The sequence below is a fragment of the Kribbella sp. NPDC023972 genome (assembly GCF_040639075.1).
In the GTDB taxonomy this organism is placed as follows: domain Bacteria; phylum Actinomycetota; class Actinomycetes; order Propionibacteriales; family Kribbellaceae; genus Kribbella.
On the sequence record NZ_JBEZZH010000007.1, the window covers coordinates 1 to 55,097 of the forward strand.

The following is a 55,097-nucleotide window of genomic DNA, read 5'->3' on the forward strand; positions in this document are numbered from 1 at the left end:
GAGCGGAGGGAGCGAAGCGACCGGAGTGACGAGGGAAGGGCGGGAGCCAAGGGCCCCATGACCCGCCGGCGCCGAAGGCCCGGCCAAAGGCACAGCGACGAGGGAAGGGCGGGAGTCAAAGCCCCATGACCCGCCGCGCGGCAGCGCGGCAATGAGCACAGTCATTCCGCGACGGTATCAACCGATGTCATCTCAGCGTGATGGAAATGTTGTCGATGAGACGGGTGGTGCCGACGCGGGCGGCGATCAGCATTCGGGCCTCGCCGGGGCCGATCACCGGGCCCAGATCCGGTGCGCGCAGGGCGAGATAGTCGATCTTCACCGATGGGACCGCTTCCAGTTCCGCCTGCGCGGAGGCCATGACGGCGTCCGGGCCGTTCATGCCCGCCTTGGCACCGGCGGTGAGGGCCCGGTAGAGCACCAGCGCTTCGTCACGCTCGGTCTCGTCCAGATACCGGTTGCGTGAGGACAAGGCGAGACCGTCGGCTTCGCGCACGGTTGGCACCGGCACGATGTCGACGTCCCAGTCCAGGTCGCACACCATCTCGCGGATCAGCGTGAGCTGCTGGTAGTCCTTCTCACCGAACAACGCCAGGTCGGGCGCGGTGAGGTGCAGCATCTTCGCGACCACGGTCAGCACGCCGGCGAAATGCCCGGGCCGGACCATGCCCTCCAGCTCGTCGGCCAGCGGGCCGGGGTGCACGGTGATGGACGGCTCGTTCGGGTAGAGCTCGTCGCGGGACGGGTTGAAGACCAGGTCGACGCCCTCGTTCTTGGCGATGGCCAGGTCACTGGCCAGCGTGCGCGGATAGCGGTCGAAGTCCTCGGCCGGCCCGAACTGCAAGGGATTCACGAAGATCGTCAGGACGACGCTGCCGTCCGGACCCACCCGCTCCCGGGCCTCGGCGAGCAGGGCCGCATGCCCTTCGTGCAGGGCGCCCATCGTCATCACGACCGCCCGGGGCCGGATCGCCGCCGCCGCCCGCAGTTCGGCCTTGGTCTGGGTGAGTCTCATCGCGGTGCCTCCCCTGTCCGATCCCGCTCGCCTGGTTCCCCGTTCAGCACCTTTTCGAACCGCGCCGCCGTCTCCCGGTCCAGCCGTCCGTCCGCCGCGGCCAACTCAACCGTCGCTCGGGCCAGCTCGGCGTACGTGCTCGCCGTCCGGGTGGGCGGGATCCGACCCAGCCCGGCCAGATGTGCTGCCACCGTGTCGACATCGCCCCGGGCGATCGGCCCGGTGAGCGCATGATGACCGGATAGCAGCGTGTTGTCGAGGGTTGCGGTCACCAGCGGCCGGAGTGTCGCGGCCGGATCCGCCACGCCCGCTTCCCGCAGTACGGCGAGCGCCTGCGTAACCAACGTCGTCAGGTGATTCGCGCCGTGCACGAGGCCCGCGTGGTACTGCGCGCGTTGCTCCTCGGCAACCCACTGCACCTGTGCGCCGACCGCCTTCACCAGCCGCTCGACCAGCTCCCGGGCCTCGTCCGGCGCGGTCGCGGTGAACATGACCCCGTCCAGGCGCACCGCACCCCCAGGAAACGTCATGGCCGGGTGCAGTGCCACTGGGATGGCCTGTGTGCTTTGCAGAGGTTTGAGCCCGTGGGCGCCCGACAGATGGACGACGTACTGACTGCTGTTGAGTGGCAGCGCTTCGGCCACCTGGACGATCAGATCGTCGGGTACGGCGACCAGCACCACGTCGGCGCGGGTGGTGACCTCGGCGGCGGTCAGCACCGGCACATGGGGAAGGAGCCGGGCGGCGCGTTCACGTGACGCGCGCGACCGGGCGGTGAGACCGACCAGGGGATGCCCGGCTGCCGCCAAGGCTGCTCCCAGGGCGGTTCCGGCCCGGCCGGCTCCGATCAAGCCGATCCGTTCCATACTCACTCTTTTCGTTCCAGTCCCGCTGTGGGGTACCAGACGATCCAAGTTCAGCGTAGGTGATGAGAGCATGCGGTGGTGAGTAACGCATGGGCCGCACGGACCGGTTTGACCGCGATTCTGATCACAGTGCCCGAGGTGGCGGACTACACCCATCGCTGGCGATCGGTCTCCCGCTCCACCGCACGACCGCACGTCCCGCTGACCGAACTGATCCCACCGCACGTCACCGTGCTGGTGCCGTGGGTCATGGAGCCGACGTCGGATGATGTACAGCGGCTGAGCGAGGCGGTGGCGTCGTACGAGCCGATCGAGCTCAGCTTCCCGACAGCGGGCCAGTTCCCGAACGGGACGGTGTGGCTGCGGCCCGAGCCGTTCGGCGCCGTGCAATCACTGCTGAGTGCGGTCTACACCGCTTTCCCGGAATGTCCGCCGTATGGAGGCGAGTTTCCCGAGCCGCATCCGCATCTGACCATCTCGTCAGCCACACAGGGCGGTCCGGCTGTCCTGGCTGAGGCGTCGGAGGCCTTGGTCGCCACGCCTCCGCCGACGTCGCGGCTCACCGAGCTGGGCTTGTGGCGTGAAGGTGAGGACGGCGTTTGGCGGCAGTTCGACGCGGTCCCGTTGTGATCAGCTTTCGTCAGGCCTGGGAGAGCACGCTCTACGGGCCTGACGGCTTCTACCGGCGGGAGCGGCCGGGCGGTCACTTCCGGACGTCTGTGCACGCATCCGCGTTATTCGGACAGGCCCTGGCGCGGCTGGCTCGTGCAGTGGGCGCTTCGGAGGTCGTCGACATCGGAGCTGGCTCGGGTGAGCTGGGCCGTGTGTTGCGAGCTGAAGGCTTGACGATCGTCGAGGTGGAGCTGGACGACGAGTTGCCGGCAGTCCTGCGTGGGCTGGTGGTCGCCAACGAGTGGCTGGACAACGTGCCGTGTGAGCTCGCCGAGCTCGACGAGTACGGCGTACCACGGTATCTGCTCGCGGATCTGTCACTCGGTGATGTTGTCTCGGGCAACGACCGTGAGTGGCTCGACACGTGGTGGCCGTTGCATGAGCCCGGTGACCGGGCCGAGATCGGCCTGGCTCGTGATCAGGCGTGGGCCTCGGTGGTCGAGCGGCTGGGCGATGGTGCGATGGCGGTCGCGATCGACTACGGACATGTGCGTGCCGGTCGGCCACTGTACGGGACTGTGACCGGCTTCCGGGCCGGTCGGGAGTGTGACCCCGTGCTGGACGGATCTTGCGATGTCACCGCGCATGTGGCGCTGGATTCGCTAGCTGGGTCCCTCGTGCTGCAGAGAGACGCACTGCGAGCTCTGGGGGTGAGTGCGGCCCGTCCGAGCCTCGAGCTGGCTCAGACGGAACCACTGCGCTACGTGGCCGAGCTGTCGTCGGCTGGTGAGGCTGCGGAGCTGCTGGACCCGTCTGGGCTTGGCGGGTTCGGCTGGGTGTGGACAGCTGCCGATGAGGGCACCGCACGACGCGCATCGCGAGCTCTGACGGCCTGAGCCTCCAGGAGCTGCGCAGCCTCGTACTGATCCCGGTGCAGGGCGATGGCGTCGGTCGGGCCGAGCGGGGTGTCCACGTGCACGTTGGCCAGGCCGAGACGCCGCTGCAACGGTCCTTGCTCCAGCCGTACTGACTGGGTCTTGTGGTGCAGGACGATCGACGTACGGCGGCTCACCCAACCGCGCGTGGTCACCAGCACCTGGTCGTCGAAGCCGTACGCGAGGTAGCGCCAGCCGATCGGCCGCAGCCGCTTGGCGCGCTCTGGTGCCCGGTGCATCTCGATGCGGTACAGGTCCAGCCCCGGCAGGATGCGTGCGAGGACGCCGGCCACCTCACCGCGGTCACCCACCGGTAGGAGCTGCGCGCCCTCGCGGTCGTCCTCACCCTCGGCCGGATTGCCCGCCACACCGGCGATGTCCAGCTCCACGCGAGCCCACCCGAGCAGACGCCAGATGATCGGCTCGGTGATGAGCAGACCCTGGACCCGACCCGGCGGCACCGTCTGCCGCTGGACGTCGAAGAGACCGCGCTTGGTGCGCAGCCCATGATCGGTCTCCGACAGGGTGAAGCCATGGTTGCCGACGACCTGCTTCCAGATCGGCTGCACGACACCGAGCAGCAGCGGCAGGCCGGCGAACAGACCGATGTGGAAATCCAGCACGGTCGTGGCCACGATCAGCCAGATCAGACCGCCGGCGCTACCGAGGACTGTCGAGGACAGCAGGGTCGCACCGAGCAGGCGGTTCGTCGGGACCACCAGGATCGGCTCCGGCGCGGGCTGCTGCGCGGTGTTCTCGACGGCCTGCTCACCCTTGGCCCGCACCAGCAGGATGGTGCGCAGCTGGACGGCTTCGTCGTACCGGAAGTAGCTCAGCTTGCCGTCGCTCTTGCCGCCGCCGGCCACGTCCATCCGCAGCTCGGCCATCCCGAACAGGCGGGCGACGAACGGCTGGGCCACGTCGATCGCCTGGATCCGGTCGAACCGGATGATCCGGGTCCGGCGGAACAGGAACCCGCTGTCCACCCGGATCGCGTCCTCGGTCAGCTGCCACTTGGTGAACCACCAGGACAGCGCGCCGAGCGCGATGCCGCCGACCAGCACGGCGAGCAGGCCGATCCCGGCCAGCTCCAGGTTGCTGCGCAGGCTCTCGTTGTTCACCATCGCGATCGCCGCGACGACGAAGTACCCCCAGCCCTTCACGAACGGCGTCAGCGGGTGCAGCCGCGCCCCGGTCTGCTCTGCCGGCGGCTCTTCCGGCCGCTGGATCGGTGGCTGGAAAGGTTGCTGAAGTGGTTGCTGGAGTGGTGGCTGGGCGGGTGGCGGCGGCTGGGTTTGCTGCCCGGCGTCGTACGGCCCGGGCGTCGGCTCCGTCACAGGCCCCACGCCTGGGCCTGGCCGAGGGCGGAGAGGCGGTCACGCAGGCGGCTCGCCTCGTCCGGGTGCAGGCCGGGGATCTTCGCGTCGGTCGCCGGGGTCGCGGTGTGCAGCTCGACCGTCGCGATCCCGAACGCCCGCTCCACCGGCCCGGCCGTCACGTCGACGAACTGCATCCGCCCGTACGGCACCACCACCAGCTCGCGGAACATGATCCCGTGGCTGACCAGCAGCTCGTCCTCGCGCTCGGCGTACTTCCAGGACCGCTGGTTCCGCCCGATCAGCACCCACGACCACCCGAATCCGGCCGCGACCACGATCAGCGCCACTACGCCGTACGCCCAGCCCAGCGTCATGCCGAAGGCGAACAACGCCACCAGGCCGAGCACACCGAACGTGATGCCCACGTTCAGCCGGCGGACCGAGGCCAGCTTCGGCGAAACCGGCGTCCAACTGACATCCGAGGGTGCGAAGAGGTCGTCCACGCCCTAAGCCTGTCACGAAAGTGTGCCGTGAGGGGTGCGGCGCCAGGCTGCACCCCTCACGGCACACTAGGGTCATGAGTACGGAACGAGTGGTGGGTATCGGCGCGGGAGCCGCCGGATTCGACCCTGCGTATGAGCGGGGCGGGACCGGGAGCGGCTCGGAGCTGGCGACCACGGACATGGTGCTCAACATCGGCCCGCAGCACCCGGCCACCCACGGTGTGCTTCGGCTCCGGCTGACCCTGGACGGCGAGCGGATCGTCGGCTGTGAGCCGATCGTCGGCTACATGCACCGCGGTGCGGAGAAGCTGTTCGAGGTCCGCGACTACCGCCAGATCATCGTGCTGGCGAACCGGCACGACTGGCTGTCCGCGTTCAGCAACGAGCTCGGCGTGGTCCTCGCGGTCGAGCGGATGATGGGCCTGGAGGTCCCGGTCCGCGCGATCTGGCTGCGTACCCTGCTGGCCGAGCTGAACCGGGTGCTGAACCACCTGATGTTCCTCGGCTCCTACCCGCTCGAGCTCGGCGCGATCACGCCGGTGTTCTACGCGTTCCGTGAGCGCGAGACCCTGCAGGCGGTGATGGAGGAGCTGTCCGGCGGCCGGATGCACTACATGTTCAACCGGGTCGGCGGCCTCAAGGAGGACCTGCCGTACGGCTGGCTCGGCCGCGCCTCGGCCGCTTCGGCCGCGGTCCGCAAGCGGCTGCCGGATATCGAAGACATTGTCCTGGGCAACGAGATCTTCCGGGCCCGCACCGTCGGCGTCGGCAGGCTGTCCCCCGAACTCGTCGCGCAGTACGGCGTCTCCGGCCCGATCGCGCGCGCCTCCGGGGTGGACGCCGACCTCCGCCGCGACGAGCCCTACCTCGGGTACGACGAGTTGCTGCGCGACGGCGTACTCCGGGTCGTCACCCGCTCCGACGGCGACTGCTTCGCCCGGTTCTGGGTGCTGCTCGAGCAGGTGAAGGTGTCGCTCGACCTGATCGACGCCTGCATCGACAAGCTGTCGTCGCTGCCCGCCGGACCGGTGAACGTGCGGCTGCCGAAGATCCTCAAGGTCCCGGAGGGCCACACCTACGCCTGGACCGAGAACCCACTCGGGATCAACGGCTACTACCTGGTCTCCCGCGGCGACAAGACACCCTGGCGGCTCAAACTGCGCTCGGCGAGCTTCAACAACATCTCCGCCCTGCCCGCCCTGCTCCCCGGCACCGTCATCCCCGACATGATCGCCATCCTCGGCAGCATGTTCTTCGTCGTCGGCGACATCGACAAGTAGCCCGCTTTTCGGAACATAACTTGCACTGGGTGGCAGTGATCTTCCGGAAATCTCAACGCACCGGACAGGACGGACTGCAGGGCTCGGCGGCCAGGGCCGGTTGCGTACGGCGCAGTACCTGAAGAACCTGTACGGCGGCCTGACATGGCCGGCCAGTCACGTCGACCCAGCCGTAGCGCAGCGTCGCCTCGGCGCGGAGCGTGGCGCGGTTGTCCCGGTCGAGATCACGCCATCGCTGCCGCGGAGCGAGGTGGAGACGCCCGTCGAGTTCGACCACCAACTCGAATCCCCGGTAGAAGACGTCGGTGAACTCGTTGTCCACAGCACGTTGCCGCAGACCGGTCGGCAACCCGTGCCGGCGCTCGACGTCGCGCAGGTAGCGGAGCTCGAGGAGGGAATGCGACCCCGCGGCGACGTCGGCCAGGATCGGGCGCAACGACCGGCGATGACGCAGTCGCGGACGACGGGCCAGCGCCGTCAGTATGTCCGCGGGACTGACCCGGCCACTCTGGCAAGCCTCGGCGATCACAGCTGCCGCCTGATCCACTGGCCGCGTGATGCCGACGATGTCCAGTACTGCGTCGGCGGCGGACCGACGTGGCGGCACCACTGGCGCAAGGCGGTCCGCCCAGTACTCGTCGCGGTGGATGATGACGTTCGGCCGAGGCTTGATCCGGCGGCGCTCCGGAATCGTCACGTACACGGGCCGATTACCGTCAGGCTTGAGCAGCCCCAGTTGTTCCGCGGCGGTGTAGTGACTCCAGGCGGCCTCGGGTCCGGCGTGCAGGAGCGCCGCCAACAGGTTGTCGTCGTACCCGATCGGTCCGGTGTGGGTCGCGTAGACGCCGGGGTGAACGGTCTGCCAACGCCTGTTCCTCAGTGACCGCCTGATGTGCGATTCGGTCCAGCCGGCCGCTTGCAGCTGCGCACGCGAAACGATCCGGTTCTGGTCATGAATCAGCGCCTCGATCCCCTTGTCCGCGAGCTGACGCCGCCACCACCAGTCCATCCGAACCAGCGTGACGGATTTCGCCCAGCCTCGCGGACTCCCCTGTGGATAACCTCAGCAGCCGAGGCAGCTCGCCCGCTTTCCGGAACATAATTTGCACCTGGTGGCAGTGATCTTCCGGAAAGCAGCTCAGCTGGTCGCCTGGGCGATCAGGTCGAGCATTGGTTCGCGGATGGCGGGGGAGACGGCGAAGGTGCCGCGGGAGTCGGGGGTGTGGTCCGAGCCGTCCAGGTCGAGGACGAGTACGCCGGCCTCGCGGGCGATCGCCACCCCGGCCATGGTGTCCCACGGCTTGTTGGAGAACATCACCATCGCGTCGAAATGGCCGGCCGCGACCCAGGTCAGCGCGGTGGCCGCCGTACCGATCATGCGGATCCGCTGCACCCGCGGAAAGAGCAGCTGGGTCAGTGCCAGTCGCTCGGCGTTCTGTACGGCCGCGTCCGGGCCGACGGCATAGTCACCCACGGCAACCAATGCGTCGCTCAGCCGGGTGCACTCGCTGCCCTGGATCGGCAGCCCGTTGCAGGTCGCGCCGAGTCCTTCGGCGGCGGCGTACCTGGTCCCGAGCATCGGGTGGTCGATGACGCCCGCGACCGTCCGGCCCTCGTGGATCAGGCCGAGCGAGATGCCCCACAACGGCGCTCCGTGGACGAAGTTGACCGTCCCGTCGATCGGGTCGAGCACCCACCTGGTCCCGCCGGTCGCGCCGCCCTCCTCCTCGCCGAGTACGCCGATCTGCGGTGTCTCCCGCTCCAGGAACGCCCGGACCGCACGCTCCACCGCGAAGTCCACCTCGGAAGCCATGTCCCGGTCGCCCTTGGACGTCAGCTTCCCCGGCGCCCGGGTGTCGGTCACCTTCCGGCCCTGGTCGACAGCGGCCTCGGCGACCTTCAGCAATTCGGCAGTATCGAGAGCACTCACGCCCTCGAACCTACCTTGAGCGGTCGCGCCGCCCTTGCACAACGGTGCCCGCTCAAGTCATCGGCGGTACGACGGAACTCGCACACCGCGGGCATCGGGCCAGGTACGAGTCCTGACGCGTGCGCCTTCCGGGACGTGGTGGCAGCAACCTGCCGAGGGGCCTGGTCAGGAAGCGGCGAGGCCGCGGAGCTTGAGGTCGACGACGGTCGGGGCGTCGGCCTGGGAGTGTTTGTCGCCGGCGGCAACGACCGTGGCGACCTCCTGGTCGATCTTGTCCAGCCGCTCGTCGATCTTGTCCAGCCGGCGCTGCATCAGGTCGACGAACTCGGCGTTCTCGACCACGCGGGCACTGGTGATCCGGGAGTACTCCTGGGCCACCTGGGCCCGTTCCTCGGAATGGGCGAGGCGTTCGACCAGCAGCTGGTGGCGAACCAGGAGCGAGGCACCGACGGCGACCAGGACGGCGACGACGGCCGCCGCGCGCAGGATCCACTCGTTCTGCGAGAACAGGGCAACGGAGACACCCAGGCAGACGACGACCAGCAGAGAATTGGCGACGGCGAGAACTGTGGCCCTGGTTCGACGGCGGTTACCCCTTGAGCCCATGGACCGACATGTTAGGGGGTTTCGTCCGGGTCCTCGGGAATACGACACGCACGTTCGAGCAACAATCCGGCCGTGACGACCAGCACAGAGACCACCGCCGCGGCACCGGCCATGATCACACGGTTGCGGGGCCCCGAGGAGCTCACCGCTTCCAGGAAGGATAACGCGAACCCTGCGTAAACACCGGTGCACAACGCGCCGACGAACGCGCTGGCCTTCCCGATCAGCAGCAGGAACACCGCACGCGACGGCTCGACCCGTTCCCGCCGTACCTGGATCCGCTGGTGGGTGTTGCGGGCCGCGGCGAACAGCAGCGCGGCCAGGAACGCCCAGGCGACCAGCGTCAGCCAGGACACCGCCGGCGCGACCCCGCCGCCGGACTCGATCGCCGTGACCATGGTCAGGCCGATCGCCGCCCCGAGGACGGCGATCGCGACGAGCAGCCAGCGTGAGGTCGGCCGGACCGAGCCTGGGCGCGGCGGCTCCTTACCTGGTGCCCGGCCGGGCTCGGGACCTCCTGACACCACTACTGCAGCTCGATGTCGAGCTTGGTCACGCCGCCCGAGCCGACCTTGGCCAGCAGCTCGGCCACCGGGCCCCGCCCGGGCAGCACCGCGTCCGGCTCGATGTCGAGCCAGGGCGCCAGCACGAACGCACGCTCGTGCGCCCGCGGGTGCGGGACGGTCAGCTCGTCGGACTCGATCGTCTTCTGGCCGTAGGTGATCAGGTCTACGTCCAGCGTCCGCGGCGCGCCCGGCACGCTGCGCTCCCGGCCGAACGCCTGCTCGATCGCGTGCGCCCGGTCCAGCAGCATGTCCACCGGCAGCGTGGTGTCGGCGAGCAGCACGATGTTCAGGTACGGACCGGACTCCTCCGGCCCGCCCACCGGCTGGGTCTCGTAGACCGGCGAGACCTCGACCACGACGACGTCCGGGGTGTCCCGCAGCGCGTCGACCGCGCCCTGCAGGTTCGCCTCACGATCGCCGAGATTGCTGCCGAGTGACAGGATCACCTGGCGGATCGGCTTGAGGCCACCGCTCAGGGTGTCCGCGTCGATGACGTGGGGACTAGGGGTCTCAGTCACGAGGATTCTCCGGCTCTGCGCTGCACGGTCAGGACAACGTCGTCGAACGGCACCTTGATCGGCGCCGAGGGTTTGTGGATGGTCACCGCGGTCCCTGTCACCCGCCGGTCGGCGAGGCACAGGTCGGCGATGCGCTGGGCGAGGGTCTCGATCAGGTCCACCGGGTCGTTCTCGATCGCCTGGTGCACCTGCTCGGCCACCACCCCGTAGTTCACGGTGTCGGCCAGGTTGTCGGAGGCCGCCGCGGGCCGGGTGTCCAGCTCCAGCCGGACGTCCACGACGAACTCCTGTCCGTCGGCCCGCTCGTGCTCGAAGACTCCGTGCCGGCCGAACGCCCGGATGCCACGGATCTCGATCACATCCGGAGACGAAACGCCGTGCTGGATGGTGACCTCGCTCCGCTCGCTCACGGCGCCTCCTCCTGTTGGCCCCCAGACGACAGTACCGGGGAGGCATGGTGGATCCACAACCGCCAGCCGGTCGAAGTTTTCCGGAAGACGTTCGTGGCCAGCGCCTTGCCACCGGCGAATCCCTCCTCGGGAGCACCCTCCCCCGACGACAGGACATTCTCCGTACACGTGACGTAGGCCACGTCTTCATCCACGCGTACCTGGACGTCGGTCAGGAAGAACTGGATGTACGGCGTGTTCGCGAAGATCATCGCCCACGCGCGCATCATCTCCGCGTAGCCGTAGATCGCCGCGTTCCCGGGATGGATGCAGACCGGGTCCGGCTCCGGCAGCCACACGGCCGCCATCAGGTCCAGGTCGCCGGCCTCGAACGCGTTGTAGAACGCGGTGTTGGCGGTCAGTACGACGTTCTCCGCCGAGGCACCGCGCGCACCCTCACCGTTGGTGCCCTGCCGCGGACCGCCGCCGGATCCGTCCGTCATACCGTTCCCCATCTCTTCGCCACCCGGACCGCGTCCGCGCTGGGCGCCACCGCGTGGGCCCGGACACACCAGGCTCCCGCTGCGGCGGCCAGGGCGGAAACAGCCGCGCTCGCGTCGTCTCGTCGTACGGCCGGTCTGGGTTCGCCGGTCCGCTCGTCGGCGAGCAGCCTACCGAGGAACGCCTTCCGGGACGCACCGATCAGCAACGGCCGGCCCAGTACGGCGAATTCCCGCAGCCGGCGCAGGATCTCCCAGTTGTGGTCGGCGTTCTTGGCGAAACCGAGTCCGGGATCGAGGGCGACCCGGTCCAGCTCGACGCCGGCCGCTCGCATCGCCTCGAGTCGCTGGCCGAGCTCCGCGATCACTTCGGCGACCACGTCGTCGTACTCCGCCTTGTTCTGCATGTCGATCGAGTGGCCACGCCAGTGCGTGCAGACATACGGCGTACGGCGCTCGGCCACCAGCGCGAGCATGTCGGGATCGGCCTGGCCGCCGGACACGTCGTTGATCATCACCGCCCCGGCCTCGAGAGCGAGCTCCGCGACGCCCGCCCGCATGGTGTCGACCGAGATCAGCGCACCGTCGGCCGCCAGCGCCTCGATCACCGGAAGCACCCGGCGGAGCTCCTCCTCCGGCGCCGGCCGCTCGGCCCCGGGCCGGGTCGACTCCCCGCCGACATCCAGCAGGTCGGCGCCTTCGGCCAGCAGCTCCCGCCCGTGCTTGATCGCCGCCGCCGGCTCGAACCACTCACCGCCGTCCGAGAACGAATCCGGTGTCACGTTGACCACACCCATCACCAGGCACCGGTCCAGCACCGGCAACCCGTCAACGAAACCCCAAGCCTCAGTTCCCACCCACACACCGTAGTAGCCCTCACCCCCATTTGGCTGGCTGGCCATCGATCTCAGGGGTTTACCACCGTGATCCCGGGTGCCAAACCCCCAACCTCGGTGGTGAGCCAGCCAAATGTGGCCGGGTCAGTTGCTGAGGACCAACCTGGACCTGGTGGATTTGAGGACTTCGGCGATGGGCTGGGCGTAGGACTCGTTGGTCTGGCCGTACTTCTCCAGGCATTGGCCGTTGATCAGGGCCGCCCCGCTGGTGATGCCCTGGGCGTAGTTGCCGGTCATGTTCGCCCCACCGGAATCGCCGCCCTCGGCACACGCGGTGTGCTGGAACAACCCCCGGACGACCTTGTTGTTCCCGTAGTTCACGGTCACGTTGCGCGCGACGATCTTCCCGCAGGTCCAGCCGGTGCTCTTCCCCGACTTGCACACCGTGGATCCGACGGTGGCGTTCGCGATCCCCTTCACCGCGACGTTCCCGGCGCCCCAGCCCTCGACGTACCCCTGCTGGTCCCAGCCCTCGATCACGCCGACCGTGCCGAAGTCGTTGCCCGGGAAGCTCGACGTCCGGGTGTTGCCGAGGACGTACCCGTTCCGGGAGAACGACGGCTTGCCGGCCGTGCAGTGCCCGGCGGTCAGGAAGATCCGGGTGCCCTTGGTGGTCCGGGCGTTAAACCCGAGCGAGCAGACGTACCCGGTGTTCTTGTCCACCTGGACCCCGCCGCGCAGGCCGAAGTCGTCCGCGGTGGTCGTCACCCGGCCGGACACGGTCCGGATCGTCACCCGGTCGCCGTTCGCCTCGGCCCGCTGAAGGAACCGCTCGGTGATCAGGTCGCGCGCCCCCTTCGGCACGGTGACGACCACGGTGCCCGAGATGGGGTCGACGTACCAGGACCGGACCTTACCCGCACTCGAGCCGGTGGCCAGCCGGTCCAGCTCGGCGTGTACGGCGTTCAGCTGGTCGGCGGTGAAGCGGACGAGCTTCGGGATCGCGCCGGCGTCGCGGACCAGCTGGGCGGTGGCCAGGTCGGACACCGCGACCACCAGCTCACCGGCGTCGTCGTAGTAGCTCCCGACGGCCTTCGGCCCGAGCTGCGACTCCAGCGTGTCCGCCGCCAGCGGCGAGTTGGCTGTCACCTGGTCGACCGGGCCCGCCTCGGCGGTCTGCCGATCGCCGCGGGAATCCGCGCTGGCCCAGCTCGCCGCAACCAATCCGGCGGCCGTCAGTACGACGGCTCCGGCAAGTGCGGCGCCGACCCGGTAACGCGCTGACATCCTGTCCTCCTCACGCCGATGCACGGTCCCCGTCGACAGAGCATCGCTACGGAAAGTAAATGCTCAGCGACAGAATGTCCACACACACCAGCTCTCAAACCCCAACGAATCAACGGCCGCCGGGGCTATGGATGAGTGAGACAGAAGGAGCCGGGCCAAGCTGGCTCTGCCCGGCTATTTGCCGTAGTGGTACCGCGCCTGCAGGATCACCAGATCATCGCCGTCGACCAGGTATACCAGGCGATGCTCCGCGTCGATCCGGCGCGACCAAGCGCCTTGCAGCATATGTTTGAGCGGCTCGGGCTTACCGATACCCGACTGTGGGTCGCGAAGTGCGTCCTCGATCAATCGGTTGATCCGCTTCACTTGCTGTCGGTCCACTTGCTGCCAGTAGGTGTAGTCCTCCCAGCCGTTCGGCGTGAAGACGAGCCTCACGTCAGCTCATGCTCCTCACGTTCACCCCGTTGGGCTTGCAGCAGGCTCTCGAGTAGGCGCCGTGCATTCGCGGGCACGCGCAGCAGGTGCGCGGTCTCTTCGAGAGCACGGTAGTCGTCGAGCGAAAGCAGCACGGCCCCGCCAGCCTTCGACGTGATCTCAACCGGCGTGTGATCCTCGTTGACTTGCTCGATCAACGGGAAGAGGTCCTTGCGCGCCGCCGAAGCCGTGATGGCCATCGGGCACCCCCTCATCATCTAGTGGTACAGAAAATGGTACCACTCAGCCGACGATCAGGCTCATCGCCTCGGCGCGGGTGACCGGATCGCGGAGCTGGCCGCGGACGGCGGAGGTGATGGTCTTGGCGCCGGGTTTGCGGACGCCGCGCATGGTCATGCAGAGGTGCTCGCACTCGATCACCACGATCACGCCGCGCGGCTCGAGCAGCTCGAGCAGCGAGTCGGCGATCTGGGTGGTCAGGCGTTCCTGCACCTGCGGGCGTTTGGAGTACACGTCCACCAGCCGGGCGAGCTTGGAGAGGCCGGTGATGCGGCCCTCCCGGCTCGGGACGTACCCGACGTGCGCGACCCCGGTGAACGGCACCAGGTGATGCTCACACAGGCTCCACACCTCGATGTCCTTCACCAGGATCATCTCGTCGTGGCCGATGTCGAACGTGGTGGTGAGCACGTCCTCGGCCCGCTGGCCCAGTCCGCCGGTCATCTCGGCGTACGAGCGTGCCACCCGGGCCGGAGTGTCCTTGAGCCCTTCGCGGTCGGGATCCTCCCCGATCGCGATCAGCAGCTCCCGGACCGCCCGCTCCGCCCGTGCGTGATCGAACTTCGGCGATGTCATCCGGCCACTCTAGGTCGTGTCTGGCAATTCAGCGCCGTGCCGAGTGACGCGCAGTAGGCGGGGAATTGCCAGACACGGCCTACGTCCCGTGAACGCCGCCCAGAGCTGGCCCGCCCACAAAGGCGAACGCCGCCGCCCTGGTGGGGCGACGGCGTTCGTCGAGTTCATTCCTTCGCTGACGGCGGGGTCGGGCCGCTGCCGTAGCTCGGCGGCTTGACCGCCTCGTCCGGGCCGACCGCTCCGCCCGGCAGTACGTCGGAGAGCGAGCCGTTCTGCTCGCCACGCGACGGCACCGGCATCACCGGCGGCTGGTCCGACGGCACCCGGGTGGCCGAACCGGTCCAGGCCGGCCGCCGATCGCGCTTCTGCACCGGCGCGAAGACCCGGGCGATCTCGTGCTTGTCCAGCGTCTCCTTCTCCAGCAGTTCCTCGACCAGGTGGTCCAGCACCGCCCGGTTCTCGACCAGGATGTCGAACGCCTCCTGGTGCGCGTTCAGGATCAGCTTGCCGACCTCCTCGTCGACCGCGGCCGCGATCTCCTCGGAGTAGTTGCGCTGGCTGCCCAGGTCGCGGCCCAGGAACGGCTCGCCGCTGTCCTGGCCGAACTTGATCGCGCCGAGCCGCTCGGTCATGCCGTACTGCGTGACCATCGCGCGGGCGAGCGCGGTCGCCTTCTCGATGTCGTTGCTGGCGCCGGTGGTCGGGTCGTGGAAGACCATCTCCTCGGCCGCCCGGCCGCCGAGCATGTAAGCGAGCTTGTCCAGCATCTCGGACCGGGTGGTCGAGTACTTGTCCTCGTCCGGCATCACCATCGTGTAGCCGAGGGCCCGGCCACGCGGCAGGATCGTCACCTTCTGGACCGGGTCGGAGTGCGGCAGCGCGGCGGCGACCAGGGCGTGACCGCCCTCGTGGTACGCCGTCAGCACCTTCTCCTTGTCCGACATCAACCGGCTACGGCGCTGCGGACCGGCGATGACCCGGTCGATCGCCTCGTCCAGGCCCCGGTTGTCGATCACCTGCTGGTTGTTCCGGGCGGTGAGCAGGGCGGCCTCGTTCAGCACGTTGGCCAGGTCCGCACCGGTGAAGCCGGGGGTACGGCGGGCGACCGCGGTCAGGTCGACGTCCGGGGCCATCGGCTTGCCGCGCGCGTGCACCTTCAGGATCTGCTCGCGCCCGGGCAGGTCCGGCGCGTCGACGGCGATCTGCCGGTCGAACCGGCCGGGCCGCAGCAGCGCCGGGTCGAGGACGTCGGGCCGGTTGGTGGCCGCGATCAGGATCACACCGCCGCGGACGTCGAAGCCGTCCATCTCGACCAGCAGCTGGTTCAGCGTCTGCTCGCGCTCGTCGTGGCCGCCGCCGAGGCCGGCGCCACGGTGCCGGCCGACGGCGTCGATCTCGTCGATGAACACGATCGCCGGGGCGTTGGTCTTGGCCTGCTCGAACAGGTCGCGGACCCGGGAGGCGCCGACACCGACGAACATCTCGACGAAGTCCGAGCCGGAGATCGAGTAGAACGGCACGCCGGCCTCACCGGCGACCGCGCGGGCCAGCAGAGTCTTACCGGTACCGGGCTGGCCGTAGAGCAGCACACCCTTCGGGATCTTCGCCCCGACCGCCTGGAACTTGCCCGGCTCCTGCAGGAACTCCTTGATCTCGCCGAGCTCCTCGATCGCCTCGTCACAGCCGGCCACGTCCGCGAAGGTCGTCTTCGGGGTGTCCTTGGTGATCAGCTTGGCCTTCGACTTGGCGAAGCTCATCACCCGCGAGCCGCCGCCCTGCATCGAGTTCATCAAGAAGATGAAGACCACCGCGATGAGCAGGAACGGGATCAGCGTCGAGAACACCTGGCCGATGAAGCTCGGCTTCGGGTTCTCCACGTCGTACCGGTCGATCTTCTTGTCGTCGTAGAGCTTCTGCACCGACTGGCCCAGCGCGTTGGCCTGGCCGTCGACCCAGTGCGCGCGGACCTTGGTGCCGTCGGTCTTCTCGACCCGGATCTCCTGGTCGGGGTCGATCAGCGTCACCGACTTGATCGTCTTGTCCGACGAGGTGGTGGCCTGCTGGATCAGCTGCACGACCTGGCCGGTGGGCTCGGTCTTGTACCCGGTCGAGCCGGTCAGGAGCTGCCCGATCACCAGGACGCCCAGGAAGGCGACGACGATCCAGAACAGGGGTCCGCGGAAGATGCGCTTCACGTCCATGATCGAGGCAAACGCCCCGTCCCTCCTAGCTCGGCAGGCCCGGGTATGCGGGCTTGAGACGGTAACACCAGTCCAAGTGTCTCGTGCCGGGCAAGCCTGCCCACCACGAGGGTCACCCGAAGGACGGTAGAGCCAGTTGTACAGGCTGTCACCAAGTCTGCCCTGGGCACGGCGTCGCAGGCACCCCTCCGGCCGCAACTGGCCCGCCGGGCGGCGCCGGACTGCCCGGATCCGGGCAGCTGGAGCTTCAGGAGTACACGTGCGGTGCGAGGGTGGCGACGCAGCGCAGGTTGCGGTACTTCTCCGCGTAGTCGAGCCCGTACCCGACGACGAACTCGTCCGGCAGTTCCAGGCCGACGTACTTCACCGGCACCGCCATCTTGGCCGCGTCCGGCTTCACGAACGCGGTGCACAGCTCCAGCGAGGCGGGTTTGCGCGACTCCAGGTTGCTGACCAGCCAGCTCAGCGTCAGCCCGGTGTCGATGATGTCCTCGACGATCAGCACGTGCCGGTTGGTGATGTCGGTGTCCAGGTCCTTCTGGATCCGGACCACACCGGACGACTTGGTCCCCGATCCGTACGACGAGATGGCCATCCAGTCCATCTCCACGTGCCGGCTGAACGACCGGGCCAGGTCCGCCATCACCATCACCGCGCCGCGCAGGACGCCGACGATGAGGAGGTCCTTGCCTTCGTAGTCCTGCTCGATCCGCCCCGCCAGCTCCCGCAGCTTCGCCAGGATCTGGTCCTCGGTGTAATGGATCTTGCTCAGGTCCTTCTCGATGTCCGACGCATCCACGCGGATCAGCCTGTCACATCCGCACCGAGGACGATGAATCCACCCCGCCGGGCCGCCCGGACCCCCTGGGGAAGGTCGATCCATCGCTGCCCGCGCCAGCCGGTGACCAGTGCGTCGACCGCCGCGATGTGCCCGGCGGTGAGGTCCGTGGACCGGCACCCGGCCTCCAGCGCTGCCTGCCGCAACACCCTGGTCCGTACGGCGTCCGGCTCGCTCGCGAGGGTGGTGATGTCGCAGTGCACCTCACTGTCAGTACGACGTAGTGCGGTCTCCGCGACGTCCGCCGCCAGCATGTCGAGCGCATCCGCGTCAGCCCGGAGCAGTCCCGCCGTACGGGCCAGCGCCTCGACCACACCGGGGCCGAGCGCCTCCTCCAGCACTGGGAGCACCTCGTGACGCACCCGGACCCGAGCGAACTGAGGATCGTCGTTGTGCGGGTCGTGCCACGGCCGCAGCCCCGACGCAACACAGGCAGCGGCCGTTGTGGCCCGCGGGAGCTCGAGGAACGGCCTACGCAGCAGTCCGGCGATGGACGCCATCCCAGCGAGCGAGCGGGCACCTGAGCCCCGGGCAAGCCCGAGCAATACAGTCTCGGCCTGGTCGTCACGAGTGTGAGCCAGCAGTACGACGTCCGCCCCGAACTCGTCGGCCGCGTCGCGCAGAGCGTCGTACCGGGCCGTGCGGGCAGCTCCCTCGGGCCCACCCGCTCTGCCGACCTCCACCGCTCGTACTTGGACCGGATCCAAGCCCAGCGAACGGCACTGCTCGGCAGCGATTCCCGCAATGTGGGCGGAGTCGGCCTGCAGTCCGTGATCGACGATGACGGCGCCGGCGCGCAGCTTGAGCTTCGGCGCCTCGAACGCGGTCGCGGCCGCCAGGGCCAGCGAGTCCGTGCCGCCGGAACAAGCCACCAGAACGGTCGTGCCGCTGGGCAGCTCGGACAGCATGACCCGCACCGCCTCGCGCGTACGGGCGACGGCGGGATGCAGCTTCCCCCGCCTGTGCTCGACCAGCTCCTCGGCCGCCGACCTGCTCGGCGAATCAGCCATGGAGTCGGGTGACCCAGGCATCGGGGTTCGCGATCTCGTGCTTGGTGGGCAGGGTGTTCGGCCCCGTCCACACTCGGTTGAAGCCGTCCATGCCGACCTGCTCGACCACCCGGCGGACGAACGCGGCACCGTCCTTGTACTGCCGGAGCTTGGCGTCCAGGCCGAGCAGCCGCTTCAGCAGCTGGTCCAGCGGGTTGCCACCCTGCCGGCGCGAGGTGAACTTGGCCCGGATCGTGTCCACGGTCGGGATCACCGACGGCCCGACCCCGTCCATCACGAAGTCGGCGTGCCCCTCCAGCAGCGACATGACCGCGGTCAGCCGGTCCAGCACGGCCCGCTGCTCGGGCGACTGCATCAGGTCGACCAGACTCAGCTCGGCCTCACCCCGCACCGACCGCCCCAGCCGCTGCACCGCCTCCCGGAACATCGCCGCGTACGCCGACGGGTCCAGCTCGGCCTGGTCGAGGAACAGCGCGATCTCCGACCGCAGGTGGTCCCGCAACCACGGCACCGCGGTGAACTGCACCCGGTGCGTCTCCTCGTGCAGGCACACCCACAGCCTGAAGTCCCGCGGTACGACGCCCAGCTCGGACTCCACGTGCATCACATTGGGCGCGACCAGCAGCAACCGGCCGGTGAGCCCGGGCCGGTCCGGATCCGGCACGGACGGGTAGAACGGGTCGAACTGACCCAGCACCCGGGAGGACAGGAACGCGAGCAGCGCACCCGCCTCGATCGCGGTCACCCGCGAGCCGACCGCGGACGACAGCGGACCGGCGCGCTCCGCCTTCTCGCGCAGCCTGTCCGCCAGCGGCTGCAGGACGGTGCGGAACCCGTCCGCGTTCGCCTGCACCCAGCCGGGCCGGTCCACGATCACCACGGGCGCGGTGGCCGACGTGGCCTGCAGCCCGGTGAACTCCCGCACGTGGTGCTCGGAGTCGGCCGCGAACTGGCGCAGCTCGGAGACCACCTGATCCGCCTCAGCGCGGCTGACCGCCGGACCGGGCCGGAGCAGCTTGCGCGCCACTCCCGTAGCCAGCTGCCAGTCGACCATCTCCGCCGCTGTCGGGCCTTCCGCCGTGCTCATCCACGTCCTCGCTTCGCTCCGGCGGATGAGACACAAGGCGCGCTGTGCCTTCTGATGAACTCGCTCCGCTCGTTCATATGTCGACCCTAGTCGCATGTCCCAACATGCGCTTGTCGTTCAGACCGCGCAGCCGCAATTGGCCAGTGCTGCGGAGGCTCTGTCGAGGGCTGCCCGGGCGGCCAGCGTCTTGGGCACCGGCACACTGTCGGACGCGACGGCGAACACCAGGAGCGTGCCAGTGCGGTCCCGAACCAGCCCGGCCAAGCTGTGGACTCCGGTGAGCGTACCGGTCTTCGCACGGACCAGTCCGGTGCCAGATCCGGCTCCCGGCCCGGCAAAACGATCCTCGAGGCTGCCGGAGAAGCCGGCGACCGGCAGCCCCGTCAGCAAGTGCCGAAGCTCTGCGTGGTCGTCGGCCGCGGCCACCCGGACCGCACCGGCCAGTAGATCCAGCGGGACGCGGTTCGTCCGGGACAGCCCGCTGCCGTCCTCGATCGTGGCCTTGCTGACGTCGAGACCGAGCTTGCTGAGCGTCGCCTTCACTCCCTTCACCCCACCGACGTAGGAGCCGCCGTTCTTGGTGGCCAGCCCGACGTGCCGTAGCAGGACCTCAGCACCGTCGTTGTCACTGTGCAGGTTCACGTACTCGACGATCTCGCCGACACTGGGCGACGCCACCTGGGCAAGCGCCTTGCCCGCAGCGGGTGCCACAGCAGGCTTGACCGTGCCAGTCACCTTGATCCCGACGGCCTTGAGTTGCGTCGCGAACGCGCTGGCCGCCGCCTGAGCCGGGGATGGGGCCCGCTTGGCCATACTTGGAGCCAGCCGGCCTTCGTTCACCCAGAGCGCGGACGTGGGCGCCGCGATGCCTTCGGCGACGTAATTCGGCTCCCAGTTCGCGTTCGCCGCCGGTCCGGTGAACAGCGACGCGTCGTACCCGAGGGCGATGCTCGCGATGCCCTGAGCCTTGAGAGCCTTCGCAGTACTGGCGGCCAGCGCTTGGAGGGACGCCCGCGTCGGGTAGTCGGTGGGATCGGTCTGGCTCTTGATCGTGAGCAGAGGGTCGCCACCGCCGACCAGAATGATCGAGCCCTTCGCGGCGCTGACCACCTTGGTAATGAACGTGTGCTCCGCCCCGAGGGTCTCCAGTGCCGACACCGTCGTCAGCAGCTTCAGCGTGGAGGCAGGAACGTAGGGTGTCGCGGCCCCGACCGAGAAGACCGGCTTGTCGCGCGAGGCGTCGTACACATAGACGCCGCGGTGCTTGCCGAGGGCCGGATCCTTGAGGATCGCCGCCAGCGCCTTCTGTACGCCGGCCGCCGTCGGCGCGACGCCCTCCACCTTCGCCGGGGCCAGCACCGCCGGTGCCTGCACCTGTGCGGTCTGACGAGATCCGGGTACGGCGTTCGCTCCGCTCGCCAGGCCAACGCACAGCGCTGAGGCGAGCAGCGTGACGAACACCGCACGAGGAGGACGGGCCACCGGGCTGCTCCTGTCAATTGGTCGGTCGGAACCGTGACAGTATCTGCCGTATGGAGTTCGACGTCTTCATCGAGATCCCCAAGGGCACCCGCAACAAGTACGAGCTGGACCACAAGACCGGTCGGCTCCGGCTGGACCGGACCCTGTTCACGGCCACCCAGTACCCGGCCGACTACGGGTTCATCGAGGAGACCCTCGGCCAGGACGGCGACCCGCTGGACGCGCTGGTCCTGCTGCCCGAGCCGACCTTCCCCGGCTGCTTGATCCGGGCCCGCGCGATCGGCATGTTCCGGATGACCGACGAGAAGGGCCCGGACGACAAGGTCCTGTGTGTCCCCGCCGGTGACCCGCGCCAGGAGCACCTGCGCGACATCCACCACGTGCCCGAGTTCGACCGGCTGGAGATCCAGCACTTCTTCGAGGTCTACAAGGACCTCGAGCCGGGCAAGTCGGTCGAAGGCGCCACCTGGGTCGGCCGCGCCGACGCGGAGATCGAGATCAGCGCCTCCTTCGACCGGCTCACGACCAACCACCACTGACCCGGCGGTCCGGCCCCTACCGGCCGACCAGCGAGTACGACGTCGGGCCGGCCGGCCGGAACCACGACATCGCCGTGCTGTGCAGCCGTTTCACCGTTGTCGCCTTCACGGACGGCCGAAGAAGTCTGGTGGCTCCCAGTAGTACACGCTGTCGGTCTGCACCGGCTTGCCGGTGCGCGGAGCGTGGACCATCCGGCCGTCGCCTATGTACATCCCGACGTGGTGGATCGTGCCCGGGTCGTCGGGGTCGGTCGACCAGAAGATCAGGTCACCCGGCCGCAGCTCGTCCTCGTCGATGTGCCGGATCTGCTCGTACTGCGCGACGCTGTAGTGCGGCAGGTACACACCGGCCTTCGCCCAGGCGCCCTGGGTCAGGCCGGAACAGTCCCAGCGCGACGGCCCGGTGCCGCCCCACAGGTACATGTCACCGATCTGGGCCAGCGCGAAGTCGATCGCGGCCCCCGCACCCCTCCGGGACGGGCGGTCGTCGTCCCGGGGCCGGTCGGGCTGCTTCTTCGGCGGCTTCTTGCCAGGCTTCTGCTGCTTCTGCTGCTCCCGCTGCTCGCGCTCCCGCTCGGCCGCTTCCCGGGCTCGCTCAGCCGTTTCCCGGGCCCGCTCGGCGGCTTCCCGGGCGGCGATCCGGCGTTGCAGCTCGGCCGCCTTCTTCGCGGCGAGGGCGGCGGCTCGCTGGCGCGCAAGCTCCTCGAGTCCCCGCTGCCGCTGGGCGGCCACCTTGGTCGACGTGTTCTGCAGTACGGCGAGCTGCGTGATCGCCCGCTTGCGCTGGACGGCCATCGCGGCGACCGCCGACGCCTGCGCGCTCTCCGCGGCTTCGGCCGCCGCCTTGGCCTTGGCCGCCTCGTCGGCCGCCTGCTTCACCTTGGTGACGGCCTGGTCGGCCTGCACCTTGAACAGGTTCGTCATCACCTCGGTCGCGGTGTAGCGCAGGTACGCGCCCTGCATCGCGGCTGACACCGAGCGGGCCGCGCCGGCCGAGTCGAGCAGCTGCTGCGGACCCTCCGCGGTGAACAGCGGCGCGAGCTTCGCCATGTCGCCACCGCCCTGGTACGAGGCCGCGGCGAAGCGGCCGATCTGCTGCCGCTGGGTCGCCAGCGTCCGCTGTGCCTTCGCCGCCCGGGCCGCCGCCTGGGCCGCGTCGGCCTTCGCCTGCTGCAGCCGGTACACGGCCCCGTTGTAGGCCTCGTCGGCGATCCCGGACGCGATGCCGAGCTGCTCGAGGCGCGCGTTCGCGGCGGCCAGCTGGTTCTCGATCGCCTGCACCTGGGCGGCCTGCGCGGTGGCGGCCTGCTTGGCCCGCTCGACCGCGGCTTTGGACGGAATGACCGGCGGCTTCGGCTTGGCCTGCGCCGGGACCGGGATCACGGCCATCGAGCCGGCCAGACAGACCGCGAGCACCCCGGAGAGCAACGCCCTGCCGGTCTTCCCAGTGCCCACGAACCGCCCGCCGGACGTGGCCCTGGTGGGCGTCCGCATCGGGTCGTTCCTTCCGCCGGTCGCGAACCCCTTCCCCAGGGTTCGTGAACTCTTGGTCCTCCTGGACCTCATACGCGACACTAGTTGCCTAGAGCCCCATTGGGAACACTTTTCACACAAGTAACTTTGTTTCACCTGCGTGTCGACTTGACAAACTACAGACTTGTAATTCCACGCGGACGGTCATCACTCAGGTGCCGAGAGCCACGAAGAGTGGCCATGAACAAGAACTGGGGGCCTGCCACAGGTCACAACCTGTGTCAGACCCCCAGAGGGTGTTCAAAGCCTCGGCGGCCGGCCGCCGATGTGGGTCAGCGGAGGATGTAGGAGGCAACCACCGGGAGGTGGTCGGAGGCCGGGGAGACCGGGACGGACGCCTTCACCGGACGCAGTCGGGAGCTGTGCAGCAGGTAGTCGATCCGGGCGGTCGGCTTCTCCGCCGGCGACGTGTACCCGGGCCCGGTCCCGACCGCCGGCCAGGTGTCGCTCAGCAGCGAGGTCAGCGTCTTGATCTCCGGCGTGTCCGGCCGGGCGTTCAGATCACCGACCAAGAGCGTGGGCTTCCTCGAACCGCCCAGCAGCGAGGCCACCTTCTGCGCCTGCTCGAGCCGCTCCTCGGCGTTGTTGTGAGTCAGGTGCGTGTTCGCGAACCGCAGTTCGGCCCCGCGCACCTTGACCGTTGCGACCGCCAGCCCGCGCTGCTCACCGGTCGGGTACCGCGGCAGCAGGGTGTTGGTGAAGTCCTTGATCGGGTAGCGCGACAGGATCGCCGTACCGTACTGCCGGCGCGGCTCGCCCGGGTTCAACGGCGGGAGGTCGAGGTTGGCGGCGTACCCGTAGTGCATCTTCAGCCGTTTGGCGAACCACGCGGGCTGGTCGACCCACTTGCTCCGCTCGCTCCAGTGCCGGTCCACCTCCTGCAGCCCGATCACGTCCGCCCCGGACTTCTCCAGCAGTACGGCGATCCGCTCCAGATCGAGTACGCCGTCGATCCCCGCGCCGTGGTGGATGTTGTAGGTCACCACGGTCAGCGGCCGACCCGCTCGGCCCGTGGTGTCGGCAGCATCGGCAGCCGCCGCAGTAGGTAGGAGCATCAACAATCCCGCAATAGTCCCCAGCACCAATTTGCGCATGCCCTCATCCTCTCGGGAGGTGGGCGACGCCCGCACGAAGAACGAGTGTCGCCCACCTGAACATCAGCGCGTCAGCCGAGCGACCGCGCCCTTGGCTCCGGAGGCCCAGCAACCCGCCTTCACCCCGTGCCCGGCGCACTCGACGCTGTCGAAGCTGCCGTCGTAGAACTGCGTCCAGCTGCGCCCGCCATCGTAGCTGACGTCGCTCCCCGACGGGCCCACCGCGATCACGGTAGCGGGCGTGTTCGGCACGAACGCGGAACCACTCCGGTAGCCCTTCGGCGCCTTGTCGGCCGGAACCAGCTTCCACGTGCGGCCACCGTCGTACGTAACGGACGCCGCCTTCACCGCCTCGGCCGGCTTGAGGAAGTCGCCGCCGACCGCGACCCCGAACAGCGGTCCACGGAACGCCAGGCTGAAGATCCCGGCGGCCTCACCACTGGCCATCGGTGAGTCGGCCACGGTCCACTGCTTGCCTCCGTCAACAGTCCGGAACACCCGCGGCCGCTCGCCACCGCCGGTCGCGAACCACGCCGTACGACCAGGCCCGGCGACCAGGCAGGTGCCGCTGGCCGCGAACGCGAACTCACCCGGGAGCGCGGCCGGCATACCCGCGGTCGGCTGGACCTGCCACGACTTGCCGCCGTCCGAGGTCGCCAGGATCCGGAACTTCCCGTCCACCGGGTCACTCAACGCCAGCCCGCGCTTGTCGTCGAAGAAGTCGAAGCAGTCGTAGAAGGCGTTCGCGTCGGGGTTGCGGAACGTCTCGGTCCAGGACTGACCGCCATCCACCGTCCGGTAGACGCGTGAGTCCCCGCCGTTCCCGATTGACAACACCACCGCACGCTTCGCGTCGAACGCCTCGACATCGCGGAACTGAACGGTTTCGGCACCAGCCGGGCTGACGTTCTGCCAGCTCTTCCCACCGTCGACCGTCCGCAGCACCTGCCCACCCGACCCACCGACCCACGCGACGTCCTTGCTGACCGCGGCCAGCCCGCGGAACTGCGCCGTACTCCCGGTCGGCGTCAGCTCCCACTGGTACGACGGCCGGCCGCTCGCCTGGGCGGGGACGAGCTGAGACATCAACAGCAGACCTCCTGCCGCAATCGCGGCCACACGCAGGATTCTCATGCCGGGCAACCTAGCCCACGAATCACGCCGAAGTCAGCCGGAAAGGCTGAGCGAATCGCCGGTGAAGGTGCCTGCAGCCGGGCGAAAATGCTGCGGGTGTTCGCGATCGTGCTGACCCCGGTCCCCTCGGCATGCTGTTGCGTTCTGCCCGACCGCCGCCTTCGCCTACTATCTCAGCCGCCGTACGACGGTTCAGCGCGCCGGATCGAGGGTCTGACTGCCCAGCACGGCCAGGAGTCGCAGTTTCTCCGCGCTCTCGCTGCCGGGTGTCGCGGTGAAGACCACGAGCGTCTGCTGCTGATCACGGTTGTCGATCAGCTCGCAGTACAGCTCGAGCTTGCCGACGACCGGATGGTTGAATCGCTTGGTCTTGCTGTGCCAGATGCCGACCTCGTGCTCGTCCCAGAGCGCGGCGAACTCGGGGCTCAGCTTCTGCAGGGTGCGCATGAGCGTTGCGGCGTAGGACTTCGGTCCGTCCGCCGTGACCACCGACCGCAACCACGACACGAGCATCCGGCTGTGTGTCGACAGCTCCGGCTCGCAGTAGAGCAGCCGATCGGCCGGATGGGCGAACCAGCGGTAGATCCCGCTCCGTTCGAAGCCGTCGTAGTTGGTCTCCTCCCCGGCGAACGCGACATGCGCGGCGGTCTGCGCCAGCGTCTCGCCACACCGGTTGATCAGCATCGCCGGCGTGTCCTGCAGCCGGTCGAGGATCCGCAGCATCCCCGGGTCGACATGACAGTTCCGCGTCGTCCGCGGCGGCGTACCGTGGCCGGCCAGGACGAAGAGGTGGTCACGTTCCTCGAGCGTGAGCCGCAGCGCCCGCGCGATCGACGTCAGCATGTCCACCGACGGCTGCGGCCCGCGCCCACCCTCCAGCCGGCTGTAGTAGTCGGTCGACATCGAGGCCAGGACGGCGACCTCCTCGCGACGCAGGCCGGGCGTACGACGTCGACGGCCGCGGGGCAGCCCGACGTCCTCCGGTTGCAGGGACTCACGTCGTTTGCGCAGAAAATCGGACAGGTCGCCGTACTCCATGGCTCCAGTCTCCCGGACCGCGCGGCGTTATCCAGGGCTTGCTGATCCGAGGCTGAGCCGAGCCTGGTTACCGCTGTCGAGCTCGCGAAGGCTGGAGCCATGAAAACGACTGGCAACACGATCTTCATGACCGGCGGCACCTCCGGGATCGGCCTCGGCCTGGCCCGCAGGTTCCGCGACCTCGGCAACACCGTGATCATCAGCGGCCGCCGCAAAGACCTGCTGGACCGGATCGCCGCCGAGGACGGCATCGAGGGGATCACCCTCGACGTGGCCGACCCGGACTCGATCACGGCCGCTGTCGAGACCGTCACCACGAACTACCCGCAGGTCAACGTGGTCGTCACGATGGCCGGCATCATGCGCGTCGAGGACCTGCACGACCCGGCTCACCTGGCGGCGAGCGAGGAGATCATCGCGATCAACCTGCTCGGCACGATCCGGACCATCTCCGCGTTCACGCCGTACCTGCTGAAGCAGCCGGACCCCGCGATCCTCACCGTCAGCTCCGGGCTGGCTTTCGTCCCACTGGTGATCACGCCGACGTACAACGCCACCAAGGCGGCGATCCACAGCTACACGCAGAGTTTGCGCCGGCAGCTCGCGGACACGCCGCTCCAGGTGATCGAGGTGGTCCCACCCGCCGTCCGGACCGCGCTGCTGAACCAGGAGAACGACGAGCGGGCGATGCCGCTGGACGACTACCTGACCGAGACGGTCGAGCTGCTCCAGAAGCATCCGGACGCGGACGAGATCCTGGTCGACCGGGTCCGTTTCCTGCGCGACGCGGAGCGGGAGAACCGGTACGACCAGACGATCCAGGCGCTCAACTCACCGTCCTAGTCGGCGAGCGCCTCCTCGATGCGTTCGACCTTGGCGGTGAGCTGGCCGGTGTAGCCGGGGCGGATGTCCGCCTTGAGCACCAGGCTGACCCGGGGTGAGACGGCGGCGACCGTGTCGACGGCCTGCTTGACCACGGCCATCACCTCGTCCCACTCCCCCTCGAGGTTGGTGAACATCGCGTTCGTCTCGTTCGGCAGCCCGGAGGCGCGCACCACGCGAATGGCCTCGGCCACTGCCTGGCTCACGCCTCCGGTCTCGTCACCGCCGGAAGGACTGATGCTGAATGCAACGATCATGTGTCCAGGATGTCAGGCTCCTCGGCGGCCCGGCGCTCGGCCGCCGAGGTGGTCAGCAGCGCCTTCTCCTTGATGAAGAGGATCGCGACCAGGGCGAGGACGGCGATCGGCACCGAGATCAGGAACAGATCGGCGGTCGCGTTCCCGTACGCCTCCTGCACCGCGACCTTGACCTCCTCCGGCAGCGTGTTGATGTCCGGTACGGCGCCACCACCCTGGGAACCGTCCATCCCCAGCGACGCGGCGACCTTGTTCGCGAGGACGGCGCCCAGCGCACTGACGCCGATCGTGCCGCCCATGCTGCGGAAGAAGCTCACCACCGACGTCGCCGCACCGAGCTCCCGCGCCGGTACGTCGTTCTGCGCGGCGAGCACCAGGTTCTGCATCACCAGACCGACGCCGACGCCGAGGACGGCCATGAACACCGACATCCGGAAGGTGCCGGTGTGCGCGTCGATCGTGCCGAGCAGCGCCAGCCCGACCGGAAGCAGCACGCCACCCGCGACCAGGTAGATCTTCCACTTGCCGTACTTCGTGATCAGGCCACCGGCGATCGTGGACGAGACGAGCATGCCGAAGATCATCGGCAGGCTCATCAGGCCGGCCGACGTCGGCGAGTGACCCTGGGCGATCTGGAAGTACTGCGACAGGAACACCGAGCCGCCGAACATGGCCAGCCCGACCAGCATGCTGGCCACCACGGACAAGGTGACGGTGCGGTTGCGGAACAGATCCAGCGGGATGATCGGCTCCGGGTGCCGGGCCTCGACCACCACCGCGATCGCCAGCGCGACCACGGCGATGCCGACCACCACGAAGGTCCAGCCGGACACCCAGTCGAACTTGTTCCCGGCGAATGTCGACCAGACCAGGACGATGCTCACGCCGCTGGTGATGAACAGTGCGCCCCACCAGTCGATCTTGACGTCGCGCCGTACCGTCGGCAGGTGCAACGTCCGCTGCAGCAGGATGATCGCGGCCAGGCTGAACGGGACGCCGACCAGGAAGCAGGCGCGCCACCCGAGCGGCGAGTCGACCAGGAAACCGCCGAGCAGCGGTCCGCCGACGGTCGCCGAGGCGAAGATCGCGCCGAACATGCCGGAGTACCGGCCGAGCTCTCGCGGCGGGATGATCGCCGCCATCACGATCTGCACCAGCGCGGTCAGGCCGCCGGCGCCGATCCCCTGCACGACCCGGCTGGCCAGCAGCAGTTCGACGTTCGGGGTGAGCCCGGCCACAAGTGAGCCGGCCACGAAGAACGCGAGCGACAGCTGGACCAGAAGCTTGTTGTTGTAGAGGTCGGCGAGCTTGCCCCACAACGGCACGGTGGCCGTCATCGCGAGCAGCTCGACGGTGACCACCCAGGTGTAGACGGACTGGCTGGCCTCCAGCTCGGAGATGATCCGCGGCAGCGCGGTGGACACCACCGTGCCGGCCAGTACGGCGACCAGCATGCCCATCATCAGGCCGGAGATGGCCTGGGTGGTCTGCCGCGGCGTCAGGGTGGCGATGTTCTCGGTGACCTCACCCGCGGCGCCGTCGGAGACGTTCTCCGCCGGCGAGGGTGACGAGGTCGTTGTCATGGGTGACCTTTCGTTGGAACGACTCGGAAGCCGGGGTCGATGCCCTCGGCAAGTAGTTGGAAGCCTTCGTCGACGAGCTCGCGGATCGGACGGTCCGGGTCGGCTTTGTGCCGCTCCATCGCGACCCGGCAGGCGGCTCCGGACGCGCTGACGATCAGCGCCGGGCGAACCGAGGTCGCCGGCTCGCCCATCCGCTCCGCCAGCGCCTCAGTGAGCTGGCGCTCGTCCTCGAAACTCGACAGCATCAGCTGGTAGAGCAGGTGCGGCGACGCCATGATCAGCTCGCCGCGACGGGACAGTTCACCTTCGCCCTCGAGATCACGCAGTACGTCGTGAACGATGAACCGCATCGTGGTCAGCGGCGACTCCTCGGCCGGCGCCTCGCGCATCCGGTCCAGCGCACGCTCGATGTGCTCGGGATTCCGCCCGAGGATGGCGTGCTCCTTGTGCGGGAAGTAGTTGAAGAACGTCCGCACCGAGACGTCGGCCGCCTCGGCGATCTCCTCGACGGTGACGTTGTCCGGGCCCTTCTCCAACGCCAGCCGCAACGCGGCCTCGGCCAGCGCCGCCCGCGTCTCGCGCTTCTTCCGCGCCCGCAACCCACCCTCTGCCTGCGTCACCCGACCAGGCTAAAAACAAACTTGCACTCACTGCAAACTATTAATCCTGAAACTTTGCATCCGTGCACGATCCCCCGGACCCCGTCAACTCCTGCGTCGCGGCAGCCACGCCGGCACTGCGCGGCGGTACTCCTCGTACTGTGCGCCGTACCGTCGGAGCAGCGCGGGCTCCTCGTACCACCGGACGAACGACGCCATCACGGCCCACGCGAGTACGCCGTACCCGAGGATCCAAGGGTCGAGGAAGGTGAGGGCCTGGCCGAGGATCGCCGCGACGACGCCGACGTACATGGGGTTGCGGACGAAGCGGTAGTCGCCACCCACCACGAGCTCCGCGGTCGGCGCGACGGGCGCCGGCGTACCGCGTCCTTCCCGGACGAAGCGGACGAAGGCACGCAGTACGACGTACGCCCCGGCGGCGACCAGGACGAGCCCAGGCCAGAACCGAGGCTCCGCCCAACCGCTGATCCACCAGGGCACGACGCCACCCACCACACACGGTGCGGCGAAGAAGAAGGCCGTGCTGCCCAGGACGGCCTTAAGCATCGTCGAGCCTTGCGATCACGCGGTCGGACAGCTCGCAGAAGGTCTCCAGCTCGGCCGGGCTCAACCCCGCGAACCAGTCGGCCACCGCGGCGAAGTCACCGGTGTCCCGCTCCCGCCAGTACGCCGCACTCCGATTCGTTGCCGATAGCAACTTGCGGCGGCGGTCCGCCGGATCGGGCTCGACCTGCAACAGGTCCTTGCGGACCAGGGCCGCGACGATCTGCGCGACGTTCTGATGTGTGCTCCCCAAGGCCGCGGCCGCCTCGGCCAGCGACGGCCTGCCCATCGCCGTCACCACCGTGATCAAGGCCGCCTGCTGGGTGGTGAGCCCATCGGTTCGCAGCCGCTCGTCCATCGCATTGCGAAGCTTCTGGGCAAGCATCAGCGTCGTGCGGAACGCCCGCACCGACGCCGCCAGCTCCGAACCCGCGCCGATCCCGAACAGTTCCTCGCTCTTGCTCCGCGGTGACATAGGCAATATATTACCTATCATCGTCGAAGGGGGCAACATGATCTGCCTGCTGCCGCACTGCGCCTACCTGTCCGAGACCTCCCGGATGCTCGAGCTGCACCGCGCGTTGACGGAGCTCGGGCTCGAGGTCCGCGTCGCCACCCACGGCGGTCCGCACCAGCGCCTGCTCGCTCAGGCCGGCATCAGGTACGACGTCATCGGCCCAGGCATGACACCGGCCAGAGCGGCCCGCGTCGTCGGTGACGCGATCGGGCTCGGCGATCCCCGGCAGAGCATGTACGACGACGCCGAGATCCGGGCGTATGTCGCGGCGGAGGCGGAGTACTTCCGCGCCCACGGGATCACTGTCGCCGTCACCGGATTCACCCTCACCACGTTGCTGTCCTCGCGGCTGGCCGGCGTACGCGTGATCACCGAGCACGCGAGCAGCTTCGTGCCTCCGGTCTTCGAACGTCGCCTGCTGCCGGCTCCGACGCGGCCGGTGGATCCACACTTGAAGCACGCCCCGGACTGGCTGGCCCGGTTCCTCGTCAACAGGACGTGCAACCGCACCACGGCGTACTGCGGTGGTTTCAACCGCGTGGCCGCATCGCTCGGTATAGAAGGGGTCCCCAGCCTGGCCGCCCTGCTGCTCGGCGACCTCTCGCTGGTTCCGGAGGTTCCCGAAGTACTCGGAATCTCCTCCGCCGAGCTCGCCGCCTGGAGGCCAGGCAAGGGCTATCGCGCCGGCTCGCGGCTCGGAGGCGTCGGCCCTTTGTTCGCCCACCTGGACCTGCCGCTGCCGGATGAGGTGCAGAGGTTCTTGGACCGTCCAGGCCCGACGATCTATCTCGCGATGACCTCGACGCCCCCCGCTCAGGTCCGTACGGCGATCGCCGAGCTCAGCCGCCTCGACGTACGAATCCTGGTCGCCGGCACGCTCCACGACCTCGGCGACCTGGCCACCGACCGGATCATGATCCAGGGCGTGCTCCCCAGTCACCTGGTGATGCCGCAGGTCGACCTCGCGGTCACCACCGGCGGCCAGGGCAGCGTGCAAACGGCCATGGCCTGCGGTACGCCGCTGCTCGGTATCCCACTGCACATCGAGCAGGACCTCAACGTCGCCCTGGTCGAACGCCTCGGCGCCGCCCGTCGCGTGCGCCCCGGCACCCTGGCCGACCTCGCCAACCGAATGCTCGGCGACCCCACCCACCTGGAAGCCGCCGAGCGGATCCAGAAGCTGTACGCCGCCGCCGACGGCCCAGCCGAGGCCGCCACACTCATCGCCCGGCAACTCTGAATCCGCTGACCGCCGTGTCCGGATCGGCCAGGTTTCTCCGGCGGCGCGGTCGCGCCGTGGCTGGCCGGGAAGCTCGGTGAGGAGATCAACATCCAGTTGCCGTTCTACGTCGGCGCCTTCGCCGTGGTCCTCGCGGTCGGCGCGCTGGCCACCGGCTGGAAGCCGCTGTCACACCTCCGCGCGCCCGCCACCCACGCCAAGGTCGAGGCCGAGGCCGAGGCCCTCACCGCCGCGGACGCGTGAGACCGGGCCATACCAAACGGTATGGTATGGTCCGGCCATGGTGACGCGGACCGAGTGGCTCGAGGCAGGGCTGGAGCTGCTCGCCGACGAGGGCGCGCCGGCCGTCACGATCGAGCGGCTGACCGGGAAGCTCGGTGTCACCAAAGGCTCGTACTACCACCACTTCAAGGGCGCCGCCGGTTTCCGGACAGCGCTCTTGGAGTACTTCGAGGCGCAGTTCACCACCCGCCTGATCGACACCGTCGAGCGGGAGCCCGGTGCCGAGGCGTGGACCAAGCTGAACCACCTGCTCAAACTGGTGCTCGTCGATCCGGACAGCGCGAAGCTGGAGATCGCCATCCGGGCCTGGGCGTTGCAGGATGCCGAAGTACGGGCCGCGCAAGAGCGGGTCGATTGCGCGCGTACGGCGTACCTGAAGGAACTGTGCCGCGGATTGTCGACGGACGTGGACCCGGATCGCCTTGCGGAGTTGCTCTACCTGATCCTGATCGGCGCCGAGCAGGTGCTGCCCACGATGCCGCGCGGCGAACTGCGTGACATCTACGCGATGACGCTCCGGCTCGCGACCGGAGAGAAGCTGCTCGACTGAAGGAGTGCTGTCATGCCGACGCGGACCGACCTGCCCGAGCTGGACGACCTGCTGCCCACCGTCGACGTCGTCGACGTGAAGACCGTCCGCGGTCCGGTGTCGCTGCGTGAGTTCACCGCCGGCGCCCTTGGCTATGCACCACTGTGGATCAAAGGGTTGTTCGCGGTTCGGATGGTGGTGGCCCAGGTGCTTCGCCTCGACACGACCGGCATCCCGGCCTCCCGCCGGCTGCGTCCGGAGACGGTCAGTTTCACGCCGGGCGACTCGGCGTCGTTCTTCACCGTCGTTCGCGGCGAGGAGGACCACTACCTGCTGCTGGAGGTGACCGACAACCATCTGATCGCCTGGCTGGCGCTCATCACCGACAGCGCGCAACCTTCGAGTGAGTTCAAGGTCGTCACGCTGGTGCGGTACCTGCGCCCGGCCGGACGGTTCTACTACAACCTGATCCGGCCGTTCCATCACCTGGTGGTGAAGAGCATGGGCCTGGCCGGTGCGCGGTCATTCGCGCGCCGCTAGCAACGAGATCGGGCGCTGTCGCGTCGCTCGGTGTGCGCTGAGCCCGGCCGCGGAACAGACGACGATCAGGGCCGCGCCGAAGATCAGGCCAAGCAGTCGCCACGGAATCGCCAAGGCCGCAAGGCCGTACGGGCCGGCGGCGATCCCGGCAAGGGCCGCACCGGCGACGAGTGATCCGAGCAGTACGCCGACACTGACAACGGTGGCGGATTCGATCAACGCGACCGCGACGACCTGGCCGCGGGTCAGTCCCGCCATCCTGGCCAGGGCGAACTCGCGCCGACGATCCGCGGTCGACATCACCACGGCGTTGACCACGGCAACGGCCGCATAGATCCCGGCGAGTCCCATCAAGGCCGCGAAAAGGCCGGAGTTGCTGCGTTGCTGGGCTTCACCTCTGGCTTCCGCCCATTCCGGTACCGTCGTACCGGCCATTTTGTTGCCTGGCGCAACTTTGATGAGGGTCTCGGTGCGGCCGCCGGCCGGTAGCAGCGTTCGGGGGATGAAGAAGTTCTCGCTCACGTCCAGCGTCTCCGGCATGATCGCGACGACCCGGACCGGGATCTTCCTGTTGCCGAGCGCAATGGTCAGGGTGGAGCCGAGTTTGTAGCCTTCGGCAGCCATTCCTGGACCGACGGCAATCGTGCGGCCGGACAAGCGATCCAGCGAACCCTTCCGCGGCCGGAGCCGGTGCGTCTGCTGATACGCCACCGGGTCGATCCCTATCGCCTCCGAGTAGACGGTTCGCTTTCCGCGGGTGACCGCGACAGGAACGGCGGTCTGAGGTGACGCGACCGTGATCCCGGGGCCGGCGGTCACCAGGTGGTCGACGACCCGGTCGGCTGTGATCAGCCGTTCCTGTTCCACGCCTACCGCCTTGGCGAGCGAGCCGAACGTTCCCCACAACCCGACCACGAGTCCCACCAGCACGATCAGCGGCGCCGCCGTCGCCGCGCTTCGCCGTACCGCATGAAGAACGCCGGACCGGGCCAGGTCGGCGATCAGGTTGCCGCGCAGCACCGCGGCGGGGAGGCGTCCGGCCAGCGGTACGACGATCGGGCTGAGCTGGCTGAGGGCGATCGAACCGCTGATCATCACGACCAGGCCGATCATCAGCCCGGCGACGAGATCGCGGGCAGCCTGCGCGGCGATCACCAGCACGACGGTGCACGACGCAGCCGAGAGACCCCAGAACCATCGCCACGCGGTCATCACCCGCATCGCCTTGGGAGACTCGGTGAGCGCCTCGAGCGCCCTGACCCGCGATGCTCGCCAGGCGGCTGCGAGTACGCCGGCCAGCGCCGTACTGACACCGACGATCATCGCGGTCCACATCGCACCGTGATCCCAGGGTGCGTCGAACCACTCCGGCAGCATGCCGAGCTTGATGAGCAACGCGGACTGTGCCCAGGTGCCGAGCAACCCGACCGGTACACCGATCGCCGTTCCCAGCAGCCCGAGCAGCCCGGCCTCACACACCAACATCCAGCAGACGTAGGCCCGCTGTGCCCCGACCAGTCTGAGCAGACCGAGCTCGCGCCGCCGCTGCACCACGGTGAAGCCGAACGTCGTACTGACGATGAACACGGTCAGGAACACCGCGAGCATCACGGACATCCCCACCAGGGTCGCGGCTCCGACGTACCCCTCGCGGACCTGTGCGCGCTCGTAGCCGGAGAGGCCTGCGGGCAACGCCGGCCGATCAGTCGCGGCGAGCACCTGCAGGCCGGACTGCACCAGGCCTACCCCGAGCGCCACGGCGACAACCGCCCCGGCGAACAACTGCCACCTGTCCCGCACAGCGCCCAGCGACAATCTGATCACTCCCCCACCCAACCGCCCGGCCGGCCGGCCGACCCGGGCCCCAACACCCGATCCGAGGTATCGCCCGCGCTACCTCAGGACCTCGAGGAGGGCGGCGATGTCGGTGCGGTCCACCTCGCGGGCGCCGATCAAAGCTTGCATGAGCAGGCCGTCGAGGGCGGCGACCAGCAGGCCGGCCTTGTGCGGGTCGGCGGTGAAGGCCCGGGCGATCTCGGTGAGGGGCTCGAGCCAGGCTCCGGCGACCTCGCGGAGGGCCGGGCGGCGGGCGGCGTACAGGTAGAGCTCGTAGAGGGCGAGCGTGCGCCCGCGTCGTCGGACGAGGCTGTGCTCGATCAGCCGTGCCAGCTCGTCCGCAGGCCGGGCCCCCAGCTCACTCCCCCGCTCGTGGAGCTCGGCGGCCAGATCCTCCGCCGCCCAGGTCAGCGCCGCGACCAGCAGATCGTCCAGCGTCGGGAAGTGATAGGTGATCGACGCGACCGACACATCCGCCGCCGCGGCCACCGCGCGATGGCTCACACCTGCGACTCCATCGCGTTCGATCACGCCGACGGTGGCCTGGAGCAACTCGATTCTGCGCTGCGCACCGCGCCTGCGACGGCCGTCCGCACCCCTGCTGACCTGCACGGACAGAAAAACTATCAGGACAACTGTACGGATTGTTCGCCGAAGTGCTCCCGGCGAGACAACTCGCCGGGAGCACTGGCGTCACTGCTTCACGGTACCGAGGTTGACCGGTATCGACAGCGGTCCGACAGTGAAGAACGACGGCGAGTGCGGGATGGCATCCGGGTCGGTCGCGAGACTCAGCTCCGGAATCCGGCGGTAGAGCGTCTCGAGCGCGAGCCGGCTCTCCAGCCGGGCCAGCGGGGCGCCGATGCAGTACCGCGGCCCATGCCCGAACCCGAAATGTCCGGTCTGCTGCCGGGTGATGTCGAAGTCCTCGGCAGTCGGCCCGTACTCGCTCTCGTCGAGCCCGGTGGACTGGAACGCCACCCCGACCGCACTGCCCTTCGGGATCGGCACACCCGCGATGGTGACGTCCGCGGCGGTGAACCGCCAGCTGGTCATCGTCACCGGGTGCCGGTGCCGCGCTGTCTCCTCGACTACGTCGGCCCACCGGTTCTCGGCCTTGGCCAGCGCGAGCTGCTCGGGGTGCCGGGACAACGCGACGATCGCGTAGCCGAGCAGGTGGACCGTGGTCTCGTGGCCGGCGATCAGCATCAGCCAGAGCACCCCGACCAACTCGTCGGTCGTGAGCTGGTCGCCCTCGTCCCGAGCCTGCACGAGGCCTGAGGTGAGGTCGTCGCCGGGCTCCGCCTGCTTACGCTGTACCAGCTCGTGCAGGTATCCGACGAGCGCGTTATGCGTCGCGAACGCCTCTTCGGGGCCGGTGGTGTGCGCCAGGAGGGTCGCGGTCCATCGTCGCAGCCGGAGTCGTTCCTCCGCAGGCACTCCGAAGAGTTCGCAGATCACGGCCATCGGCAGCGCCTCGGTGAACGTGGGCACGAGGTCCACGCCGTCGCCGGCGGCGATCACGTCGTCCACCAGTTGATCGATAAGCTCCTGGATCCGTGGTTCCAGCGCTTGCGCCCGGCTCGGGGTGAACGCCTTGCCGACAAGGCCGCGCAGCCGACGATGATCCGCACCGTCCTTGGTGGACAGGTGGTCGCCCTGGACGACGGCACGCAACGGCCAGTCCTCCGGGATCGAGCCGTCGTACAGCGCGGGCCAGTGCTTCGGGTCGCGGAGAAAGGTCTTGTTGTCGCCGGCGAGGATCTCCCGCACGGCCGCGTGGCTCAAGGCCAGGTAGGCGGGCACGCCACCGGGAAACTCCACCTCGACCACGGGCGCCTTCTGCCGCAGGCGCCGACAGGTGTCGAGCGGACTCTCGTCGGCGGCGGGGAAAGCGGGGAGACTGATAGTCATACAAGATCCTCCGATGTCGGCGTGTCACGCTGAGTATCCGGATGCAGACCGTTTGCGGCAACATATTTCGAGTGACGAACTGGTTACGCAAAGATCTTGCGGAACGTCGGATTATCAGGACGTTTGTACGGATTGTTTTTCGTCCCGAGAATCGCGGGAAGACCCGGTTTCCGGCACCTAGGCTCGGATCCCGTGGCAACCAACGAGATCAGTACGGCGATGCGCCGCGCACTCAAACGTGCGGACGACGGAAAGACCCTCGACCCGGCCGAGGCGGAGGTCCTCCTCACCGCCACCGGTGACGCGCTGACCGCCTTGATGGCGACCGCGGCCCGGGTCCGCGACCAGGGACTGGTGGACGCCGGCCGGGCCGGGATCGTCACCTACTCGAAGAAGGTGTTCATCCCGCTGACCCGGTTGTGCCGGGACCGGTGCCACTACTGCACGTTCGCGACCACGCCGGGCCGGGTGCACTCGCCGTACCTCTCGCCGGACGAAGTACTGGAGATCGCCCGCCAAGGTGCGGCACTCGGCTGCAAGGAGGCGCTCTTCACCCTCGGCGACGCACCCGAGGACCGCTGGGACGCGGCGCGCACGTGGCTCGAGGAGGCCGGGTACGACAGCACGCTCGACTACGTGCGGGCGATGGCGATCCGGGTGCTCGAGGAGACCGGACTGCTGCCGCACCTGAACCCCGGTGTGATGAAGTGGCAGGACCTGCAGCGGCTGAAGCCGGTCGCGCCGAGCATGGGCATGATGCTGGAGACCACCTCGCGCCGGCTGTTCGAGGAGAAGGGGCAGCCGCACTTCGGCTCACCCGACAAGGACCCGGCGATCCGGCTGCGGGTGCTGGAGGACGCCGGCCGGTCGAACGTCCCGTTCACCACCGGCCTGCTGATCGGCATCGGCGAGACGATGGCCGAGCGGGCCGACTCGATCTTCGCGCTGCGCAGGATCGCGCGGCAGTACAACGGGATCCAGGAAGTCATCATCCAGGGGTTCCGGGTGAAACCCGACACCGCGATGCGCAACGACGACGACGTACCGCTGGAGGAATGGCTGGCCGCGATCGCGGTCTCCCGGATCGTGCTCGGGCCGCGGATGCGCGTCCAGGCGCCGCCGAACCTGGTCGACCTGGCCGAGTGCCGTGCCCTGCTCGACGCCGGTGTCGACGACTTCGGCGGGGTCTCGCCGCTGACGCCGGACCACGTGAACCCCGAGCGTCCCTGGCCGCAGATCGACGACCTGGCCAAGGTGACCGCGGATGCCGGATTCACCTTGCGGGAAAGGCTGACCGCGCATCCGGAGTACCTGCGTGAGCCATGGCTCGACCCGCGGCTGATCTCGCACGTCGAGGCGCTGATCGACCCGGCGACCGGATTGGCGAACGAGAGCGCGATGCCGGTCGGGCTGCCCTGGCAGGAGCCGGACGGTGGGTGGAACAGTGCCGGGCGCACCGATCTGCACACCGCGATCGACACTGAGGGGCGTCGCACCGAGACCCGCTCGGACTTCGATGCGGCGTACGGCGACTGGGACGTACTGCGCGAGGACGTCGCGGCCCGTCAGGAAGCGGCCGCGCGGGATCGTTCTGGCGCACCGACCCGGATCGAGGCCGAGACCAAGGCCGCCCTGGCCGCGGCCGAGCGCGATCCCGCCGGTCTGTCGGACGCCCAGGCCCTCACGTTGATGACGGCAACGGGTCCGGCGCTGGACGAACTGGCACGCATCGCCGACGACTTGCGTAAGGCAACGGTCGGCGACGACGTGACCTACGTCGTGAACCGCAACATCAACTTCACGAACGTCTGTTACACCGGCTGCCGGTTCTGCGCGTTCGCCCAGCGGCGGACCGACGCGGATGCGTACTCGCTGTCGATGGACGAGGTCGGGCAGCGCGCCGAGGAGGCCTGGGTGATCGGCGCCACCGAGGTGTGCATGCAGGGCGGCATCCACCCCGACCTTCCCGGTACGGCGTACGCCGACCTGGTCCGCGCGGTGAAGGACCGGGTCCCGGAGATGCACGTGCACGCGTACTCGCCGATGGAGATCGTCAACGGCTCGGTCCGCACCGGGCTGTCGATCGAGGAGTTCCTGATCTCGGTGAAGGAGGCCGGGCTGGACAGCATCCCCGGCACCGCGGCCGAGATCCTCGATGACGACGTCCGCTGGATCCTGACCAAGGGGAAGTTGCCGACGGCAACCTGGATCGAAGTGATCAGTACCGCGCACAAGGTCGGGCTGCCGTCCAGCTCGACGATGATGTACGGCCACGTCGACGCGCCGCACCACTGGGTCCAGCACCTGCGCACGATCGCCGCCGTACAGGACCAGACCGGTGGTTTCACCGAGTTCGTGCTGCTGCCGTTCATCCACCAGAACTCGCCGATCTACCTGGCCGGCGTCGCGCGGCCGGGGCCGACGTACGACGAGAACCGCGCGGTGCACGCGATGGCGCGGATCATGCTGCACAGCCGGATCGACAACATCCAGTGCTCGTGGGTGAAACTCGGCGTCGACGGGTGCGTCGCGGTGCTGAACGGTGGCGTCAACGACATCGGCGGCACGCTGATGGAGGAGACGATCAGCCGGATGGCGGGCTCCAAGCACGGCTCGCGCAAGTCCATCGCCGAGCTCACCGCGATGGCCACCGCGGCCGGCCGCCCGGCCCGCCAGCGCACCACGACATACGGCGATGTCCCGTCCCGGCCATCACTCGAGCTCGCTTGAGGTTGGGAGGTTCCCGGTTGGTGTCTGGTCCCCAGCTGCACCAGACACCAACCAGAGAACGGCAAACGCCGACCGCGCCTGATGTCGGTCGCCACCTCACTGGCGACCGGCACCGGTATCGGCACGGCCGGCGTCCTGCTGTTGCCCCGAGAGGGCAGTCGGCCCGAAGGAGGGCGGGCCCGGCGTCTCATTCCGTGACCGGCAGGGGAGGTACAGTCCGGTCTCGGACGGGAGGACTTCCGGGTTCCACCTGGAGCCTGTGTCAGCGACCCGTCCGTCGCCGACAACAGAACGTTGTCACGCCCCCACAGCCCCGGACCATCCCCAGGATCAAACATTTGCATTGCCTTTGAACAAGGCAACACTCTGTAGGCAGATCTTCACTTTCCGTACATCCGTTGCCTTCCGCAACAACCAAGCGGGGCGACCGGCTGCCGCGCGAAAGCCGCTGCGGACACCACGTCGCGGCCAATCCGGCCTATACCTCTGAGGTCCTGCCGGCCTGTAGACAGCCGGGGCATCCCCGGCGAAATGCAGCAGCGGCCTGTCCCGGAGTGCTTCTCGGGACGGGCCGCTGAGGTTCGGTCAGTACGGGTAGGTGTCGTCGCGGCGGGTGGGGTCGAGGTCCCAGAGGGAGAACTCGACGATCTTGTGCGACTCTTCGCCGCCGGCCGGGGTGAGGCCGGCGTTGTCGTAGTCCTTGGAGCCGAGGCCGTCGAGGTAGCAGAGCAGCTCGAACGCCGACTGTGCGTCCTCGATGTCGTCGATCACCTCGTCGTTCTGCGCCTCGTCCGCCCGGCTCCGGACGTACCGCACGAACGCCTCCGGGTCCGTGACCACGAAGTCGTACCGCGCCTGGTAGCTGAGCCGGACACCGTCTTCCGGCAGCAGCGGCTCCCCCAGCTCGTCGAGGTCGTCCAGGCCGCCGCCTTCGACCATCTCCCGGTAGTCCTCGGGATCGTCGAAGTCGTCCGGCCCGAGCGGCAGGTCGTCCAGCTCGTCGGGGTCGTAGGAGTCGATCCCGAGGAAGATGTCACCCCAGCCTCGTTCGTGGACGGCGTCCGCGAGCGCCCGGGCCTGGACCCGGACGTTCTCGATCGCGCCGGTGGCCCGCAGGTCGTGCAGGTCCAGAGCGTCGGCCTGCTCCAGCAGCACCCGGGCGAGTTCACGGGCGGCGTCGGCGGCCGACGCGGGTTCGATCGGCTCACTCATGCTGCGACGGTACAACCATGGGCACATCGACCGCCGCGCCCGGTACGCCGAACGCGTCCACGAGCTCCACCGCGACCGGCCGGACCGCGGCACACAGCTCGTTCACCAGCGCCGTGATCGCCTTCGACCGGCCGGGGGAAAGCCGGCCGTGCTCGAGGTACCAGGCCCGCTCCGCCTCGATCGTCGCCAGCGCGTGCAGGTCGTACACGTCCTTCAGTCGTTCGCGAAGCTCCTCCGGCGCATTCTGTACGGCGGCCTGGAAAGTTTCCAGCACGATCCGGTCCACATGCGCCCGCCCGGCCGCGATGACGTGATCCTGGCACCGGTTGAACACCTCGAACGGTTCGTCACCCGCGTCGATCCCTGCCTTCAACCGCCGCGCCACCCCGGACAGCATGTGCTCCTCGCGGAACCGCAGCAGGCCGGAGTGGTACGCGTCGTCCCGCAGCCCGGCATCCGGGTCGGCCGCGTCACTCCGATTCGGTACGACGTCGCGCAGCCGCTCGATCAACGGCCGCAGGGCCGCCTTCTCGACCGCGATCTCCACCGCCTGTGCCGCGATGAACCGGGCCGTCCCGAGCGGGTCGAGCTTCCCGAACGACTCCCGGTAGTCGGTCAGCAGACCCTTCGCGACCAACTGCAGGAGGACGGTGTTGTCCCCTTCGAAGGTGGTGAACACATCGGTGTCCGCCTTCAGCGTGGCCAGCCGGTTCTCCGCCAGGTAGCCGGCTCCGCCGCAGGCCTCGCGACACACCTGGATCGTCTCGGTCGCGTGCCACGTCCCGAGTGCCTTGGTCCCGGCCGCCTGCGCCTCGAGCGCCCGCCGGTCGTGCTCGTTGCTGCTGTCGTCGAAGATCCGGACGAACTCGTCCACCAACTCCGCCTGGGCGAAGTGCAGCGCGTAGGTCCGGGCGAGCAACGGCAGCAGTCGCCGTTGATGCATCCGGTAGTCCAGCAACAGTGCCTCCTCCGCACTCCCGGGAGCGCCGAACTGCCGCCGCTGAGCGCCGTACCGAATCGCGATCGCGAGCGCGACCTTGCTCGCGTTGATCGCGGCGCCACCGACCGAGACCCGGCCCTGCACCAACGTGCCGAGCATGGTGAAGAACCTGCGGTCCGGGTTCTCGATCTCGCTGGTGTAGTTGCCCTCAGCATCGACTTGCGCATACCGGTCGAGCAGCGCCTCCCGTGGCACCCGGACCTGGTCGAACACGATCCGCCCGTTGTCCACACCGTTCAGCCCGAGTTTCGGTCCGCAGTCGGACAGCGTCACGCCGGGTAGCGGCGTACCGTCCTCCGACCGGATCGGGACCAGCAGGCAGTGCACCCCGTGGGTCTCGCCGCCGACCACGAGCTGCGCGAACACCGCCGCCATCCGCCCGTGCCGCGCCGCGTTGCCGATGTAGTCCTTCCGCGCGGCCGGAGTCGGCGTGTGCACGACGAACTCCCCGGTCGAGGCGTCGTACGTCGCCGTCGTACCGAGCGCCTGGACGTTCGAGCCGTGGCCGGTCTCGGTCATCGCGAAGCAGCCCAGCAGCCGGCCGCCGATCGCGTCGGCGAGGTATCGCTCGTGATGCCGCTCGGTGCCCAGGTGCAGGATCGCGCCGGCGAACAGGCCGAACTGCACCCCGGCCTTCACCATCAGCGAGAGGTCCCCGAAGGCGAGCGTCTCGAACCCGGCGATGAACCCGCCGAGATCGCCCTCGCCGCCGTACTCCTTCGGGAAGCCGCGCGCCGGGTGGCCTTCCGCGGTGATCCGCTGCAGCAGCTCGAGCACCTTGTCGCGATACTCGTCGCGCGGCAGGCTGACGGCCAGCTCGAACAGCTCCGCGTCGGCGGCCAGGCCTGCGCGCACGACGTCCCGCGCCGCCTTGTGCGGCCCGTCCAGGTAGTCCCGCAACCCCGATGTCCTCATGTCCCTAACTTATGCGTCTCCGCGACCACTTTCCGTCACCGCTCTGCGACTGTGGAAAACCGGCATCGGAATCCGCATCTGCGGCCCTAGAATATCGATCGTGCCGAATTTGCGGATCAGTGAGGCGGCCGCGCTGCTCGGGGTCAGTGATGACACCGTGCGGCGCTGGGTCGAGCAGGGCCGGCTGCCGTCGGTTCAGGGCGGCGGGCGGATGGCGATCGACGGGCGTGAGCTCGCCGCCTTCGCCCAGCAGCTGGCGGAGTCACCCGAGCCGGGGGCCACCACCGCCGCCTCGGCACGCAACCGGATGCGCGGGATCGTCACCCGCGTGGTCAAGGACGGTGTGATGGCCCAGGTCGAGCTGCAGGCCGGGCCGTTCCGCGTGGTGTCGCTGATGAGTCGCGAGGCCGCCGACGAGCTCGGCCTGGAGCCCGGAGTGGTAGCCGTCGCCTCGATCAAGTCCACCCATGTCGTCGTCGAAATCCCGGAGGCCTGATGCTCCGCCGTACGGCGCTCGCCGCACTCGCCACCGTTGCCGCGCTCACCGTCGCCGGCTGCGGTGACGACACCTCGGCCGCGTCGTCAGGTGACTCTGGTACGACGAAACTGTCCGGAACGGTGAGCGTGTTCGCGGCCGCATCGCTGACCGGGTCGTTCACCCAGCTCGGCAAGGACTTCGAGAAGGCCCACCCGGGCGTGAAGGTGACCTTCAACTTCGCCGGCAGCTCGGCGCTGGCGCAGCAGATCAACCAGGGCGCGCCCGCGGACGTCTTCGCCTCGGCCGCGCCGAAGAACATGGATCAGGTGACCGACAAGAACACTCCGACGACATTCGTGCGGAACACGCTGGAGATCGCCGTACCGGCCGGGAACCCGGGCAAGATCACCGGGCTGAAGGACTTCGCGGACAAGGACAGGAAGATCGCGCTGTGCGCCGAACAGGTGCCGTGCGGGGCCGCCGCGGACAAGGTCTTCAAGGCGGCCGGGATCACGCCGCAGCCGGACAGCCTGGAGCAGGACGTGAAGGCTGCGCTGACGAAGGTGAGCCTCGGTGAGGTCGACGCCGCGCTCGTCTACAAGACCGACGTACTCTCGGCCAAGGACAAGGTGGAGGGCATCGAGTTCCCCGAGGCCGACAAGGCGGCCAACGAGTACCCGATCGCCACGCTGGCCAAGGCCCCGAACCCTGACGGCGCCCAGGCCTTCGTCGACTACGTCCTCTCCGGCCAGGGCAAGGCAGTTCTCACCGCTGCTGGTTTCGACGCGCCATGAGCCGAAGGAGCAGGAGTACGGCTGGGCGGCTGCCCCTTGTGCTCCTGCTGCCTGCGCTACTCGGTTTGGCGTTCCTGCTGGTCCCACTGATCGGTCTCCTGGTCAGAGCACCGTGGTCGACGCTGCCGAGCCGTCTGTTCAGTGCGGACGTCTGGACCGCTCTGCGACTGTCCCTGGTGTGTGCGACGGTTGCCACCGTGTTGTGCCTGCTGTTGGGCATCCCACTGGCGTGGCTGTTGGCCAGAGGTTCTCTCCCTGGCCGTGGCATCATCCGAGCCCTGGTGACTGTCCCGCTGGTCCTGCCGCCTGTCGTGGGCGGTGTAGCGCTGTTGCTGGTACTGGGACGACGCGGACTGATCGGTGAGCGGCTTGATCTCTGGTTTGGCTACTCCTTGCCCTTCACAACGGCTGGAGTGATCGTTGCAGAGGCCTTTGTCGCCATGCCCTTCCTGGTGATCTCAGTAGAGGGCGCACTACGTGCCGCAGACCCTCGCTATGAGGAGGCGGCTGCCACGTTGGGCGCTGGACGGTGGCTGACGTTCCGCCGCGTGACGCTTCCTTCCATCGCTCCCGGGGTGGTGGCAGGCGCCGTACTGTGCTGGGCTCGTGCACTCGGCGAGTTCGGCGCCACCATCACCTTCGCGGGCAACCTGCCTGGGCGTACGACGACCATGCCGCTGGCCGTGTACCTCGCGTTGGAGACCGACCCCGACGTGGCCGTCGTACTGAGTCTCGTGCTGCTGCTCGTGTCGGTCGTCGTACTGGCGTCTCTGCGCGAGCGCTGGATCAGTGGCCTGCGATGACTCTGTACGCCGACATCCAGGTACGCCGTGGCGCCTTCGACCTGGCGTTGGAGCTGCAGGTCGAGCCGGGCGAGGTCGTGGCCCTGCTGGGCCCGAACGGCGCCGGCAAGACCACTGCCCTGCGCGCAATCGCCGGACTGCTGCCCGTAGGTACTGGACGCATCACCCTCGACGGGGACGTGTGGGACGAACCACCCCGCGTCTTCCGTACGCCGGACCGCCGGCCGATTGGCGTGGTCTTCCAGGACTACCTGCTCTTCGACCACCTCAGCTGCTTGGAGAACGTCGCCTTTGGCCTGCGAGCACGCGGCGTAGACAAGCAGACAGCCCGCACTGAAGCCCTGCGCTGGCTGGAAACAGTGGGCCTGGCGTCGTACGCCCGTACTCGTCCCCGCTCGTTGTCCGGAGGCCAAGCTCAACGCATAGCCCTGGCCCGCGCCCTGGCCACAGACCCAGAGTTGTTGTTGCTGGACGAGCCATTGGCCGCGTTGGACGCCAGTACGACGCTCCATGTCCGCGCCGAGCTGGACCAGCACCTTCGACGCTTCCCTGGTCGCACCCTGCTCGTCACGCACGACCCACTCGACGCCATGGTCCTCGCAGACCGCCTGGTCATCGTCGAGAACGGCCGCATCGTCCAGCAGGGCCGCCCCACCGACATAGCGCGTCGCCCCCACACCGACTACGTGGCCCAACTGGTCGGCCTCAACCTCTACCGAGGCATGGCCTCCGGCACCACAGTCACCCTGACCGACGGCGGCACCATCACCCTGGCCGAACCCGCCGACGGCCCGGTCCACGTAGCCTTCCCACCCACCGCCATAAGCCTCTACGTCGACGCCCCGTCCGGCAGCCCCCGCAACACCTGGCCCGCAACCGTCACCGGCATAGAACAACACGCCCACACAGTGCGAATCCGCCTGACCGCCACGCCCACCGGCCCCGGCACCCTCCTGGCCGACATAACCCCCGCCGCGGTAGCCGACCTCCACCTGACCCCCGGCCAACCCCTCCACGCCACCCTCAAAGCCACCGAAATCCACACCTACCCCAGCTGACAACCCACGCGCGCTCCCACCGCACCAGGTACCAGGCGAGAAGTTGCGGGTGTGATGGCTGTTTCGAGCGTTTGACTACCCTCTGCGCACAAGGCTCGAACCGGGCGCGCTCAGGACCGGGAAACCGTTCTGTTGTTGGGGTTTCGCCACGTCAGGGGCAATAAAAAAGTGGGGCAGATTCGCTGAATGGTCTTGCGCTCCGGGCCAAGGTCGCCCAGGATGGCTCAGGTCACGTCGTTACCATGGCGTGACCATTCGGATGCTGTCCTGTGATCTGTCCGAATGCCCCTCCCCTGCACGGGGGGCCTGGTGAGTTCCACCATGCCCAAGCTCACGAGGAGCGCACTACTGATGTCCAAGGCCCGACATGCGCGCCCCCGGCGAACTACTCGCCGGGTGGCCCGAACCCTCTCCATTGCCGGTCTCGGAGCCGGTATCACCGCCGCCGGCGCGGGCGCAGCGTTCGCGACCGACTACACGGTCAAGCCCGGCGACACCCTCTCCGAAATCGCCCAGGCCAACGGCGCCGACTGGCACGAGCTGGCCAGGATCAACAACCTGAACGACCCGGACCTGATCCTGATCGGGCAGACCCTGACGCTGGACGGCGTGAAGAAGGCCACCGCTCCGCGCCAGGTGACGGCCAAGAAGACCGAGACCAAGAAGGTCCGCAAGACCGAGCGCAAGGCGCGCACCAGCCGCTCCGACGACCGCCCCTCGACGAGCGTGAGCATGAGTGCCGCGTGGCGGAAGGTCGCGCAGTGTGAGTCCGGTGGCAACCCGCGGGCGGTGAATCCGGCCGGCTACTACGGGCTGTTCCAGTTCGACCTGCAGACCTGGCGCAGCGTCGGCGGCTCCGGCAACCCGGCGAAGGCGTCGGCGGCGGAGCAGCTGATGCGGGCGAAGAAGCTGTACGCCCAGCGCGGCGCCCAGCCGTGGCCGGTCTGCGGCCGCTACCTGCGCTGACACCACCGGTAGGGGCGGGCGGTTGACTGTCCTCCCGCCCGCCCAACCGGGCCCCTCGACACCACAACAACCAGCTGGCGTTTGGCGCCTCCCACCCCTCGTGGCGGGTTAGTGCCCTACTCATCCGTGATCGCGATGGGTGGGAGGCACCAGACGTCAGCTGCGGGTCAGGACCAGCATTTCGTTGGCGCTGGACTGGAACTCGTAGGGGACCTTGCGGATGTCCCAGGTGACGCCGTCCAGCGCGTCCAGCAGCTCAGGGAGGAAGGGCACTGGGTCACCCGTGCCCTGCAGTACGAGCGGGAAGATGCGCACCTCGGAGTTGCTCACCCGGATGAGCTCCTTCAGCGCGGCCAAGTGCCAGTCGCGGTCGAACTTGTCGGCCCAGGTGAACAACAGATGTGAGCACAGCACCAGCTCGAATCGCCTGTCTCCGAAGGGCAATTCCGGCAACCCGGCCGCGATGTAGCGCTCCGGCGCCGTCGCGACATCCTGCAGGAACCGGTCGGCGGCCTCGATCCGCAGCTCGTCCCGGCGCTCCGGTGAGCCGTACCAGTGCCAGACGAAACTCCCCGCGTGTTCGTCCACGATCCCGGTGCCGGCCGGCAGGCTGCGGCGGACCGTGTCGATGAGCTCGGCCGGAGCCAGCTCGTAGACCGGGTCGACGGCGATCGCGTCGACACCACGGGCGGCGGCCTCGGCGGTGAAGCTCGCTCCGCCCGCACAGCAGTCGAGAATGGAATCCGGGAGTTCGGTCAGGTCGAACATCGCTGCGTACTCGGCGTACGAGCGAGAGGTCACCAGCACGGTCTTACCTTTCGACGGTTGTCTTCTGGTGCAACCGGCGGTCGAGCGCGGTAGTCCCGGCCGCCAGAGCCAGGAACAGTACCGCGACCAGCAGACAGTTGAGCAGCACCCGTGCGTACCCGTGCTCGGTGACATCGACGAACGGATACGGGTAGAACCCGACGAACTCGCCGCGGATCAGGGTGAACGCCAGCCACAGCAGCGGGAACACGACCGACCACGCGACCACCCGCGAACCGGTCCGTCCACGCGGCCCGAACAGCAACCACCCCAGTACGCCGGCCAGCGGAGCCGCGGAGTGAAGCAGGAAGTTCGCCACCGCGGCCCACCCGGACAAGTCGTCCAGCGGCGCGAGCGCCAGGTGGTACACGATCCCGGTGACCGCGATGCACAGGACGCTGTTCAGCCGCAACGTCCGGAACAGCGTGCTCTGCGGCCGATCCGGCTGCAACGCGAGCATCACCGTGGTCCCGCCGAGCAACAGGTTCGACTGGATCGTGAAGTACGCGAACACGTTGAACACCCGATCCGGGTTGTCCGGGAAGAACCCGTCGTTGCCGTTCGCCGTCACGATCAACTGCACCACGATCCCCGCCGCCACGATCAGCGCGGTCAGCGCCGCCCAGCTACGCCCCGTCGTCGTCATGAACGCAATGTACGACGACGGAGCACCGCACCCCGGGACCTCAGACGGACTCCTTCTCCCGAGCCTTGTCGCCTTCGGCGGTGTAGCTGAACGAGACGATCGCGTCGATCACGAGGACGATCGTCCAGGTCCACGCCGGGCCGAGGATGGCGTCGTAGCCCTGCCCGGACAGCAGCCCGAGAGCGATCATGATGCCGACCGCGACGGCGTACGCGAGCAGGTGACGGAACCAGCCGGCTCGCTCGCGCCGGGCGCGCTCCGGACCACCCTTCGGCGGCTTCACCGGTCGCGGCGCGCCGGCCAGGTAATGCGCGGCCCACTTGTCCGCCCACTTCAGCGTCTGGTGGCCGAAGCCGACGCTGACGCCGATGAAGATCGCGGCCAGCGAGTGCTTGAACGACGGCTCACCCCCGCGCCGGACGTCGACCACGCTGGCGACCAGCATCACCACGTCGACCAGCGGTACGCCGGCCAGCAGCACCATCCCCGCCTTCGGCAGCCGGAGCAGATAGCGCGTCGCCAGGCCGGCGGCGAGCAGGACCCAGAAGCCGACTTCACACGCGGCGATGACAGCGAGCAGCACAGTGGTTCACCCTCTCGAGGCTATTTCACACGACCGTGTTACAAAACCGACTCTAACACGCCTGTGCTAAAAAGGACACATGCCGAAGATCGTCGACCACGAGGTCCGCCGCGAGGAGATCGCCGAGGCGCTGTGGCGGGTGGTCCGCCGGGACGGGATCCGCGCCGCCTCGGTCCGCACCATCGCCGCGGAAGCCGGCTGGTCCGCCGGCGCCGTCCGCTACTACTTCCCGGACCAGGCCGGCCTGCTCAGCTTCGCGATGGACCTCGTCTCCCGCCGGGTGACCGAGCGGATCAGCGCGTTGAGCCCCAAGGGCAGCGCGACCGCGGTCGCCCTGCGCTACCTGGAGGAGGCGCTGCCGCTCGACGCCGAGCGCCGCGCCGAGTTCGACGTCTGGATGGCCTTCATGGCCCAGGCGCAGGCCGAGTCGGACGGCGGCAGCCTGCACGAACACGTCGACAAGGTGCACGACGGACTGCGTTTCCTGTGCGAGTCCCTGCTGCAGGCACTGTCCGATTCCGGCGCCCTTCGAGACGACCTCGAACTTCGCCGGGAAGTCGAACGCCTGCATGCCCTGATCGACGGTCTCGCCCTGCACGCGGTGATCCAGCCGGAGCGCACCACGGCGACCCGGCTCCGGCAGCTTCTGCGCCACCACATCGAGACCCTACTGGCCTGAAAAGCCCTTACAAATGAGGGTTTTCGGACAAGAATCGCCGTGACCCGACCAAAACCCCGCTGCGCGTGGCACCATCACCAGCATGGAGTCCGAGGGGGTGATCGTCGTCAGTGGAATCATGGCGGCCGGGAAGTCGACGGTCTCACAATTACTGGCCGAAAGATTCCAGTACGGCGTCCATCTCCGCGGTGACGTGTTCCGCCGGATGATCGTCAGCGGACAGGCCTCGATGGCCGACGACAGCGCCGAGGCCCAGCGCCAACTCCAGTTGCGCTACCGGCTCGCCTGCCAGGCCGCCGACGGGTACGCCGACGCCGGCTTCACCGTGGTCCTGCAGGACGTCGTGATCGGTGAGCTGCTGCGGGAGTTCCTCGACGGGATCCGGACCAGGCCGCGGTATCTCGTCGTCCTCACGCCACGGCCCGAGGTCATCTCGAGCCGGCTCGGCGGTTCGCGTCAGCTGGTCGACGAGCTCGACTACGAGTTGCACGCGTTCAGCCCGCGGCGCGGTCTCTGGCTCGACAACTCCGACCTGTCCGCCACTGAAACGGTGGACGCCATCCTGGGCCGGCTCGACGAGGCGCGCTTCGGGTGACCAAAGAGGCTACCCAGGGGTAGTTTGGCTGGATGGCGACCACAGTACGGCGGACCTCCTGCAACCTGTGTGAAGCGATCTGCGGTGTGCTCGTGACCGTCGAGGACGGCAGGGTGACCGACATCCGCGGTGACGAGTCCGACCCACTCTCCCGGGGTCACATCTGCCCGAAGGCGGTGGCACTTCGCGACCTCCAGGACGACCCCGACCGGTTGACCACGCCGGTACGACGTACCGCCGACGGCTGGCAGGAGATCGGCTGGGACGCGGCGTACGAGTTGGTGACCAGCAGGCTGACCGAGATCCAGCGCGAGCACGGCCGGAACGCGGTCGGTGTCTACCTCGGCAACCCGAACGTGCACAGCCTCGGCGCGCTGACGCACCTGCCGACGATGGTGAGACAGCTGCGGACCAGGAACCGGTTCAGCGCGACCTCGATCGACCAGCTCCCGCACATGCTCGCGTCGTACCTGCTCTACGGGCATCAGCTGATGATCGCGGTCCCGGACATCGACCGGACGTCGTACCTGTTGATGCTGGGCGCCAACCCGCTCGCCTCGAACGGCAGCATGATGACCGCTCCCGGTTTCGGCCGGCGCCTCAAGGACCTGCACAAGCGCGGCGGCAAGGTGGTCGTCATCGATCCCCGCCGGACCGAGACCGCCGCCGTCGCCGACGAGCACCACTTCGTCCGGCCCGGCACCGACGCGGCGTTCCTGCTCGCGCTCATCCACCAGGTGATCGCCGAGGGCCACGCCCGTACGGCGGCGTACGTCGACGGACTCGACGCGGTCGAGCAGGCGGTCGAGCCGTGGACTCCGGAACGCGCGGCCGGGATCACCGGGATCGGCGCGGACGTCATCCGGCGGATCGCGCACGAGTTCGCGACGGCCGGCCGGGCCGCCTGCTACGGACGCGTCGGGGTGTCGACGCAGCAGTTCGGGGCGGTGTGTCAGTGGGCGATCCAGGTGCTCAACATCATCACCGGCAACCTCGACCGGCCGGGCGGGACGATGTTCCCGCGGCCGGCGGTGAACGCGCTGCTCGGTCTCGGCCGCGGACATCTCGGGGTGTGGAAGAGCCGGGTCCGCGGGCTGCCCGAGTTCGGCGGCGAGCTGCCGGTGTCGACGATGGCCGAGGAGATCCTGACCCCCGGCGACGGCCGGATCCGGGCGATGGTGACGATCGCCGGGAACCCGGTGCTGTCCACGCCCAGCGGCCGCAAGCTCGACGAAGCGCTGAGCACGCTGGACTTCATGGTCGCCGTCGACCCGTACATCAACGAGACCACCCGGCACGCCAACGTGATCCTGCCGCCCGCGCCACCGCTCGAACGCGATCACTACGACGTGATCTTCCACCAGCTCGCCGTCCGCAACACGGCCCGGTGGAACGACGCCGTACTCCCGAAACCACCACAGGCCCGGCACGACTGGGAGATCTTCCGCGATCTCGGGCTGGCACTGCTTCGGCGTACGCCGATGAGCGGCCGCAAGGTGATGGCGACGGCACGGCTGCGGTTGTCGCCGCGGCGGATCGTCGACCTCGGACTGCGGATCGGCCCGTACAAGCTGTCGGTCGGCAAGCTGCGGAAGTCGCCGGGTGGGATCGACCTCGGACCGCTGCAGCCGGCGCTGCCGGAGGCGCTCCACCACAGGAACAAGCGGATCGATCTGGCCCAGCGGATGATCCTGGCCGATCTGCCGCGACTGGAATCACTTGCTACCGGCAACGATGGCGAGCTGCTGCTGATCGGTCGGCGGCACCTGCGCAACAACAACTCGTGGATGCACAACTCGGCCCGGCTGGTGAAGGGCAAGCCGCGACACCAGCTGCTGATGAACCCCGAGGACCTGGCCAAGCGCGACCTGACCGACGGCCAGCTGGTCAACGTCAGCTCCGCGGCGGGCACCGTCGCGGTAGAGGTTGCTGCCAGCAACGACATGATGCCCGGCGTCGTCAGTCTGCCGCACGGTTTCGGACACGGCCGGCCCGGCGCCCGGCTGACCGTCGCGAACCAGGTCGCCGGGCCGAGCGCCAATGACGTGACCGACTCCGAGCTCACCGACACCGTGGCCGGCACCGCCGCGGTCAACGGAGTACCGGTCACGGTGACTGCTTGCTAGCCGGGCGGTGGGCCGGAGCTGTCGCGGACGATCAGCAAAGGGGTCGAGTACAGGTGTGCTTGCGGTCTCGCGCCTTTCAGCAGGTCGAGCAGGCGGCTGGCGACCTCGGCGCCGTACGCGACGATGTTGTGGCTCATCGCGGTCAGGGTCGGATGCGTGTGCCTGCACAGGGTCGAGTCGTCCCAGGCGACCAGCGTGACGTCGTGCGGTGACCTCAGGCCGTGCCGGTGGACGACGCCGAGACCGGCGACCGCCATCAGGTCGTTGTCGTAGATGATCGCGGTCGGCTTGACGGTCGACAGCAGCTCCCGCGTCGCCGCCGCACCCCCCTCGGCGGAGAAGTCGGTGTGCCGCACCTGGACGTCCAGGTGCAGCCGACGGCTCGCGGCCGCGAACGCCTGGTCCCGGATCCACACGTGCCCGTGTTCCGGCGTACCGGCGACGCGGGCGACCGAGCGGTGCCCCAGGGACGCGACATGCTCGACCGCGGCGGTCATCGCCGACGTACCGTCGGTCCACACACACGCCATCCCGTCGGCCAGGGACGGATCGCCGACCAGTACGGCCGGTACGCCGAGCTTGCGCAGCAACGAGATCCGCGGGTCGTCGACCCGCAGGTCCACCACGATCACGCCGTCGACCCGGCGCTCCGCGGCCCACTTCCGGTACGTCGCCATCTCCTCGGGCAGGTCCGCCACGACTTGGAGTGCGAGCGCGTACGACTTGCCGGCCAGCACGGACTGCACACCACCGACGAAGCCCATGTAAAACGGTTCCTCACTCAAGGTCTTCGCGGTCCTGGCGAGGACGAGCCCGAACGTCTCGCTGCGTGCCGCGGACAGCTGCCGGGCGGCCCAGTTGGGCGCCCACTCCAGCTCCTCGGCGACCTTCCGGACCCGCGCCCGGGTGGCCTCGGAGACGCCCGGCTGGTTGTTCAGCGCGTACGACACGGCGCCTTTCGAGACGCCTGCCCGACGGGCGATCTCCTTGATGGTGACTCGGGCCACGACGGCCTCCTTCGAACGGGCGCCGGGCCGCTGACGGGGCGGTCCGGAATCCTTCCAGTGTGCACCCGATCTCTACACCCTGTCATCATCCCGCCCCGGAGAGTAACCGTTGATCAAATCCCAAACCCCACCTTCGGGATACCCCCACGCCTTGCGGGATCCCCCTCGCACACGAGTGGAGAACCCCCGACGCGAGGGGATAACCCCTGGGCTGGAGGGTTGCCCATCCGTAATTCGAGTGGGCAACCCCCGATCTCGGGGGATATCCCCTGGGGTCGGGGGTTGGCGCACCAGGGTGGGGGGTTGGGGTCGTGCGCGAGGGGTGGAAGTGACCGCCCAGTGGTTGGGCTGAGGGTGGTGTGGGGTGGGGCCGGTGGGATACGGTTGCCGTCGTTACTTAACCGGTTCGGCAAGCAGGTCGGTGCGGAGTCCAGGGCAGCGGGCGAGGCATCGGCGACGAGGAGAAACCATGGTCGCAGTGGACAACCTGTCCCTCCAGTTGTACACGGTCCGGGGCAAGCTCGAGGAGGACTTCGACGCCACCCTGGCCCGGATCGCGGAGATCGGCTACACGAAGGTCGAGCCCTTCGGTGTCACCGCCTTCGCGGACCGCCTGGCCGAGGCGCTGCCCAAGTACGGACTGTCGGCACCCACCACGCACGCCGGCCTGCTCCGCGAGGACAGCGGCCCGATCTACGCCGCGGCGAAGCGGCTCGGTATTAGCACCGTCGTGGACCCGTACGTCGACCCGGCGCGCTGGCAGGCGGCCGATGACATCAAGGCCACCGCGGAGGCGCTGAACAAGGCCGCCGTCGAGGCCGCCGACCACGGCATCACGGTCGGGTACCACAACCACCACTTCGAGCTCGAGTCGAAGGTGGACGGCGTGCACGCGCTCGAGATCCTGGTCGACAACCTGTCCGACGACGTGGTCCTCGAGGTGGACACCTACTGGGCCGCCGTCGGCGGTGCCGACGTACCGGCGCTGCTGGCCAAGCTCGGCGACCGGGTGAAGGCGATCCACGTCAAGGACGGCGACGGGACGCTGGACAACAAGGCCCAGGTGGCGGTCGGCGCCGGCACCATCGCGGTCGCGGACATCCTGGCCGCGGTCCCGAACGCCCTGCGCGTGGTCGAGCTGGATGACTTCAGCGGCGAGATCTTCGACGCGGTCGAGGGCAGCTACAAGTTCCTGACCGGAGAGGGCGCACCGGCATGACCGAGCGAAGCGAGTTCATTGTCAGACACAGCCCGCCGTGTGCCTCATCGGCGCCCGGAGCGAAGCGAGGACGTCGATGAGCGCTGTGGGAGTTGGCGTGATCGGCGCCGGGGTGATCTCCGACGCCTACATCAAGAGCATGCAGAGCTTTCCGGACCTGAAGGTGCACGCCATCGGCGACCTCCGGCCGGAAGCCGCGAAGGAGAAGGCGGAGCAGTACGGTATCGAGACCCACGGGGGTCCCGAGGCGGTGCTGAGCCACCCGGACGTGGAGATCGTGGTCAACCTGACCATCCCGATCGCCCACGTCGAGGTCGCCCTCGCAGCC

The 55,097-nt window shown here is 68.7% G+C and carries 58 protein-coding genes and 1 pseudogene (1 of these 59 running past the window's edge); 20 read left to right on the forward strand and 39 right to left on the reverse strand.

Annotated elements, in window-relative coordinates; translation table 11 throughout:
- Positions 1-187: 187 nt before the first annotated feature.
- Together panC and AB0F43_RS26195 are read right to left on the reverse strand one after the other, a co-directional pair.
- Entirely contained in the window at positions 188-1,015 is an 828-nt protein-coding gene (panC, locus tag AB0F43_RS26190) for a pantoate--beta-alanine ligase (RefSeq protein WP_360482068.1), read from the reverse strand.
- Positions 1,012-1,881, reverse strand: coding sequence for a Rossmann-like and DUF2520 domain-containing protein (locus AB0F43_RS26195; RefSeq protein ID WP_360482071.1), 870 nt, complete (start codon positions 1,879-1,881; stop codon positions 1,012-1,014). Before AB0F43_RS26195 ends, panC begins: the two co-directional genes overlap by 4 nt.
- 78 nt (positions 1,882-1,959) lie before the next feature.
- Here AB0F43_RS26195 and AB0F43_RS26200 point away from each other — a divergent pair, with 78 nt between their 5' ends.
- Together AB0F43_RS26200 and AB0F43_RS26205 are read left to right on the forward strand one after the other, a co-directional pair.
- Positions 1,960-2,511: a 2'-5' RNA ligase family protein gene (locus AB0F43_RS26200; RefSeq protein ID WP_360482073.1), complete on the forward strand. Its 552-nt coding sequence runs from the start codon at positions 1,960-1,962 to the stop codon at positions 2,509-2,511.
- A gap of 227 nt (positions 2,512-2,738) precedes the next feature.
- A pseudogene (locus AB0F43_RS26205) lies at positions 2,739-3,152 on the forward strand (SAM-dependent methyltransferase); the annotation flags it as partial.
- Between the two features lie 101 nt (positions 3,153-3,253).
- Here AB0F43_RS26205 and AB0F43_RS26210 read toward each other — a convergent pair.
- Both AB0F43_RS26210 and AB0F43_RS26215 read right to left on the reverse strand, forming a co-directional pair.
- Positions 3,254-4,765, reverse strand: a complete 1,512-nt coding sequence (locus tag AB0F43_RS26210) for a PH domain-containing protein (protein WP_360482076.1) — start codon at positions 4,763-4,765, stop codon at positions 3,254-3,256.
- Entirely contained in the window at positions 4,762-5,250 is a 489-nt protein-coding gene (locus AB0F43_RS26215; RefSeq protein ID WP_360482079.1) for a PH domain-containing protein, read from the reverse strand. Before AB0F43_RS26215 ends, AB0F43_RS26210 begins: the two co-directional genes overlap by 4 nt.
- A 74-nt stretch (positions 5,251-5,324) precedes the next feature.
- Between AB0F43_RS26215 and AB0F43_RS26220 the strand changes: the two genes are divergently transcribed.
- Positions 5,325-6,530 carry an NADH-quinone oxidoreductase subunit D gene (locus tag AB0F43_RS26220; protein WP_360482082.1) on the forward strand — a complete coding sequence of 402 codons (1,206 nt, stop codon included), beginning with the start codon at positions 5,325-5,327 and terminating at the stop codon, positions 6,528-6,530.
- Between the two features lie 52 nt (positions 6,531-6,582).
- Here AB0F43_RS26220 and AB0F43_RS26225 read toward each other — a convergent pair whose 3' ends face one another.
- The 17 genes from AB0F43_RS26225 to dacB all read right to left on the reverse strand — a co-directional run bounded on the left by AB0F43_RS26225 (position 6,583) and on the right by dacB (position 21,070).
- The gene (locus AB0F43_RS26225; RefSeq protein ID WP_360482084.1) at positions 6,583-7,539 is read right to left on the reverse strand and encodes a type IV toxin-antitoxin system AbiEi family antitoxin domain-containing protein; all 957 of its coding nucleotides are present in this window, start codon (positions 7,537-7,539) and stop codon (positions 6,583-6,585) included.
- Between the two features lie 129 nt (positions 7,540-7,668).
- On the reverse strand, positions 7,669-8,460 hold the full coding sequence (locus AB0F43_RS26230; RefSeq protein ID WP_360482087.1) for an inositol monophosphatase family protein: 792 nt from the start codon (positions 8,458-8,460) through the stop codon (positions 7,669-7,671).
- A gap of 165 nt (positions 8,461-8,625) precedes the next feature.
- On the reverse strand, positions 8,626-9,066 hold the full coding sequence (locus AB0F43_RS26235; protein ID WP_360482090.1) for a hypothetical protein: 441 nt from the start codon (positions 9,064-9,066) through the stop codon (positions 8,626-8,628).
- An 11-nt stretch (positions 9,067-9,077) separates the two neighbouring features.
- A complete protein-coding gene (locus tag AB0F43_RS26240; protein ID WP_360482093.1) occupies positions 9,078-9,590 on the reverse strand; it encodes a DUF3180 domain-containing protein in 513 nt (170 codons plus the stop codon).
- A gap of 2 nt (positions 9,591-9,592) precedes the next feature.
- Positions 9,593-10,150, reverse strand: a complete 558-nt coding sequence (folK, locus tag AB0F43_RS26245; RefSeq protein WP_360482096.1) for a 2-amino-4-hydroxy-6-hydroxymethyldihydropteridine diphosphokinase — start codon at positions 10,148-10,150, stop codon at positions 9,593-9,595.
- Positions 10,147-10,560, reverse strand: a complete 414-nt coding sequence (folB, locus tag AB0F43_RS26250) for a dihydroneopterin aldolase (RefSeq protein WP_360482099.1) — start codon at positions 10,558-10,560, stop codon at positions 10,147-10,149. Before folB ends, folK begins: the two co-directional genes overlap by 4 nt.
- Complete coding sequence (locus AB0F43_RS26255) at positions 10,557-11,042, reverse strand: nuclear transport factor 2 family protein (protein ID WP_360482102.1); 486 nt, start codon at positions 11,040-11,042, stop codon at positions 10,557-10,559. Before AB0F43_RS26255 ends, folB begins: the two co-directional genes overlap by 4 nt.
- Positions 11,039-11,836 (reverse strand): dihydropteroate synthase, encoded by a 798-nt coding sequence (gene folP, locus AB0F43_RS26260; protein ID WP_360483194.1) that lies wholly within the window; start codon positions 11,834-11,836, stop codon positions 11,039-11,041. Before folP ends, AB0F43_RS26255 begins: the two co-directional genes overlap by 4 nt.
- A 183-nt stretch (positions 11,837-12,019) precedes the next feature.
- Entirely contained in the window at positions 12,020-13,162 is a 1,143-nt protein-coding gene (locus AB0F43_RS26265) for a S1 family peptidase (protein WP_360482105.1), read from the reverse strand.
- 174 nt (positions 13,163-13,336) lie between these two features.
- Positions 13,337-13,597 carry a Txe/YoeB family addiction module toxin gene (locus AB0F43_RS26270; protein ID WP_360482108.1) on the reverse strand — a complete coding sequence of 87 codons (261 nt, stop codon included), beginning with the start codon at positions 13,595-13,597 and terminating at the stop codon, positions 13,337-13,339.
- Positions 13,594-13,836, reverse strand: coding sequence for a type II toxin-antitoxin system prevent-host-death family antitoxin (locus tag AB0F43_RS26275; protein ID WP_360482111.1), 243 nt, complete (start codon positions 13,834-13,836; stop codon positions 13,594-13,596). Before AB0F43_RS26275 ends, AB0F43_RS26270 begins: the two co-directional genes overlap by 4 nt.
- A gap of 43 nt (positions 13,837-13,879) precedes the next feature.
- Positions 13,880-14,452 carry a GTP cyclohydrolase I FolE gene (folE, locus tag AB0F43_RS26280; protein ID WP_360482114.1) on the reverse strand — a complete coding sequence of 191 codons (573 nt, stop codon included), beginning with the start codon at positions 14,450-14,452 and terminating at the stop codon, positions 13,880-13,882.
- Between the two features lie 164 nt (positions 14,453-14,616).
- Positions 14,617-16,653 carry an ATP-dependent zinc metalloprotease FtsH gene (ftsH, locus tag AB0F43_RS26285; RefSeq protein ID WP_360482117.1) on the reverse strand — a complete coding sequence of 679 codons (2,037 nt, stop codon included), beginning with the start codon at positions 16,651-16,653 and terminating at the stop codon, positions 14,617-14,619.
- A 247-nt stretch (positions 16,654-16,900) separates the two neighbouring features.
- Positions 16,901-17,452, reverse strand: a complete 552-nt coding sequence (gene hpt, locus AB0F43_RS26290) for a hypoxanthine phosphoribosyltransferase (protein ID WP_360482120.1) — start codon at positions 17,450-17,452, stop codon at positions 16,901-16,903.
- Positions 17,453-17,457: 5 nt separating this feature from the next.
- Positions 17,458-18,501, reverse strand: a complete 1,044-nt coding sequence (gene tilS, locus AB0F43_RS26295; RefSeq protein ID WP_360482123.1) for a tRNA lysidine(34) synthetase TilS — start codon at positions 18,499-18,501, stop codon at positions 17,458-17,460.
- Positions 18,494-19,588 carry a zinc-dependent metalloprotease gene (locus AB0F43_RS26300; RefSeq protein ID WP_360482126.1) on the reverse strand — a complete coding sequence of 365 codons (1,095 nt, stop codon included), beginning with the start codon at positions 19,586-19,588 and terminating at the stop codon, positions 18,494-18,496. The genes tilS and AB0F43_RS26300 overlap by 8 nt, the downstream gene beginning before the upstream one ends.
- Before the next feature lie 117 nt (positions 19,589-19,705).
- The gene (gene dacB, locus AB0F43_RS26305) at positions 19,706-21,070 is read right to left on the reverse strand and encodes a D-alanyl-D-alanine carboxypeptidase/D-alanyl-D-alanine-endopeptidase (protein WP_360482129.1); all 1,365 of its coding nucleotides are present in this window, start codon (positions 21,068-21,070) and stop codon (positions 19,706-19,708) included.
- A gap of 50 nt (positions 21,071-21,120) precedes the next feature.
- Here dacB and AB0F43_RS26310 point away from each other — a divergent pair, with 50 nt between their 5' ends.
- Entirely contained in the window at positions 21,121-21,609 is a 489-nt protein-coding gene (locus AB0F43_RS26310) for an inorganic diphosphatase (protein ID WP_360482132.1), read from the forward strand.
- Between the two features lie 105 nt (positions 21,610-21,714).
- Here the strand turns inward: AB0F43_RS26310 and AB0F43_RS26315 are convergent, their stop codons facing one another.
- From AB0F43_RS26315 to AB0F43_RS26330, 4 genes are all read right to left on the reverse strand, one after another.
- Positions 21,715-23,103 (reverse strand): C40 family peptidase, encoded by a 1,389-nt coding sequence (locus AB0F43_RS26315; protein ID WP_360482135.1) that lies wholly within the window; start codon positions 23,101-23,103, stop codon positions 21,715-21,717.
- Positions 23,104-23,414: 311 nt separating this feature from the next.
- Positions 23,415-24,236 (reverse strand): endonuclease/exonuclease/phosphatase family protein, encoded by an 822-nt coding sequence (locus AB0F43_RS26320; protein WP_360482138.1) that lies wholly within the window; start codon positions 24,234-24,236, stop codon positions 23,415-23,417.
- Positions 24,237-24,299: 63 nt separating this feature from the next.
- Positions 24,300-25,370 carry an oxidoreductase gene (locus tag AB0F43_RS26325; RefSeq protein ID WP_360482141.1) on the reverse strand — a complete coding sequence of 357 codons (1,071 nt, stop codon included), beginning with the start codon at positions 25,368-25,370 and terminating at the stop codon, positions 24,300-24,302.
- 192 nt (positions 25,371-25,562) lie between these two features.
- Positions 25,563-26,408 (reverse strand): helix-turn-helix transcriptional regulator, encoded by an 846-nt coding sequence (locus AB0F43_RS26330; RefSeq protein WP_360482143.1) that lies wholly within the window; start codon positions 26,406-26,408, stop codon positions 25,563-25,565.
- Between the two features lie 99 nt (positions 26,409-26,507).
- On the opposite strand from AB0F43_RS26330, the gene AB0F43_RS26335 reads away from it, so the two are divergent.
- Positions 26,508-27,251 carry an SDR family oxidoreductase gene (locus tag AB0F43_RS26335; protein ID WP_360482145.1) on the forward strand — a complete coding sequence of 248 codons (744 nt, stop codon included), beginning with the start codon at positions 26,508-26,510 and terminating at the stop codon, positions 27,249-27,251.
- Here the strand turns inward: AB0F43_RS26335 and AB0F43_RS26340 are convergent.
- From AB0F43_RS26340 to AB0F43_RS26360, 5 genes are all read right to left on the reverse strand, one after another.
- Positions 27,248-27,547 (reverse strand): thiamine-binding protein, encoded by a 300-nt coding sequence (locus tag AB0F43_RS26340; RefSeq protein ID WP_360482148.1) that lies wholly within the window; start codon positions 27,545-27,547, stop codon positions 27,248-27,250. The genes AB0F43_RS26335 and AB0F43_RS26340 overlap by 4 nt on opposite strands.
- On the reverse strand, positions 27,544-29,130 hold the full coding sequence (locus AB0F43_RS26345; protein WP_360482151.1) for an MDR family MFS transporter: 1,587 nt from the start codon (positions 29,128-29,130) through the stop codon (positions 27,544-27,546). The genes AB0F43_RS26340 and AB0F43_RS26345 overlap by 4 nt, the downstream gene beginning before the upstream one ends.
- Positions 29,127-29,750, reverse strand: a complete 624-nt coding sequence (locus AB0F43_RS26350; RefSeq protein WP_360482154.1) for a TetR family transcriptional regulator — start codon at positions 29,748-29,750, stop codon at positions 29,127-29,129. Before AB0F43_RS26350 ends, AB0F43_RS26345 begins: the two co-directional genes overlap by 4 nt.
- Before the next feature lie 84 nt (positions 29,751-29,834).
- Positions 29,835-30,296: an isoprenylcysteine carboxylmethyltransferase family protein gene (locus AB0F43_RS26355; RefSeq protein WP_360482157.1), complete on the reverse strand. Its 462-nt coding sequence runs from the start codon at positions 30,294-30,296 to the stop codon at positions 29,835-29,837.
- Positions 30,289-30,768 carry a MarR family transcriptional regulator gene (locus tag AB0F43_RS26360; RefSeq protein WP_360482159.1) on the reverse strand — a complete coding sequence of 160 codons (480 nt, stop codon included), beginning with the start codon at positions 30,766-30,768 and terminating at the stop codon, positions 30,289-30,291. Before AB0F43_RS26360 ends, AB0F43_RS26355 begins: the two co-directional genes overlap by 8 nt.
- Positions 30,769-30,805: 37 nt before the next feature.
- Here AB0F43_RS26360 and AB0F43_RS26365 point away from each other — a divergent pair, with 37 nt between their 5' ends.
- The 4 genes from AB0F43_RS26365 (at position 30,806) to AB0F43_RS26380 (ending at position 33,401) form a co-directional block, all read left to right on the forward strand.
- Positions 30,806-32,050 (forward strand): glycosyltransferase, encoded by a 1,245-nt coding sequence (locus tag AB0F43_RS26365; protein WP_360482162.1) that lies wholly within the window; start codon positions 30,806-30,808, stop codon positions 32,048-32,050.
- A 96-nt stretch (positions 32,051-32,146) separates the two neighbouring features.
- Positions 32,147-32,293, forward strand: a complete 147-nt coding sequence (locus AB0F43_RS26370; RefSeq protein WP_360482165.1) for a hypothetical protein — start codon at positions 32,147-32,149, stop codon at positions 32,291-32,293.
- A 37-nt stretch (positions 32,294-32,330) separates the two neighbouring features.
- Positions 32,331-32,882: a TetR/AcrR family transcriptional regulator gene (locus AB0F43_RS26375; RefSeq protein ID WP_360482168.1), complete on the forward strand. Its 552-nt coding sequence runs from the start codon at positions 32,331-32,333 to the stop codon at positions 32,880-32,882.
- 12 nt (positions 32,883-32,894) lie between these two features.
- Positions 32,895-33,401, forward strand: coding sequence for a DUF2867 domain-containing protein (locus tag AB0F43_RS26380; protein ID WP_360482171.1), 507 nt, complete (start codon positions 32,895-32,897; stop codon positions 33,399-33,401).
- Here the strand turns inward: AB0F43_RS26380 and AB0F43_RS26385 are convergent.
- From AB0F43_RS26385 to AB0F43_RS26395, 3 genes are all read right to left on the reverse strand, one after another.
- Positions 33,384-35,225: an ABC transporter permease gene (locus AB0F43_RS26385; protein WP_360482174.1), complete on the reverse strand. Its 1,842-nt coding sequence runs from the start codon at positions 35,223-35,225 to the stop codon at positions 33,384-33,386. The genes AB0F43_RS26380 and AB0F43_RS26385 overlap by 18 nt on opposite strands.
- A 69-nt stretch (positions 35,226-35,294) precedes the next feature.
- Entirely contained in the window at positions 35,295-35,849 is a 555-nt protein-coding gene (locus AB0F43_RS26390) for a TetR family transcriptional regulator (RefSeq protein WP_360482177.1), read from the reverse strand.
- An 81-nt stretch (positions 35,850-35,930) separates the two neighbouring features.
- The gene (locus tag AB0F43_RS26395) at positions 35,931-37,151 is read right to left on the reverse strand and encodes a cytochrome P450 (RefSeq protein ID WP_360482180.1); all 1,221 of its coding nucleotides are present in this window, start codon (positions 37,149-37,151) and stop codon (positions 35,931-35,933) included.
- Positions 37,152-37,343: 192 nt separating this feature from the next.
- Here AB0F43_RS26395 and AB0F43_RS26400 point away from each other — a divergent pair, with 192 nt between their 5' ends.
- Entirely contained in the window at positions 37,344-39,881 is a 2,538-nt protein-coding gene (locus tag AB0F43_RS26400; RefSeq protein WP_360482183.1) for a bifunctional FO biosynthesis protein CofGH, read from the forward strand.
- A 585-nt stretch (positions 39,882-40,466) separates the two neighbouring features.
- Here the strand turns inward: AB0F43_RS26400 and AB0F43_RS26405 are convergent.
- Positions 40,467-41,093 carry a hypothetical protein gene (locus AB0F43_RS26405; RefSeq protein WP_360482186.1) on the reverse strand — a complete coding sequence of 209 codons (627 nt, stop codon included), beginning with the start codon at positions 41,091-41,093 and terminating at the stop codon, positions 40,467-40,469.
- Entirely contained in the window at positions 41,086-43,008 is a 1,923-nt protein-coding gene (locus AB0F43_RS26410; protein ID WP_360482189.1) for an acyl-CoA dehydrogenase, read from the reverse strand. Before AB0F43_RS26410 ends, AB0F43_RS26405 begins: the two co-directional genes overlap by 8 nt.
- Positions 43,009-43,108: 100 nt before the next feature.
- Between AB0F43_RS26410 and AB0F43_RS26415 the strand changes: the two genes are divergently transcribed.
- The 5 genes from AB0F43_RS26415 to AB0F43_RS26435 all read left to right on the forward strand — a co-directional run bounded on the left by AB0F43_RS26415 (position 43,109) and on the right by AB0F43_RS26435 (position 47,107).
- Positions 43,109-43,504 carry a TOBE domain-containing protein gene (locus AB0F43_RS26415; protein WP_360482192.1) on the forward strand — a complete coding sequence of 132 codons (396 nt, stop codon included), beginning with the start codon at positions 43,109-43,111 and terminating at the stop codon, positions 43,502-43,504.
- Positions 43,504-44,280 (forward strand): molybdate ABC transporter substrate-binding protein, encoded by a 777-nt coding sequence (modA, locus tag AB0F43_RS26420; RefSeq protein ID WP_360482195.1) that lies wholly within the window; start codon positions 43,504-43,506, stop codon positions 44,278-44,280. Before AB0F43_RS26415 ends, modA begins: the two co-directional genes overlap by 1 nt.
- Positions 44,277-45,083, forward strand: a complete 807-nt coding sequence (modB, locus tag AB0F43_RS26425) for a molybdate ABC transporter permease subunit (RefSeq protein ID WP_360482197.1) — start codon at positions 44,277-44,279, stop codon at positions 45,081-45,083. Before modA ends, modB begins: the two co-directional genes overlap by 4 nt.
- Positions 45,080-46,141, forward strand: coding sequence for an ABC transporter ATP-binding protein (locus AB0F43_RS26430; RefSeq protein WP_360482200.1), 1,062 nt, complete (start codon positions 45,080-45,082; stop codon positions 46,139-46,141). The genes modB and AB0F43_RS26430 overlap by 4 nt, the downstream gene beginning before the upstream one ends.
- Before the next feature lie 396 nt (positions 46,142-46,537).
- On the forward strand, positions 46,538-47,107 hold the full coding sequence (locus tag AB0F43_RS26435) for a transglycosylase family protein (protein ID WP_360482203.1): 570 nt from the start codon (positions 46,538-46,540) through the stop codon (positions 47,105-47,107).
- 156 nt (positions 47,108-47,263) lie between these two features.
- On the opposite strand, the gene AB0F43_RS26440 is transcribed toward AB0F43_RS26435, so the two are convergent.
- From AB0F43_RS26440 to AB0F43_RS26450, 3 genes are read right to left on the reverse strand one after another with little or no spacing between them, the layout of a single operon-like run.
- On the reverse strand, positions 47,264-47,914 hold the full coding sequence (locus tag AB0F43_RS26440; protein WP_360482206.1) for a class I SAM-dependent methyltransferase: 651 nt from the start codon (positions 47,912-47,914) through the stop codon (positions 47,264-47,266).
- Between the two features lie 4 nt (positions 47,915-47,918).
- A complete protein-coding gene (locus AB0F43_RS26445; RefSeq protein ID WP_360482209.1) occupies positions 47,919-48,560 on the reverse strand; it encodes a Pr6Pr family membrane protein in 642 nt (213 codons plus the stop codon).
- 40 nt (positions 48,561-48,600) lie between these two features.
- Positions 48,601-49,143: a 2TM domain-containing protein gene (locus AB0F43_RS26450; protein ID WP_360482212.1), complete on the reverse strand. Its 543-nt coding sequence runs from the start codon at positions 49,141-49,143 to the stop codon at positions 48,601-48,603.
- Positions 49,144-49,222: 79 nt separating this feature from the next.
- Between AB0F43_RS26450 and AB0F43_RS26455 the strand changes: the two genes are divergently transcribed.
- From AB0F43_RS26455 to AB0F43_RS26465, 3 genes are all read left to right on the forward strand, one after another.
- On the forward strand, positions 49,223-49,822 hold the full coding sequence (locus AB0F43_RS26455; protein ID WP_360482215.1) for a TetR family transcriptional regulator C-terminal domain-containing protein: 600 nt from the start codon (positions 49,223-49,225) through the stop codon (positions 49,820-49,822).
- Between the two features lie 82 nt (positions 49,823-49,904).
- The gene (locus AB0F43_RS26460; protein ID WP_360482218.1) at positions 49,905-50,417 is read left to right on the forward strand and encodes an AAA family ATPase; all 513 of its coding nucleotides are present in this window, start codon (positions 49,905-49,907) and stop codon (positions 50,415-50,417) included.
- A gap of 32 nt (positions 50,418-50,449) precedes the next feature.
- On the forward strand, positions 50,450-52,543 hold the full coding sequence (locus AB0F43_RS26465; RefSeq protein ID WP_360482221.1) for a molybdopterin-dependent oxidoreductase: 2,094 nt from the start codon (positions 50,450-50,452) through the stop codon (positions 52,541-52,543).
- On the opposite strand, the gene AB0F43_RS26470 is transcribed toward AB0F43_RS26465, so the two are convergent.
- On the reverse strand, positions 52,540-53,550 hold the full coding sequence (locus AB0F43_RS26470; RefSeq protein ID WP_360482224.1) for a LacI family DNA-binding transcriptional regulator: 1,011 nt from the start codon (positions 53,548-53,550) through the stop codon (positions 52,540-52,542). The two genes, AB0F43_RS26465 and AB0F43_RS26470, sit on opposite strands and share 4 nt — an antisense overlap.
- Positions 53,551-54,019: 469 nt before the next feature.
- Between AB0F43_RS26470 and AB0F43_RS26475 the strand changes: the two genes are divergently transcribed.
- Both AB0F43_RS26475 and AB0F43_RS26480 read left to right on the forward strand, forming a co-directional pair.
- Positions 54,020-54,769: a sugar phosphate isomerase/epimerase gene (locus AB0F43_RS26475; protein WP_360482227.1), complete on the forward strand. Its 750-nt coding sequence runs from the start codon at positions 54,020-54,022 to the stop codon at positions 54,767-54,769.
- 76 nt (positions 54,770-54,845) lie between these two features.
- On the forward strand, positions 54,846-55,097 hold the beginning of the coding sequence (locus tag AB0F43_RS26480) for a Gfo/Idh/MocA family oxidoreductase (protein WP_360482230.1). It continues 846 nt past the right edge of the window; 252 of the gene's 1,098 nt are visible here — the first part of the coding sequence; it begins with the start codon at positions 54,846-54,848; its stop codon lies beyond the right edge, outside the window.

What these genes read in the sequence shown, in the direction of transcription:
- panC (WP_360482068.1), bottom strand. Translation starts at nt 1,015, where the DNA reads ATGAGACTCACCCAGACCAAGGCCGAACTGCGGGCGGCGGCGGCGATC.
- AB0F43_RS26195 (WP_360482071.1), bottom strand. Translation starts at nt 1,881, where the DNA reads ATGGAACGGATCGGCTTGATCGGAGCCGGCCGGGCCGGAACCGCCCTG.
- AB0F43_RS26220 (WP_360482082.1), top strand. Translation starts at nt 5,325, where the DNA reads ATGAGTACGGAACGAGTGGTGGGTATCGGCGCGGGAGCCGCCGGATTC.
- AB0F43_RS26225 (WP_360482084.1), bottom strand. Translation starts at nt 7,539, where the DNA reads ATGGACTGGTGGTGGCGGCGTCAGCTCGCGGACAAGGGGATCGAGGCG.
- AB0F43_RS26235 (WP_360482090.1), bottom strand. Translation starts at nt 9,066, where the DNA reads ATGGGCTCAAGGGGTAACCGCCGTCGAACCAGGGCCACAGTTCTCGCC.
- AB0F43_RS26255 (WP_360482102.1), bottom strand. Translation starts at nt 11,042, where the DNA reads ATGACGGACGGATCCGGCGGCGGTCCGCGGCAGGGCACCAACGGTGAG.
- folP (WP_360483194.1), bottom strand. Translation starts at nt 11,836, where the DNA reads ATGGGTGTGGTCAACGTGACACCGGATTCGTTCTCGGACGGCGGTGAG.
- AB0F43_RS26265 (WP_360482105.1), bottom strand. Translation starts at nt 13,162, where the DNA reads ATGTCAGCGCGTTACCGGGTCGGCGCCGCACTTGCCGGAGCCGTCGTA.
- AB0F43_RS26275 (WP_360482111.1), bottom strand. Translation starts at nt 13,836, where the DNA reads ATGGCCATCACGGCTTCGGCGGCGCGCAAGGACCTCTTCCCGTTGATC.
- folE (WP_360482114.1), bottom strand. Translation starts at nt 14,452, where the DNA reads ATGACATCGCCGAAGTTCGATCACGCACGGGCGGAGCGGGCGGTCCGG.
- ftsH (WP_360482117.1), bottom strand. Translation starts at nt 16,653, where the DNA reads ATGGACGTGAAGCGCATCTTCCGCGGACCCCTGTTCTGGATCGTCGTC.
- tilS (WP_360482123.1), bottom strand. Translation starts at nt 18,501, where the DNA reads ATGGCTGATTCGCCGAGCAGGTCGGCGGCCGAGGAGCTGGTCGAGCAC.
- AB0F43_RS26300 (WP_360482126.1), bottom strand. Translation starts at nt 19,588, where the DNA reads ATGAGCACGGCGGAAGGCCCGACAGCGGCGGAGATGGTCGACTGGCAG.
- AB0F43_RS26310 (WP_360482132.1), top strand. Translation starts at nt 21,121, where the DNA reads ATGGAGTTCGACGTCTTCATCGAGATCCCCAAGGGCACCCGCAACAAG.
- AB0F43_RS26315 (WP_360482135.1), bottom strand. Translation starts at nt 23,103, where the DNA reads ATGCGGACGCCCACCAGGGCCACGTCCGGCGGGCGGTTCGTGGGCACT.
- AB0F43_RS26320 (WP_360482138.1), bottom strand. Translation starts at nt 24,236, where the DNA reads ATGCGCAAATTGGTGCTGGGGACTATTGCGGGATTGTTGATGCTCCTA.
- AB0F43_RS26325 (WP_360482141.1), bottom strand. Translation starts at nt 25,370, where the DNA reads ATGAGAATCCTGCGTGTGGCCGCGATTGCGGCAGGAGGTCTGCTGTTG.
- AB0F43_RS26330 (WP_360482143.1), bottom strand. Translation starts at nt 26,408, where the DNA reads ATGGAGTACGGCGACCTGTCCGATTTTCTGCGCAAACGACGTGAGTCC.
- AB0F43_RS26335 (WP_360482145.1), top strand. Translation starts at nt 26,508, where the DNA reads ATGAAAACGACTGGCAACACGATCTTCATGACCGGCGGCACCTCCGGG.
- AB0F43_RS26340 (WP_360482148.1), bottom strand. Translation starts at nt 27,547, where the DNA reads ATGATCGTTGCATTCAGCATCAGTCCTTCCGGCGGTGACGAGACCGGA.
- AB0F43_RS26345 (WP_360482151.1), bottom strand. Translation starts at nt 29,130, where the DNA reads ATGACAACGACCTCGTCACCCTCGCCGGCGGAGAACGTCTCCGACGGC.
- AB0F43_RS26355 (WP_360482157.1), bottom strand. Translation starts at nt 30,296, where the DNA reads ATGCTTAAGGCCGTCCTGGGCAGCACGGCCTTCTTCTTCGCCGCACCG.
- AB0F43_RS26360 (WP_360482159.1), bottom strand. Translation starts at nt 30,768, where the DNA reads ATGTCACCGCGGAGCAAGAGCGAGGAACTGTTCGGGATCGGCGCGGGT.
- AB0F43_RS26365 (WP_360482162.1), top strand. Translation starts at nt 30,806, where the DNA reads ATGATCTGCCTGCTGCCGCACTGCGCCTACCTGTCCGAGACCTCCCGG.
- AB0F43_RS26375 (WP_360482168.1), top strand. Translation starts at nt 32,331, where the DNA reads ATGGTGACGCGGACCGAGTGGCTCGAGGCAGGGCTGGAGCTGCTCGCC.
- AB0F43_RS26380 (WP_360482171.1), top strand. Translation starts at nt 32,895, where the DNA reads ATGCCGACGCGGACCGACCTGCCCGAGCTGGACGACCTGCTGCCCACC.
- AB0F43_RS26395 (WP_360482180.1), bottom strand. Translation starts at nt 37,151, where the DNA reads ATGACTATCAGTCTCCCCGCTTTCCCCGCCGCCGACGAGAGTCCGCTC.
- AB0F43_RS26405 (WP_360482186.1), bottom strand. Translation starts at nt 41,093, where the DNA reads ATGAGTGAGCCGATCGAACCCGCGTCGGCCGCCGACGCCGCCCGTGAA.
- AB0F43_RS26410 (WP_360482189.1), bottom strand. Translation starts at nt 43,008, where the DNA reads ATGAGGACATCGGGGTTGCGGGACTACCTGGACGGGCCGCACAAGGCG.
- modA (WP_360482195.1), top strand. Translation starts at nt 43,504, where the DNA reads ATGCTCCGCCGTACGGCGCTCGCCGCACTCGCCACCGTTGCCGCGCTC.
- modB (WP_360482197.1), top strand. Translation starts at nt 44,277, where the DNA reads ATGAGCCGAAGGAGCAGGAGTACGGCTGGGCGGCTGCCCCTTGTGCTC.
- AB0F43_RS26430 (WP_360482200.1), top strand. Translation starts at nt 45,080, where the DNA reads ATGACTCTGTACGCCGACATCCAGGTACGCCGTGGCGCCTTCGACCTG.
- AB0F43_RS26445 (WP_360482209.1), bottom strand. Translation starts at nt 48,560, where the DNA reads ATGACGACGACGGGGCGTAGCTGGGCGGCGCTGACCGCGCTGATCGTG.
- AB0F43_RS26455 (WP_360482215.1), top strand. Translation starts at nt 49,223, where the DNA reads ATGCCGAAGATCGTCGACCACGAGGTCCGCCGCGAGGAGATCGCCGAG.
- AB0F43_RS26460 (WP_360482218.1), top strand. Translation starts at nt 49,905, where the DNA reads ATGGAGTCCGAGGGGGTGATCGTCGTCAGTGGAATCATGGCGGCCGGG.
- AB0F43_RS26465 (WP_360482221.1), top strand. Translation starts at nt 50,450, where the DNA reads ATGGCGACCACAGTACGGCGGACCTCCTGCAACCTGTGTGAAGCGATC.
- AB0F43_RS26475 (WP_360482227.1), top strand. Translation starts at nt 54,020, where the DNA reads ATGGTCGCAGTGGACAACCTGTCCCTCCAGTTGTACACGGTCCGGGGC.